The organism is Bradyrhizobium sp. C9, assembly GCF_002532045.1.
Lineage (GTDB): Bacteria > Pseudomonadota > Alphaproteobacteria > Rhizobiales > Xanthobacteraceae > Bradyrhizobium.
Genome location: NZ_NWTG01000037.1, coordinates 1 through 55,684 on the forward strand (window position 1 = coordinate 1; position 55,684 = coordinate 55,684).

At 65.4% G+C, this 55,684-nt stretch carries 56 protein-coding genes and 2 tRNA genes (1 of these 58 cut by a window edge); 25 read left to right on the plus strand and 33 right to left on the minus strand.

Annotated features, from left to right (window positions below):
* Positions 1–72 precede the first annotated feature (72 nt).
* The 6 genes from argG to CO675_RS37150 form a co-directional block, all read right to left on the minus strand.
* The gene (argG, locus tag CO675_RS37125; protein ID WP_097676836.1) at positions 73–1,410 is read right to left on the minus strand and encodes an argininosuccinate synthase; all 1,338 of its coding nucleotides are present in this window, start codon (positions 1,408–1,410) and stop codon (positions 73–75) included.
* Positions 1,411–1,488: 78 nt separating this feature from the next.
* Positions 1,489–2,271, minus strand: a complete 783-nt coding sequence (locus tag CO675_RS37130) for a phosphatase PAP2 family protein (protein WP_097676837.1) — start codon at positions 2,269–2,271, stop codon at positions 1,489–1,491.
* A gap of 39 nt (positions 2,272–2,310) precedes the next feature.
* A complete protein-coding gene (locus CO675_RS37135) occupies positions 2,311–2,796 on the minus strand; it encodes a hypothetical protein (RefSeq protein WP_097676838.1) in 486 nt (161 codons plus the stop codon).
* A gap of 121 nt (positions 2,797–2,917) precedes the next feature.
* Entirely contained in the window at positions 2,918–4,132 is a 1,215-nt protein-coding gene (gene rlmN / locus CO675_RS37140) for a dual-specificity RNA methyltransferase RlmN (protein ID WP_097676839.1), read from the minus strand.
* A gap of 125 nt (positions 4,133–4,257) precedes the next feature.
* Positions 4,258–4,860, minus strand: a complete 603-nt coding sequence (locus CO675_RS37145) for an invasion associated locus B family protein (RefSeq protein WP_502693447.1) — start codon at positions 4,858–4,860, stop codon at positions 4,258–4,260.
* Positions 4,861–5,042: 182 nt separating this feature from the next.
* A complete protein-coding gene (locus tag CO675_RS37150; RefSeq protein ID WP_097676840.1) occupies positions 5,043–5,882 on the minus strand; it encodes an SDR family oxidoreductase in 840 nt (279 codons plus the stop codon).
* A 105-nt stretch (positions 5,883–5,987) separates the two neighbouring features.
* Between CO675_RS37150 and CO675_RS37155 the strand changes: the two genes are divergently transcribed.
* Positions 5,988–6,968 (plus strand): NADPH:quinone oxidoreductase family protein, encoded by a 981-nt coding sequence (locus tag CO675_RS37155; protein WP_097676841.1) that lies wholly within the window; start codon positions 5,988–5,990, stop codon positions 6,966–6,968.
* 49 nt (positions 6,969–7,017) lie between these two features.
* Here the strand turns inward: CO675_RS37155 and CO675_RS37160 are convergent, their stop codons facing one another.
* Both CO675_RS37160 and CO675_RS37165 read right to left on the minus strand, forming a co-directional pair.
* A complete protein-coding gene (locus CO675_RS37160) occupies positions 7,018–7,398 on the minus strand; it encodes a YkvA family protein (RefSeq protein WP_097676879.1) in 381 nt (126 codons plus the stop codon).
* Between the two features lie 95 nt (positions 7,399–7,493).
* Positions 7,494–7,799 carry a 4a-hydroxytetrahydrobiopterin dehydratase gene (locus tag CO675_RS37165; RefSeq protein ID WP_050404938.1) on the minus strand — a complete coding sequence of 102 codons (306 nt, stop codon included), beginning with the start codon at positions 7,797–7,799 and terminating at the stop codon, positions 7,494–7,496.
* 211 nt (positions 7,800–8,010) lie between these two features.
* Here CO675_RS37165 and CO675_RS37170 point away from each other — a divergent pair, with 211 nt between their 5' ends.
* From CO675_RS37170 to CO675_RS37180, 3 genes are all read left to right on the plus strand, one after another.
* Positions 8,011–9,417, plus strand: coding sequence for a TAXI family TRAP transporter solute-binding subunit (locus CO675_RS37170; protein WP_245453078.1), 1,407 nt, complete (start codon positions 8,011–8,013; stop codon positions 9,415–9,417).
* Between the two features lie 290 nt (positions 9,418–9,707).
* Complete coding sequence (locus tag CO675_RS37175) at positions 9,708–11,270, plus strand: alkaline phosphatase D family protein (protein ID WP_097676842.1); 1,563 nt, start codon at positions 9,708–9,710, stop codon at positions 11,268–11,270.
* A gap of 147 nt (positions 11,271–11,417) precedes the next feature.
* A complete protein-coding gene (locus CO675_RS37180; protein WP_245453079.1) occupies positions 11,418–12,416 on the plus strand; it encodes an N-acetylmuramoyl-L-alanine amidase family protein in 999 nt (332 codons plus the stop codon).
* 26 nt (positions 12,417–12,442) lie between these two features.
* Here the strand turns inward: CO675_RS37180 and CO675_RS37185 are convergent, their stop codons facing one another.
* Complete coding sequence (locus CO675_RS37185) at positions 12,443–13,567, minus strand: hypothetical protein (RefSeq protein WP_097676882.1); 1,125 nt, start codon at positions 13,565–13,567, stop codon at positions 12,443–12,445.
* A gap of 92 nt (positions 13,568–13,659) precedes the next feature.
* Positions 13,660–14,034, minus strand: a complete 375-nt coding sequence (locus CO675_RS37190) for a response regulator (RefSeq protein ID WP_097676843.1) — start codon at positions 14,032–14,034, stop codon at positions 13,660–13,662.
* Positions 14,035–14,233: 199 nt separating this feature from the next.
* Between CO675_RS37190 and CO675_RS37195 the strand changes: the two genes are divergently transcribed.
* The 9 genes from CO675_RS37195 (at position 14,234) to CO675_RS37230 (ending at position 21,741) form a co-directional block, all read left to right on the plus strand.
* Positions 14,234–14,998 carry a Crp/Fnr family transcriptional regulator gene (locus CO675_RS37195; RefSeq protein WP_097676844.1) on the plus strand — a complete coding sequence of 255 codons (765 nt, stop codon included), beginning with the start codon at positions 14,234–14,236 and terminating at the stop codon, positions 14,996–14,998.
* A 62-nt stretch (positions 14,999–15,060) separates the two neighbouring features.
* Positions 15,061–15,780 carry a prolipoprotein diacylglyceryl transferase gene (locus CO675_RS37200; RefSeq protein WP_097676845.1) on the plus strand — a complete coding sequence of 240 codons (720 nt, stop codon included), beginning with the start codon at positions 15,061–15,063 and terminating at the stop codon, positions 15,778–15,780.
* Complete coding sequence (locus CO675_RS37205) at positions 15,761–17,206, plus strand: radical SAM protein (RefSeq protein WP_097676846.1); 1,446 nt, start codon at positions 15,761–15,763, stop codon at positions 17,204–17,206. Before CO675_RS37200 ends, CO675_RS37205 begins: the two co-directional genes overlap by 20 nt.
* Positions 17,203–17,445, plus strand: a complete 243-nt coding sequence (locus tag CO675_RS37210; RefSeq protein ID WP_097676847.1) for a hypothetical protein — start codon at positions 17,203–17,205, stop codon at positions 17,443–17,445. Before CO675_RS37205 ends, CO675_RS37210 begins: the two co-directional genes overlap by 4 nt.
* A 40-nt stretch (positions 17,446–17,485) precedes the next feature.
* The gene (locus tag CO675_RS37215; RefSeq protein WP_097676848.1) at positions 17,486–17,758 is read left to right on the plus strand and encodes a hypothetical protein; all 273 of its coding nucleotides are present in this window, start codon (positions 17,486–17,488) and stop codon (positions 17,756–17,758) included.
* An 18-nt stretch (positions 17,759–17,776) separates the two neighbouring features.
* A complete protein-coding gene (locus tag CO675_RS37220; RefSeq protein WP_097676849.1) occupies positions 17,777–18,028 on the plus strand; it encodes a hypothetical protein in 252 nt (83 codons plus the stop codon).
* Positions 18,029–18,041: 13 nt separating this feature from the next.
* On the plus strand, positions 18,042–18,218 hold the full coding sequence (locus CO675_RS41225) for a hypothetical protein (protein WP_198964882.1): 177 nt from the start codon (positions 18,042–18,044) through the stop codon (positions 18,216–18,218).
* Positions 18,219–18,497: 279 nt separating this feature from the next.
* On the plus strand, positions 18,498–20,324 hold the full coding sequence (gene typA / locus CO675_RS37225; RefSeq protein ID WP_050400796.1) for a translational GTPase TypA: 1,827 nt from the start codon (positions 18,498–18,500) through the stop codon (positions 20,322–20,324).
* 169 nt (positions 20,325–20,493) lie between these two features.
* Entirely contained in the window at positions 20,494–21,741 is a 1,248-nt protein-coding gene (locus tag CO675_RS37230) for a flavin monoamine oxidase family protein (RefSeq protein WP_097676850.1), read from the plus strand.
* 97 nt (positions 21,742–21,838) lie between these two features.
* On the opposite strand, the gene CO675_RS37235 is transcribed toward CO675_RS37230, so the two are convergent.
* The 3 genes from CO675_RS37235 to CO675_RS37245 are packed head-to-tail and all read right to left on the minus strand — an operon-like array spanning position 21,839 to position 24,056.
* Entirely contained in the window at positions 21,839–22,246 is a 408-nt protein-coding gene (locus tag CO675_RS37235) for a thiol-disulfide oxidoreductase DCC family protein (protein ID WP_097676851.1), read from the minus strand.
* Positions 22,243–23,571: an SDR family oxidoreductase gene (locus tag CO675_RS37240; RefSeq protein ID WP_097676852.1), complete on the minus strand. Its 1,329-nt coding sequence runs from the start codon at positions 23,569–23,571 to the stop codon at positions 22,243–22,245. Before CO675_RS37240 ends, CO675_RS37235 begins: the two co-directional genes overlap by 4 nt.
* Positions 23,572–23,588: 17 nt before the next feature.
* Positions 23,589–24,056 carry a DUF2269 family protein gene (locus tag CO675_RS37245; RefSeq protein ID WP_097676883.1) on the minus strand — a complete coding sequence of 156 codons (468 nt, stop codon included), beginning with the start codon at positions 24,054–24,056 and terminating at the stop codon, positions 23,589–23,591.
* Positions 24,057–24,430: 374 nt separating this feature from the next.
* Here CO675_RS37245 and CO675_RS37250 point away from each other — a divergent pair, with 374 nt between their 5' ends.
* Complete coding sequence (locus tag CO675_RS37250) at positions 24,431–24,940, plus strand: GNAT family N-acetyltransferase (RefSeq protein WP_050400790.1); 510 nt, start codon at positions 24,431–24,433, stop codon at positions 24,938–24,940.
* A gap of 165 nt (positions 24,941–25,105) precedes the next feature.
* Positions 25,106–25,636, plus strand: coding sequence for an inorganic diphosphatase (ppa, locus tag CO675_RS37255; protein WP_097676853.1), 531 nt, complete (start codon positions 25,106–25,108; stop codon positions 25,634–25,636).
* A gap of 57 nt (positions 25,637–25,693) precedes the next feature.
* Here ppa and folD read toward each other — a convergent pair whose 3' ends face one another.
* Genes folD through CO675_RS37270 form a run of 3 tightly spaced genes read right to left on the minus strand, consistent with a single transcriptional unit; the run spans position 25,694 to position 27,210 of the window.
* Entirely contained in the window at positions 25,694–26,578 is an 885-nt protein-coding gene (gene folD, locus CO675_RS37260) for a bifunctional methylenetetrahydrofolate dehydrogenase/methenyltetrahydrofolate cyclohydrolase FolD (protein WP_097676854.1), read from the minus strand.
* A 1-nt stretch (position 26,579) separates the two neighbouring features.
* A complete protein-coding gene (locus CO675_RS37265; RefSeq protein ID WP_097676855.1) occupies positions 26,580–26,903 on the minus strand; it encodes a DUF167 domain-containing protein in 324 nt (107 codons plus the stop codon).
* 16 nt (positions 26,904–26,919) lie between these two features.
* Positions 26,920–27,210, minus strand: coding sequence for a YggT family protein (locus CO675_RS37270; protein WP_097676856.1), 291 nt, complete (start codon positions 27,208–27,210; stop codon positions 26,920–26,922).
* A 297-nt stretch (positions 27,211–27,507) separates the two neighbouring features.
* Between CO675_RS37270 and CO675_RS37275 the strand changes: the two genes are divergently transcribed.
* Positions 27,508–27,583: transfer RNA gene (locus CO675_RS37275), tRNA-Ala, on the plus strand.
* 116 nt (positions 27,584–27,699) lie between these two features.
* Here the strand turns inward: CO675_RS37275 and CO675_RS37280 are convergent.
* The 7 genes from CO675_RS37280 to CO675_RS37310 all read right to left on the minus strand — a co-directional run bounded on the left by CO675_RS37280 (position 27,700) and on the right by CO675_RS37310 (position 35,595).
* Positions 27,700–28,509 (minus strand): enoyl-CoA hydratase, encoded by an 810-nt coding sequence (locus CO675_RS37280; RefSeq protein ID WP_097676857.1) that lies wholly within the window; start codon positions 28,507–28,509, stop codon positions 27,700–27,702.
* Between the two features lie 121 nt (positions 28,510–28,630).
* Complete coding sequence (locus CO675_RS37285; protein ID WP_097676858.1) at positions 28,631–29,446, minus strand: glutamine amidotransferase; 816 nt, start codon at positions 29,444–29,446, stop codon at positions 28,631–28,633.
* A gap of 147 nt (positions 29,447–29,593) precedes the next feature.
* Positions 29,594–30,373 (minus strand): SDR family NAD(P)-dependent oxidoreductase, encoded by a 780-nt coding sequence (locus CO675_RS37290; protein ID WP_097676859.1) that lies wholly within the window; start codon positions 30,371–30,373, stop codon positions 29,594–29,596.
* 227 nt (positions 30,374–30,600) lie between these two features.
* On the minus strand, positions 30,601–31,104 hold the full coding sequence (locus CO675_RS37295) for a tellurite resistance TerB family protein (RefSeq protein ID WP_092121262.1): 504 nt from the start codon (positions 31,102–31,104) through the stop codon (positions 30,601–30,603).
* 182 nt (positions 31,105–31,286) lie between these two features.
* Positions 31,287–32,696 carry an adenylate/guanylate cyclase domain-containing protein gene (locus tag CO675_RS37300; protein WP_097676860.1) on the minus strand — a complete coding sequence of 470 codons (1,410 nt, stop codon included), beginning with the start codon at positions 32,694–32,696 and terminating at the stop codon, positions 31,287–31,289.
* Positions 32,697–32,737: 41 nt separating this feature from the next.
* Complete coding sequence (locus tag CO675_RS37305; protein WP_097676884.1) at positions 32,738–34,123, minus strand: cytochrome P450; 1,386 nt, start codon at positions 34,121–34,123, stop codon at positions 32,738–32,740.
* An 83-nt stretch (positions 34,124–34,206) separates the two neighbouring features.
* Entirely contained in the window at positions 34,207–35,595 is a 1,389-nt protein-coding gene (locus CO675_RS37310; RefSeq protein WP_097676861.1) for a hydrolase, read from the minus strand.
* 161 nt (positions 35,596–35,756) lie between these two features.
* Here CO675_RS37310 and CO675_RS37315 point away from each other — a divergent pair, with 161 nt between their 5' ends.
* Positions 35,757–37,436: an MFS transporter gene (locus tag CO675_RS37315; RefSeq protein WP_097676862.1), complete on the plus strand. Its 1,680-nt coding sequence runs from the start codon at positions 35,757–35,759 to the stop codon at positions 37,434–37,436.
* 9 nt (positions 37,437–37,445) lie between these two features.
* Here CO675_RS37315 and CO675_RS37320 read toward each other — a convergent pair whose 3' ends face one another.
* A complete protein-coding gene (locus CO675_RS37320; protein WP_097676863.1) occupies positions 37,446–37,661 on the minus strand; it encodes a hypothetical protein in 216 nt (71 codons plus the stop codon).
* A 151-nt stretch (positions 37,662–37,812) separates the two neighbouring features.
* A complete protein-coding gene (locus CO675_RS37325; RefSeq protein ID WP_097676885.1) occupies positions 37,813–38,103 on the minus strand; it encodes a hypothetical protein in 291 nt (96 codons plus the stop codon).
* Positions 38,104–38,321: 218 nt separating this feature from the next.
* Between CO675_RS37325 and CO675_RS37330 the strand changes: the two genes are divergently transcribed.
* The gene (locus tag CO675_RS37330) at positions 38,322–39,377 is read left to right on the plus strand and encodes a polysaccharide deacetylase family protein (RefSeq protein ID WP_097676864.1); all 1,056 of its coding nucleotides are present in this window, start codon (positions 38,322–38,324) and stop codon (positions 39,375–39,377) included.
* Between the two features lie 228 nt (positions 39,378–39,605).
* Here the strand turns inward: CO675_RS37330 and CO675_RS37335 are convergent, their stop codons facing one another.
* Together CO675_RS37335 and pdxR are read right to left on the minus strand one after the other, a co-directional pair.
* Positions 39,606–40,028 (minus strand): hypothetical protein, encoded by a 423-nt coding sequence (locus tag CO675_RS37335; RefSeq protein ID WP_097676865.1) that lies wholly within the window; start codon positions 40,026–40,028, stop codon positions 39,606–39,608.
* Between the two features lie 87 nt (positions 40,029–40,115).
* Complete coding sequence (pdxR, locus tag CO675_RS37340; protein WP_158231369.1) at positions 40,116–41,519, minus strand: MocR-like pyridoxine biosynthesis transcription factor PdxR; 1,404 nt, start codon at positions 41,517–41,519, stop codon at positions 40,116–40,118.
* A gap of 200 nt (positions 41,520–41,719) precedes the next feature.
* On the opposite strand from pdxR, the gene CO675_RS37345 reads away from it, so the two are divergent.
* Positions 41,720–42,787: a hypothetical protein gene (locus CO675_RS37345; protein WP_245453080.1), complete on the plus strand. Its 1,068-nt coding sequence runs from the start codon at positions 41,720–41,722 to the stop codon at positions 42,785–42,787.
* Between the two features lie 99 nt (positions 42,788–42,886).
* Here the strand turns inward: CO675_RS37345 and CO675_RS37350 are convergent, their stop codons facing one another.
* Positions 42,887–45,514, minus strand: coding sequence for a glycosyltransferase family 4 protein (locus CO675_RS37350; RefSeq protein ID WP_097676867.1), 2,628 nt, complete (start codon positions 45,512–45,514; stop codon positions 42,887–42,889).
* A gap of 568 nt (positions 45,515–46,082) precedes the next feature.
* A tRNA-Thr gene (locus tag CO675_RS37355) sits at positions 46,083–46,158 on the minus strand.
* Here CO675_RS37355 and CO675_RS40790 point away from each other — a divergent pair.
* Entirely contained in the window at positions 46,132–46,269 is a 138-nt protein-coding gene (locus CO675_RS40790) for a hypothetical protein (protein WP_158231370.1), read from the plus strand. The two genes, CO675_RS37355 and CO675_RS40790, sit on opposite strands and share 27 nt — an antisense overlap.
* Here CO675_RS40790 and CO675_RS37360 read toward each other — a convergent pair.
* The 3 genes from CO675_RS37360 to CO675_RS37370 all read right to left on the minus strand — a co-directional run bounded on the left by CO675_RS37360 (position 46,266) and on the right by CO675_RS37370 (position 50,119).
* Positions 46,266–48,011 (minus strand): heme biosynthesis protein HemY, encoded by a 1,746-nt coding sequence (locus CO675_RS37360; protein WP_097676868.1) that lies wholly within the window; start codon positions 48,009–48,011, stop codon positions 46,266–46,268. The genes CO675_RS40790 and CO675_RS37360 overlap by 4 nt on opposite strands.
* Before the next feature lie 18 nt (positions 48,012–48,029).
* A complete protein-coding gene (locus CO675_RS37365) occupies positions 48,030–49,271 on the minus strand; it encodes a COG4223 family protein (RefSeq protein ID WP_097676869.1) in 1,242 nt (413 codons plus the stop codon).
* 119 nt (positions 49,272–49,390) lie between these two features.
* Positions 49,391–50,119 (minus strand): uroporphyrinogen-III synthase, encoded by a 729-nt coding sequence (locus CO675_RS37370; protein WP_097676870.1) that lies wholly within the window; start codon positions 50,117–50,119, stop codon positions 49,391–49,393.
* A gap of 173 nt (positions 50,120–50,292) precedes the next feature.
* Here CO675_RS37370 and tsaD point away from each other — a divergent pair, with 173 nt between their 5' ends.
* Both tsaD and CO675_RS37380 read left to right on the plus strand, forming a co-directional pair.
* Positions 50,293–51,366 carry a tRNA (adenosine(37)-N6)-threonylcarbamoyltransferase complex transferase subunit TsaD gene (gene tsaD / locus CO675_RS37375; protein ID WP_097676871.1) on the plus strand — a complete coding sequence of 358 codons (1,074 nt, stop codon included), beginning with the start codon at positions 50,293–50,295 and terminating at the stop codon, positions 51,364–51,366.
* A gap of 13 nt (positions 51,367–51,379) precedes the next feature.
* Positions 51,380–52,360 (plus strand): NAD(P)H-dependent glycerol-3-phosphate dehydrogenase, encoded by a 981-nt coding sequence (locus CO675_RS37380; RefSeq protein WP_097676872.1) that lies wholly within the window; start codon positions 51,380–51,382, stop codon positions 52,358–52,360.
* Positions 52,361–52,417: 57 nt separating this feature from the next.
* Here the strand turns inward: CO675_RS37380 and CO675_RS37385 are convergent, their stop codons facing one another.
* Complete coding sequence (locus tag CO675_RS37385) at positions 52,418–53,182, minus strand: haloacid dehalogenase type II (protein WP_097676873.1); 765 nt, start codon at positions 53,180–53,182, stop codon at positions 52,418–52,420.
* Between the two features lie 113 nt (positions 53,183–53,295).
* Between CO675_RS37385 and CO675_RS37390 the strand changes: the two genes are divergently transcribed.
* The 3 genes from CO675_RS37390 to CO675_RS37400 all read left to right on the plus strand — a co-directional run.
* Positions 53,296–54,201 carry a LysR family transcriptional regulator gene (locus CO675_RS37390; RefSeq protein ID WP_097676887.1) on the plus strand — a complete coding sequence of 302 codons (906 nt, stop codon included), beginning with the start codon at positions 53,296–53,298 and terminating at the stop codon, positions 54,199–54,201.
* A gap of 124 nt (positions 54,202–54,325) precedes the next feature.
* Positions 54,326–55,438: an alpha/beta hydrolase gene (locus CO675_RS37395; protein WP_097676874.1), complete on the plus strand. Its 1,113-nt coding sequence runs from the start codon at positions 54,326–54,328 to the stop codon at positions 55,436–55,438.
* 89 nt (positions 55,439–55,527) lie between these two features.
* Positions 55,528–55,684, plus strand: the start of a protein-coding gene (locus CO675_RS37400) for an EVE domain-containing protein (RefSeq protein WP_097676875.1). It continues 257 nt past the right edge of the window; the window shows 157 of its 414 coding nt (coding positions 1–157); the start codon lies at positions 55,528–55,530; its stop codon lies beyond the right edge, outside the window.

A 55,684-nucleotide genomic window follows, 5' to 3' on the forward strand; every position in this document is an offset into this window, starting at 1 on the left:
TCTTGTGCCACGGGGGCCGTCCACATATGGGTCCCGGCCTTCGCCGGGACGACCCCGAATTAGCGTTGACGCTCAATCCTTGTCGTTCTCGAGCTGGAAGATCTGCGAACCTTCGCCGCTCGAGAGCAGGCCGGTCTTGTTGTAGAGGCCGAGCTTGGCGCGGGTATCGGCGATGTCCAGATTGCGCATCGTCAGCTGGCCGATGCGGTCGGCCGGCGAGAAGGCGGCGTCCTCGACCTTCTCCATGCTGAGCCGCTCCGGCGCATAGGTCAGGTTCGGGCTCTCGGTGTTGAGGATGGAGTAGTCGTTGCCGCGGCGCAACTCGAGCGTCACCTCGCCGGTGACGGCGCGCGCCACCCAGCGCTGCGCGGTCTCGCGCAGCATCAGGGCCTGCGAGTCGAACCAGCGGCCCTGGTACAGCAGGCGGCCGAGCCGCATGCCGCTGATGCGGTACTGCTCGATGGTATCCTCGTTGTGGATGCCGGTGACGAGCCGCTCATAGGCGATGTGCAGCAGCGCCATACCGGGCGCCTCGTAGATGCCGCGGCTCTTGGCCTCGATGATGCGGTTCTCGATCTGGTCGCTCATGCCGAGGCCATGGCGGCCGCCGATCAAATTGGCTTCGAGGAACAGCGCGACGGGATCGGCGAACGTCTTGCCGTTCAGCGCGACCGGCTGGCCTTCCTCGAAACGCACCACGACCTTCTCAGGCTTGACGTCGCAATCGGCGCGCCAGAACGGCACGCCCATGATCGGATTGACGATGGTGATGCCGCTCGCAAGGCTCTCGAGATCCTTGGCCTCATGCGTCGCGCCGAGCAGATTGCTGTCGGTCGAATAGGCCTTCTCCGCGCTCATCTTGTAGGCAAAGCCCTGCGCGGTCATGAACGCCGACATCTCGGCGCGGCCGCCGAGCTCGTCGATGAACTGCTGGTCGAGCCAGGGCTTGTAGATGCGCAGGCTCGGATTGGTCAGCAGGCCGTAGCGATAGAAGCGCTCGATGTCGTTGCCCTTGAAGGTCGAGCCGTCGCCCCAGATGTTGACCCCGTCCTCCTGCATCGCGGCGACCAGCATCGTGCCGGTCACCGCACGGCCGAGCGGGGTGGTGTTGAAATAGGTGATGCCGCCGGTCGAGATGTGGAACGCGCCCGACTGGATCGCGGCGATACCCTCATGCACCAGCTGGGTGCGGCAATCGACCAGGCGGGCCTTCTCGGCGCCGAAATCCATCGCCTTGCGCGGGATCGCGTCGTAATCAGCCTCGTCGGGCTGGCCGAGATTGGCGGTGTAGGCGAAGACCTTGGCACCCTTCAGCTTCATCCAGAGCAGCGCCGCTGACGTGTCGAGCCCGCCCGAGAACGCGATGCCGACTTTCTCGCCGGTGGGCAGGCTTTTCAGAATCGTACTCATGGGACGGTCCAATCGGTCGAAATCGGGATGATTACGCTGGGCGAATATCAAATTTCCGGAGCCTGGGCACGCCTTTAATCAGGCTTCCGGCTGGCTCGGCTCCGCTTGGCCGCCCCGGCGCCAGCGCTGCATCAGCCGGTAACCGGGCATCGCCAGCCGCGTCAACGCGGCATCGACCGCCTCGTCGGTCAGCCGGGTCGCGGCCCAGCGGTAGATCAGCGCATAGAACAGCCAGACGGTGAAGAACGACACCAGGCCCGCGATCGCCACATCGGTGAAAAAGTGGCCGCCGAAGGCCATGCGAAGCCCGCTGGTGACGATGCCGAACACGGTCGCCCCGGCAAAGGCCAGCGGCCGCCAGGCGGGCGGCGCCAGCGCCGCCGGCGCATAGGTCCAGAACGCGGTGGCACCCTCGCCGGAGAAGAACGAGCAGTTGCGCGGGCAGCCGCCGCGCGGGTCCCACCACGGCTTGAATGGCAGGTCGCCGCCGAACTGGGTCACGAACACCGGCCGCGGCCGGCCCCAATAGTTCTTGAAGGTGAGGTTGGTGAGCACTCCGGCCGACAGCAGCATCGTGGTGAGCAGGAACACCGCGGCGCGGCCGGACATCAGCATCGGCCGATCCGGCCGGATGAACTTCCAGACAATGGTCACGATCGCCGGCAGCACCAGCGCCCAGGCGATCCACATCGCCGCATCGCGCGCGAACGACGCCACCGCGTCGAGCTTCACGGGGAAAGTGTTTTCCGCGGCATCGTAGAACAGCGCCGCGAGTTTCAGGTCGAGCTCGGGATAGATCCCGAACAGGATGCCGATGATGAGCGCGAGCGCCAGTGCGATGAAAAGTCCGGTCCGGTTCATGGCGCGCGGTTTAGCCGAGGCGATGGGGCATGGGAAGCATCACGGCCGCGGCGATTGCGACGGCAATGGCGGGGGCGGCGGCAACGGGCGCTGTGGCTCGCGCCAGGCGCCGGCGGTGCGGCCGGCGATCAGCCAGTAGACCAGGCCCGCGACGATGCCGGCGCCGGTCATGATCTCCATGTGCCGGCGCACGATGCCGTGGAATTGCATCATGTCGGGATCGAACGGAACCAGGCCGAGATAGCAGGCCGCGCCGACGATCGCGCCGCCGACCGCGTAGGCCAGCACACTGCGGATGAAGAACGCCTCGGTGATCAGCACCACGATCAGCGCGGGCAACAACGCAAAGCCGGATATGAAGATGAAGCCGAAGCCGAGAACGACGTTGATTGCACTCTGGTCGATCTGCCCGCCGAAATCGCTGATCTCGGGATACAGCACCGCGACGACCACGATGATCCCGGCGACGAAGCAGGCCATCAGGAAGCCGAAGGCGACGACGAACAGGCGGCCGATCAAGGCCATGCTACGAGCTCCCCGTCATTGCGAGGAGCGATAGCGACGAAGCAATCCATGGCTCAGCAAGCTCGGACATGGATCGCTTCGCTCGCAATGACGTCGCGGAGAGCGTGATCGCTCACAACGCTCAATCCGTCATCGCCATCGCGCGCAGCGCCTGGCGCTCGCGGGCGGAGAGCTTTTCGGTCTCCGACTTGAGCTGGCCGCAGGCGGCGAGGATGTCGCGGCCGCGCGGCGTGCGCACCGGCGAGGAATAGCCGGCGTTGAAGATGTATTCGGAGAATTTCTCGATCTGCTCCCAGTCCGAGCATTCATAGGCGGTGCCCGGCCACGGATTGAACGGGATCAAATTGATCTTGGCCGGAATGCCCTTGAGCAGCTTCACCAGGAGTTTGGCGTCATCGAGCGAATCGTTGACGCCCTTGAGCATCACATATTCGAAGGTGATGCGCCGCGCGTTCGAGGCGCCGGGATAGTCGCGGCAGGCCTGCAGCAATTCCTTGATCGGGTATTTGCGGTTCAGCGGCACCAGCTCGTTGCGCAATTCGTCTCGGACCGCATGCAACGAGATCGCGAGCATCACGCCGATCTCTTCGCCGGTGCGCTGGATGTTCGGCACCACGCCCGAGGTCGACAGCGTGATGCGGCGGCGGGAAATGCCGATGCCTTCATTGTCGCCGACGATCAACAGCGCATCGCGCACCGCGTCGAAATTGTAGAGCGGCTCGCCCATCCCCATCATCACGATGTTGGTGACACGCCGCGTGCCGTCCTCGCGATCGGCCCAGTCATTCAGCCGGTCGCGCGCCACCATGACCTGGCCGACGATCTCGCCGGCGGTGAGGTTGCGCACCAGCCGCTGCGTGCCGGTGTGGCAGAACGAGCAATTCAGCGTACAGCCGACCTGCGAGGAAACGCACAGCGTGCCGCGATCGGTTTCGGGAATGTAGACGCACTCGACCTCGTGCGGCCGTTCGACCTTGTCGCCGCTCGGCAGCCGCAGCAGCCATTTGCGCGTGCCGTCATTGGAGATCTGCTCGGCGACCACCTCGGGACGGTCGACGGTAAAGTGCTTCTCGAGCTCGGCGCGCATGTCCTTCGAGACGTTGGTCATCTCGCCGAAGTTCTTGGCGCCGCGGAAATACATCCAGTTCCAGAGCTGCTGGGTGCGCATCTTGCGCTGCGCCGGCTGCACCCCGATCTCGCCAAGGCGATCGGCGATCTCGGCGCGCGACAGCCCGATCAGCGACGGCTTGGCCGGCGGCACATAGGTCTCGAGCGGAACCTTTTCGACCAGCGCGCTGGCGCCGGACACGGCTGTCGTGGTCACGGTGTCGGTCATGAAGCCTCAAATAGGCCTTCCAGCCGGTGCTGGAAAGCCGCCAAATACCTCAATTTTATCCCTCTGGGCCGATTTTGGAGCATGATCTTTCCGGAAAACCGCTTCACACTTTTCCGGATCATGCTCTAGCGCCGGCAGTCCTGCCCAAGCCGGTCGAGCGCCTGCGCCAGGCCCTTCAGCGAGAAGCTGTCGATCGTCTCGGTGCCCTTCGCCGAGACGGCTTTTACGGTCAGATCGGCCGATTTGCGCATGGCTTCCACCATCCGCTCCTCCTCGGCCGCATTCTTGATCCAGAGGCCGTCGCCTTGGGTATACATCGCATAGGTGCCGCCGCCGACCTGGAGCGTCGATTCCGAGCCCGGCTTCACGGTGTAGCCGATCATGATCGAGACTTCGTTGACGACCTTCTCGGCTGGACGGGTCGAGATGAAGGCATAGGCCGGGTCACGCGGCCGGTTCGGTGGGTTGGTCTTCGACGACGACGGCTTGGCGAGCGCAAAGCACACCTTCTTGCCGTTGGGCGATGCCGTGTAGGCGCCCCAGGTCCCGAATTGGCCGATCAGCGTCGGCTCCGCACCGCCGGCCGCAGCCGCAGCCGCCGAAGGCGCCGGCTTGGCCGCTTCCTTTTTGGGTGCAGCCTGCGCCTGCGCAAGGGAGACGATCCCGCACACGACACAAACAGCCAGTGATGTCAGAATTTGCCGCACGGCCAACTGGTTCCCCATCATTGTGACTGGAAGATGGCTCGGCGATTCCCCTCCGCCGGCTCGGATGGATAACCGGGAAACGCTTTTTTGGGAAGGCAGTCAGGTCCGAACGCGCGCGCCGGCGATAGCCCCGCGCACGCCGATTGATTCTCGATTCTTGCTCAGCGCTTGTTGTCGCGCATCAGCGCTTGATCACCCCTTCATCAGCCTTTGGCGCGCGCCGCGCGCTGGCTCTCCCATTGCGCATCGGTCCATTGCAGCAGGTCTTCGGCACCGGAACTGCGCAAATGCGCGCCGCCGTCCTGCACCACCATCTCGCCATTGATGTAGCCGCCCTGATCCGAGATCAGGAAGGTCGCGAGATTGGCAAGCTCGGAATGCTCGCCGGCGCGGCCGAGCGGGTTGCGATGCGACCAGGTCTCGCCGCGCCCCTCCGGACGCAATTGTCCGGTCGCGCCTGGCGTCGGGAACGCGCCCGGCGCGATCGCCACGGTGCGGATGCCTTTCGGGCCCCATTCGACGGCAAGGCTCTTGGTCATCGCCAACACCGCGGTCTTGGCCATCGACGACGGCACCGTGAAGGCGCGGCCGGTGATGGTCGAGGTCGAGAGGATCGAAAGCACCACGCCCTTGTGCTTGCCTTCGATCCAGCGGCGGCCGGCGGCGAGCGTGCAGTACATCGTGCCATGCAGCGTCGGCGCGAGGATCGCGTCCGCCGCACGGAATGACAAATGTTCGCTCTGCGCAATAAAGGTTGCGGCAGCATTGTTGACGAGTACGTCGATCGGCGCGTCCTGCCAGACCTGATCCATCATCGCCTCGACCGCGGCGCCGTCGCGGATATCGCAGCGCGCGGTCGACACCTTGGCGCCGAGCTCGCTGCGGAATTTCGCGGCGGTTTCCTCCAGCAGCGCCTCGCGACGTCCGCAGATGATCAATTCGGCACCGAGTTCGGCGAAGCGTCGGCCCATCGCAGCACCAAGGCCGGAGCCGCCGCCGGTGATCAGGATGCGCTTTTTTGCTAGCAGGCCTTTTTCAAACATAGTTTGATCCCTCCGCACTGTATTGTCGCTCCGCCGCAAATCCGGCATGAAGCTTGTAGTCAAAGATCTTGCAGCTCTTTTTGCGTCCGAAACTCAGGTGTGTCCATGAAAGCCATCCTCTGCTCGCAATACTGTCAACCCGACGATCTCGTGCTGGCTGACGTGCCCGATCCGGTTGCGGGTCCCGGCGAAGCCGTGATCGCGATCAAGGCGGCGGCGCTGAATTTCTTCGACATCCTGATGATCCAGGGCAAGTACCAGATCAAGCCGCCGTTCCCGTTCTCGCCGGCCGCCGAAGTCGCCGGCGTGATCGAGAGCGTCGGCGCCGGTGTCACCGATCTGAAGGTCGGCGACCGCGTCGTTGCGTCATGCGGCCACAACGGCGCACGCGACAAGATCGCGCTGCCGGCGAATACGATCGTGAAGATTCCCGACAATCTCGATTACGACCGCGCCGCCGGCATCATCATCATCTACGGCACCGCGCTGCATGCGCTGGAAGATCGCGCGAGCCCGAAGCCGGGCGAGACGCTCGCGGTGCTCGGCGCCGCCGGCGGCACCGGCCTTGCCGCGTGCGAACTCGGCAAGTTGATGGGCCTGAAGGTGATTGCCTGCGCATCGTCGGACGAGAAGCTCGCGTTCGCCAAGCAGCACGGCGCCGAGCTGACGCTGAACTACGCCAAGGAAGATCTCAAAGAAGGCCTGCGCAAGCTGACGGGTGGCAAGGGCGCTGACATCGTGTTCGATCCGGTCGGCGGCGCCTATGCCGAGGCCGCGCTGCGTTCGACCGCATGGGAAGGCCGCTTCCTGGTGATCGGCTTCGCCGCCGGCGACATACCGAAGATTCCGCTCAACCTCGCGCTGCTCAAGGGCTGCGACATCCGCGGCGTGTTCTGGGGCGCCTGGGCGCGGCTGAACCCGGAGAAGAACCGCAAGAACCTCGAAAAGCTCGTGCAGTGGACCGCGGAAGGCAAGATCTCCTCGCATGTCGACCGCACCTTCCCGCTGTCGCAGACCGCAGAAGCGCTGAAGGTGCTCGCCGGCCGCAAGGCGATGGGCAAGGTGATCCTGCATCCGGGAAGCTGAGCTGAGATCGCGTAGCCCGGATGGAGCGCAGCGAAATCCGGGCTGCGTCTTACTCCGCGTTTTCCGGGACTCCGCGCTTCAACGCGGCGCGTGCGGCTTCGCGGTGCTCCGGGGTGATGTGGCTTGCCACCATGCGGATCGCGGTTGCGAGCACGGCGGCATCATCGGTGAAGCCGAGCACCGGCAGCATGTCCGGGATGAAGTCGAACGGCAGGATGAAATAGGCGATCGCGCCGAGCAGTGCGGCCTGGACATGGCGCGGCGTCTGCCGGTCGAAGGCGCAGTAATAGGCCGCGAGCAGATCCTCGGCGAACGGCAGCCGCGCTACCACTTTCTTGAACTTGATCCAGAAGCGGCGGCGCACGCTTTCCGGGTCCTGCGCGAGCCGGTCGGCAGGCCCGAATCCCACACCGGTGTCGGTCGATGGCATCGCCAGGTTCCCTTTGGCGCCGCGCGACGGATCGGCGGCGGACGTTGCGAATCTGGGGATGTCGGCCAACCGGCGCAAGGTTGCGCGCGGCCGGGTCAACTGACCCCGAGCTGCCGTGCGATCGCGTTCATCGCCTTGGCGAGGTCGATATCGCGCTTGGTCACCCCGCCGACATCATGGGTCGCCAGCACGACTTCGACGGTCTTGTAGACATTCTTCCATTCGGGGTGATGATCGCTCTTCTCGGCGACCAAAGCGGCGCGCGCCATGAAGCCAAAGGCCTCGTTGAAGTCCTTGAACACGAACGTCTTTGCGATCGCCTCGCGGCCGGCCAGCTCCGACCAGCCGGCCAGTTCCCAGAGCGCGGCCTTCCTTGCTTCCGCTGACAGCCTTTCGACCATGGTAACCCTCCCGTTTGGCGCCGACCTTAGCCTAACAACCGGCCTCCAGGGTGGATCCATGCCGAAAATAAGGCCGAAATAGCGTCCTATCGCCGCTGGTAACCATGACGCAGATGTAACATCTGTGGCTCCAGGAATTTGCTACAAATGCTTCATGTGTGCGCGTTGGTAGTTTTGCGAGATTGAGCCCCGACGATTGTTTGCGAGATCGATGACAGACGGCTCCGCCAGCATATCGCCCAAGCCGCTGCGCTCTGCAAAGCGACGGCTGATGTTCGTCCTGATCGCGGGCGCGCTCGCCATCATCGGCGCGACGATCGCCGGTTACTATTTCGCGGTGCGTCCGGTGACGCTGCGGATCGCGGTCGGCCCGGCAAACAGCGATGACCTCAAGGTCGTGCAGGCGCTGGCGCAGGCCTTCAACAACCAGCAGCACACCCAGGTCAAACTGAGACCGGTGCAGACCGACGGCGCCAGCGCCAGCGCGCAGACGCTTGCCGACGGCAAGGCCGACCTCGCGATCATCCGCGGCGACCTCGATGTGCCGAAGAACGCGCAGGCGGTCGCGGTCCTGCGCAAGAATGTCGTGGTGATGTGGGTGCCGCCCGCAGCCAAGGGCAAGGGCCGCAAGGCGGCAAAGATCACCAAGATCGCACAGCTAGCCGGCCGCAAGATCGGCGTCGTCGGCCGCACGCCGGCCAACGTCAATCTGCTGAAGCTGATCCTGACGCAATACGGCGTCGACCCGATGAAGGTCGAGATCGTGCAGTTCCCGGCCAATGAGGCGGTCGAGGCCATCAAGAACCTGAAGGCCGATGCCTATCTCGCGGTCGGTCCGGCCAACAGCAAGCTCACGATCGATGCGATCACGGCGTCGGCCAAGGACGGCGGCGAACCCACCTTCCTGCCGATCGATGCGTCCGAGGCGATCGCGCAGAACCATCCGGCCTATGAGGCCGCGGAAATTCCCGCCGGCTCGCTCGGCTCGGCCGATCGGCCGGACGACGAGGTGAAGACGATCAGCTTCTCGCACCATATCGTCGCGCGAAAGGGCCTGTCGGACGCAACGGTCGCGGCCTTCACCCGGCAATTGTTCGCGATCCGGCAGTCGCTCAAGAACGACTTCCCGCTCGCCGCCAAGATCGAGACGCCCGATACCGACAAGGACGCCACCATTCCGGTGCATCCGGGCGCTGCCGCCTTCGTCGACGGCGAGGAAAAGACCTTCCTCGACCGCTACAGCGATTACATCTGGTGGAGCCTGATGGCGTTCTCGGCGATGGGCTCGGCCGGTGCATGGTTCGCCGGCTATCTCAAGCAGGACGAACGCAACACCAACACCTCGCAGCGCGAGCGCCTGCTGGAGATGCTGAAGACCGCGCGGCAGAGCGATTCGACCGACGAGCTCGACCAGCTGCAGGCAGAAGCCGACGACATCCTGCGCCACACGCTCGACTGCTTCGAGCACGGCGCCATCGAGGAAGGCACGCTCACCGCGTTCAATATCGCGCTCGAGCAGTTCCACAACGCCGTCGCCGACCGCAAGGCGCTGCTGCTCAGCATGCCGCAGAATTTGCAGCGGACTGCGAGCCAGTTCAGGGCCGCGGGCACGGCGTAAGGTTTACGCGACCCGCAATCTTTCCACGAGCTTTCCTTCACCTCTCCCGCTTGCGGGGGAGGCCGACGTGCCGAGCGCGGCGGGTGAGGGCCTCTCCACGCAATGACTCGTGGAGAGAGCCCCCACCCCGCCCTCCCCCGCAAGCGGGAGAGGGAGTGACCGGCCTGCTCACCTTACGATTCGCGCTGTCCCGTCCCGCGCACCCGCCCCTGTAATCTCTCCGTCATGGAATTTTTCTAGGTCTGTGCTCGCCCGCGGCGCATTGTCGCTGTGACCTGAGGAGGCTCCCCATGACGATCCGGTTCTCGCGAAATCTGACCCGCCGACGCTTTCTCTCGACAGCTGCTGCGGCCGGCGCCGGCGTGATCGCGATGCCTTATCTGTCGCGCGCAGCCGATCGCCCGGTGATCACCCATGGCGTGCAGTCCGGCGATGTCGGCGTCGACGGTGGCGTGGTGTGGGCGCGTGCCGACCGGCCATCGCAGATGATGGTCGAGGTCGCGACGTCAGACTCGTTCAAGAATGCCCGCGCGCTGCCGCCGATCACCGCGCTGCCGGAGAGCGACTTCACCGCAAAGATGCTGCTGGAGAATCTGCCCTCCGGCCAGGACATCTTCTATCGCGTCCGGTTCCGCGACCTCGCCCATGTCGATGTTGTCGGCGAGCCCGTGGTCGGCCGCTTCCGCACTGCGCCGAGCGACCGCCGCGACGTCTCCTTCGTGTGGGGCGGCGACGTCGCCGGCCAGGGCTGGGGCATCAACCCCGACGACGGCGGCATGATCACCTTCGCGGCGATGAAGAAGCACAATCCGGATTTCCTGCTGCATTCCGGCGACACCATCTACGCCGATGGCGTGATCCCGTCCGAGGTCAAGCTCCCCGATGGCAAGATCTGGAAGAACATCACGATCCCTGAGAAGGCCAAGGTCGCCGAGACGCTCGACGAATACCGCGCCGCGCACAAATACAATTTCCTCGACTCCAACCTGCGCGCCTTCAATGCCGAGGTGCCGATCTTCGTGCAGTGGGACGACCACGAGGTGACCAACAACTGGTCGCTGTCGAAGCAGCTGCCGGCGGCCTACAAGGAGCGCGACATCAACGTACTCGCCGCGCGCGCGGCAAAGGCCTTCCACGAGATGTATCCGATGCGCGAGAGCATCGTCGAGCCGGGCCGGGTCTATCGCACACTGAGCTACGGCCCGCATCTCGACGTGTTCATGCTCGACGAGCGCAGCTATCGCGGCCCCAACGGTCCGAACCTGCAGGAGACCTACGGCCCCGACGCCTATTTCATCGGGCCCGATCAGATGGCCTGGCTGAAGCGCGCGCTGCTCAACTCGCGCGCCACCTGGAAGGTGATCGCCTCCGACATGCCGCTCTCGCTGATCGTCTATGACGATGCCGCGAACAAGAAGGGCTCGGAAGCCTTTGCGCAGAGCGACGGACCGGCGCGCGGCCGCGAGCTCGAGATCGCCGACATCCTGCGCTTCGTCAAGACCGCCGGCATCGCCAACACGGTGTGGCTGACTGCCGACGTGCACTATGCGGCCGCGCACTACTACAACCCGAACAAGGCCCAGTTCCAGGAGTTCGACCCGTTCTGGGAGTTCGTCTCCGGCCCGCTGCATGCCGGCACGTTCGGTCCGAACGAGCTCGACAACACGTTTGGACCCGAGGTGAAGTTCGTCAAGGCGCCGGGCGAGGCCAACCAGAACCTGCCGCCGTCGGCCGGCATGCAGTTCTTCGGCCACGTCAAGATCGACGGCAAGAGCGGACAGATGACGGTGAGCCTGCGCGACCGCGTCGACGCCGAGCTGTGGGCGATCACGCTCGATCCGAAGCCGGTGTAGTCGCGGCCACGACGGAACCTGACGCCCCTGTCCTCGACGCCCTTGCCCCGAAAGCAAGGGCGCCGCGATTGACGGGGGATGGACGCGACCAGCCTCTTCCGGTACCGATATCACAGCCGTTATGCTGGGGGCCCGGAGGGGCGGAGCATGAGGCGCTGCGAATTGATTCGCGTGCTCGGTGGCATCGTCGTGGGGCTTCGGCCGCACCGCTTGCTTGTCGTCGCGATCGCTGTGTTCGCGCTGCTGCCGATCGAAACCGGCAATGCCGGCTGGCTGCCTGATCTCTTCAAGATCTCATCGAAGCATCCCAAATCGCAAAAGCGCGCGAAATCGGCGAAGCCGGCCCGATTGGCAAGGCACCGCGCGCCATCAAAGCCTCGCGCCACGCGGCTTGCCGCCCTCGGGCCGGTCGCCCTGCCGCCTTCCGTTTCCAAGCCGGCCGCGGGGAAATGCGATCCCGCGACATTCCGGATCGTGCTCGACGTCGGACATACCGCTGAATCGGAAGGCGCGATCAGCGCCCGCAACGTCGCCGAGTTCGCCTTCAACCTGCGCCTTGCGCGGCTGATCGAGGAGAAGCTGAAGGCCGAAGGCTTTGCCGAAACCAGGCTGCTTCTGACCGAGGGCAAGGCAAGACCCAGCCTGTTCAGGCGGGTCGCGAGCGCCAACAATCTGCGAGCGGATCTCCTGCTGTCGATCCACCACGATTCCGTGCCCAACAAGATGCTCGAGGACTGGGAATTCGAGGGCAGGAAAGGCCACTTCAGCGACCGCTTCAGCGGCTACTCCGTGTTCGTCTCCCGGGAGAACCCGGACTTCGAGACGAGCCTGCGGTTCGCCGAACTGGTCGCCGGCGAAATGAAGGCCCAGGGGCTTCGCTATGCCGAGCAATACAGCCAGGCAATCATGGGTCGCGACCAGCATCCGCTGCTGAACAAGGAAACCGGCGTCTACAGCTACGATGAGCTGATCGTGCTGAGAAAGACCGCGATGCCCGCCGTCTTGCTGGAGGCGGGCTCGATCATAAACCGGGACGAAGAGCTCAAAATGGGCTCGCCAGAGCGCCGCAACAGCATCGCCGGCGGCGTCGCTTCGGCCGTGAAGGAATTCTGCGACCCGCGATGGGCCCTGTTCGGTCCGCTCTGACGGCCGAGCGATCGGCACTTGCCCGCTCAGCCCGGTTTGCCCGCCTTGAGCTCGCTGAGCTTGGCCAGCGCCTGTTCGAACTTGGCGTTGAACAACCACATCGCATCGAGGATTTCGCGGAAGGTCGCAGATGATTTGGCCCGGTCGGCGCGGCCGAAGGCGAAGACGCTGTTGTTGCGCAGATACCCCATGATCCTGGGATCGGAAATCCTGTAGCCGACGAGATTGCCCGACTTCAGCGCGGCCTTAGTCGGGCTGGGAATGATCTGGATCAGCTCGAAGAGCTTCATTTGATCGATTGGATCGGGCAGCGCCTTTGCGATCGCCGGGACCTGTGGGAAAACATCTGCATGTGCGTTCATGAGCGCATCGCGCACCGCGGTCCAGTGATTGAACCGATGGTCGAGATTGCCGGCCCGGGCCTCCTCCCTGTCGTCGCGACGGCTTAGTGCCGGATCGAGGGCTGCGATCGATCCCTTGATGGCGGCCCATTTCTTCTGGCCGTTGCGATCTTCGGACGGGCCGGTCTGCAGGCTCCCCTTGTAGGTGTTCGACCGCGCATTTCCCGCATTCTGCTTGCCGTTCGTCTCGGCAAAGAACAGGCCGAGGCTGATGCGGCCCGCGGTGGCGGCGCCTGTCGCATCGAGCCCCTTGGCGCGCGCAATCACCGTCGCCAGGTCGACGACGTCCTTGAATGGCGTATCGGATGTTTGCGCACCGGCGGGCGGCGCCTCCATGAGGTCGAACAGCTTCCGGTACTCATCGAGCAGCGGCTCATTGTCGGCGTCGAAATAGGCCGGCGGGATTCCCAGCCTGCTGGACCTTCCGATCCGCGACGGCAGCGCATCGGTGAGATCCTTGTAGGCGCTCATCATCTCGACGCGGGCCAGATAGATCGCCTGGCCCGGCAGGTTCGGCAGCGGCTGCCCGGCATCGATCTGCGCGCGCCGCTGGCGCAGGATCGAGACGAAGTTCTTCAGGGCGTTGTCGTAAGTCTTGAGCGCGGCCGATTGCTCGCTCGTCGGTGCAGCTGGCTCAGCACCCGCGGGAGACACCAAGCTACCGACGACGGTCGCAGCGAGCGGCGGCGCGAGCAACAGCCCGAGAGAGAGCGCCGCTGCGCGCGCGGCGGCAGATGTCCTGATCGCCATGATGGCTTCCCGATGCCTGTGCGTCGCCGAATCCATAGGTCGGATGGTAGACGACAGATGCACCGACGGCGAGGCCGAAGCCCGGCGATCGGTCAGTGCCCGTTTCTCAGCGCGGCTTCGAGCGCCTCGCTCGAACACGGCTTGGTCAGCCGCAGCTTGCCGGCGAACGATTCCGGCAGCCTGATGTCCGCGCCGTAGCCCGTGACGAACGCGAACGGCACCTTCAATGCATCGAGCCGTTCGGCGATCGCGAAGGTCTTCTCGCCCCGGACGAGGCCGACGTCGAGGAGCGCGAAATCCGGCGCGCGCTCGGCGATCAATTCAAGCGCACGGGCGACATTCGCAGCGGTGCGCACCGTCCGGGCGCCGAAGCCGAGGATGGTGTCCTCGAAATAGAGCGAGATGATCGGATCGTCCTCGACCACAAGGACATCACCGGGCATGCCGGCATTGGGGGCGGATTCCATTGCTCAGGGTCCATTTCTTCGATGATGGATGAGAGACCGGATCAGTCCGGCCGGATGGCCCGCGACCGGCGCCCGAAAGCACGCCGGCTGTTCCCGGGATGAAACCCATCACATCGCAAGGTGCCGCGTCTGTTCACTAGTGCACATAAAAGTTGGAACTTCTTCAGTATGGTCGGCGTTGGGTCTTCAGGATTTTCCAATGATTGCGAAACGGACCGATGTGGCCGGGACGAACGACCGGCCGTTCAACAACCTGCTGCGCCGGCTGAACGCCGCCGACTACGAGCTGATCGCACCGCATCTTGCGGTGGTCGAGGCGGCGGCCGGCGACCTGCTCTACAATCCCGGCGACGATGTCCAGATCGTGCATTTCCCATGCGGGCCGAGCCTTGCGTCCTACATGGTGGGCAACGAGGACGGCCGTGACGTCGAGACCATCCTGGTCGGCCGCGAGGGCGCGGTCGGCGGCATCGTCAGCCAGGGATTCCTGCCGGCCTATACCCGCATCACCGTCAAGTTCGGCGGGCCGTTCGTGCGACTGCCGATCAGCAAGCTCGACGCCGCCAAGCTGACCTCGATCTCGGTGCGCAACATCTTCGCGCGCTATGCCGACTGCATGCTGGCGCAGATCTTCCAGTCAACCGCCTGCAATGCGATCCACTCGATCGAGCAGCGCGCCGCGAAATGGATCATCTCGGCGATCGAGCGCACCAATGGCAACGGCGTGGTGCCGCTGACGCATGAGCAGCTCTCGACCTTGCTCGGCGTCGGCCGCAGCTACACCAGCCGGGTGATCCAGAACTTCAAGGCGGAGGGCGTGCTGGACACGCGCCGCGGCGCGATCGTGATCCGCGACCCGGACAAGCTCAAGCTGCGCTCCTGCCTGTGCAACGAGGCGGTGAAGGATCACTTCGAGGAAGTGCTGCGCGGGGTGTATCCAAGCGAGGACAACCCGGCGAACTAGACGGCCGGCCGCAATCGGGAACCCGCTATCGCCCACCGCGAAAATCACGCTACACTCGCCTGATGAGTGGGGCTGAACTTCACGCCATTTTCGACGTTGCAGCATGGTGCGCAGCCGCCGTCGCGATGTGGTGGCTATCCCGGGTGCGCGGGCTGCAATTCCCGCGGCAATCCTTCGAGCTGACGTACATCGCCGCGCTGGTGTTCGGCGCCGGCATCGGCGCCTACATCTTCGGTACGCTGAACCTGTGGTTCTCCGGCATGTCCGGCATCGCCCGCTCGGTCGAGGGTGCGCTCGCGGGCGGCATCGTCGCGATCGAGCTCTACAAATGGCGGCACGGCATTTCGCTGCGCACCGGGGCGCGGTTCGCGCTGCCGCTTGCGATCGGCGTCGCGGTCGGCCGGCTCGGCTGCTATTTCGCGGGCCTCGAGGACTTCACCTACGGCACGCCGACCACGCTGCCCTGGGGCCACGATTTCGGCGACGGCGTCCTGCGCCATCCGGTGCAGCTCTACGAGAGCCTGGCGATGGCGGCGTTCGCGGCCTTCTATGTCTGGGCCGTGTTGAACCGCAACGCCACTGTCATCACCAATGGATTCTACCTCGTGCTGTTCTACTACGGCCTGCAGCGCTTCGTGTGGGAGTTCATCAAGCCCTATGGCGCGCTGATCGGGCCGTTCTCGCTGTTCCACCTGCTGTCGCTGTTTGTCATGGTCTATGCCGCCGTCATGCTGGCGACGGCCCCGAATGTGAGTGTGATGCATGAACGCGCCGCTGCGTAAGTCCCGCCCCTACATCTTCTGGGGCCAGACCCAATCGTTGTGCGAGGCCTGCCTGGCCCTGGTGCCGACCAAGATCCAGATATCAGGCAACGAGGTCTGGTACGAGAAGCGCTGCAAGCAGCACGGCGTGCAGTCGACGCTGGTCTCGACCGATTCCGCCTATTGGCGGCTGTGCAAGGATTTCATCAAGCCCGGCGACCGGCCGCTGGCCTTCCAGCGCCACACCGAATTCGGTTGCCCCTATGATTGCGGACTGTGTCCGGACCACGAGCAGCACTCCTGCCTGGCGCTGATCGAGATCACCGAGCACTGCAATCTGACCTGCCCGGTGTGCTTCGCGGATTCCTCGCCGGCACGTACCAGCTTCACGCCGCTGGCGAAGATCGAGAAGATGCTCGACGCGCTGGTGGCGAGCGAGGGCGAGCCTGACCTCGTGCAGATCTCCGGCGGCGAGCCGACGCTGCATCCGGATTTCTTCGCCATTCTGGACGCGGTGCGGGCCCGCCCGATCCGTCACGTCATGATCAACACCAACGGCCTCAGAATCGCGCGCGAGCCGGACTTCGTGGCGAAGCTCGCCGAGAACAAGCGCGGGCTGGAGGTCTATCTGCAGTTCGACTCGCTGAAGCGCGAGGCGCTGGTCAATCTGCGTGGCGCGGACCTGCGCAAGATCCGCCAGCAGGCGCTGGAGAATCTCGAGCGCGCGGGCGTCTCGACCACGCTGGTCGCCACCGTCAAGCGCGGCGTCAACGATGCCGAGATCGGAGATATCGTCCGCCACGCGTTGACGTGGAAGTGCGTCCGCGGCGTCACGCTGCAGCCGGTGCAGGACGCCGGCCGCAACGAGAATTTCGACAAGAATACCGATCGCATCATGCTGTCGGAGATCCGCCAGCGCGTGATCGAGACCGGGGTGTTCGGCGACAAGGACATGATCCCGCTGCCGTGCAATCCCGAGAGCATCTCGATCGGCTACGGCCTGCGCAACGGCGACAGGGTGCTGCCGCTGACCTCGCTGATCCCGCAGGAGCAGCTCGTCGCCGTGATGCCGAACACGATCAGCCCGGAAAAATATCCGGTGCTGCGGGAAAAATTCGTCGATTTGTTCTCGCTGTCGTCGGGGCCGCTGAACACCTCGGAGCGGGTCTGCGAGTTGCTGTGCTGCCTGCCGAGCTTCGAGGTGCCGGACGGCCTCAGCTACGAGAACGTGTTCCGCGTCACCATCGTGCAGTTTCTCGATCGCTTCAATTTCTGCGTCGGCAACGTCAAGCGAAGCTGTATCCACTTCGTCACCGAGAGCGGCACGATCATCCCGTTCGACACCTACAATCTGTTCTATCGCGACGGAAAAATCGATGGCATCCGCGCTGCGATGACCGGCCAGACCTATCGGGAGGCACGGCAAAGCGAGGAGGTGCCAAGATGAGCGAGACCGGCGCACCGCTTTCACCTCGCCCTCCGGCGCAGCGCAACGGCTGCGTGACCGCGCTGATGATCGTCGCCGGCGTCATTCTGCTGCTGCCCGGCCTCTGCGCGCTGCTCTTCGTATTTGCCGGCGTCGCCAAGATGGCGTCCGATGATCTTCAGTTCGTCGCCGCCTGCCTGCTTGTTGCGTGCGTCGGCGTGGCCGTGATCTGGTGGGCCATCCGCAGGCCCGGCTCCTAGGGACGGCTCGCATCATGAACCCACGGGCGGACCAACAGCCATGAGCGAGACCAATCCTCCTCCCGTGCCGCCTGCACCAGCGCAGGCACCCCCTCCGCCACTCCCGCCGCAACGCGGCGGCTGCGCGACCGCGTTCATGGTGCTGTTCGGGCTGTTCCTGCTGCTGCCCGGGCTCTGCGCGCTGCTGTTCGGCTTCGGCGTCCTGAGCGAGTCGAGAACCGATCCCTCCATTCTCTTCCTGATCCTGCTCGGGCTCACGGTCTGCTTTGCCGGCGTGATGCTGATCCGTGCCGCGATCACGGGGCAGCGCTGACGGGCGGTTCGACAGCACATGAGCGAGACCGGCGACACGCCTCCGCCGTCACCGCCGCCGCCTTCCTCGGTGGCGAGTGGCTGTCTGCCGTTCCTGACGTTTATGGCCGGGGCGCTGATGCTGCTGCCGGCTGTTTGCACGGTCCTCGGCAGCCTCAAATCGGACATCAGGTTCAGGGCGGCCGATCTGCCCATTCTGCTGGTGATCGGCACGATCGGCTTCGTTGGTGCCTGGCTGGTTTGGCTGGCGACCCGGCCGCGGAAATACTGAACAGTCCAAACCGATGAGCAATCCCGACACGCCGCCGCCGCACAGGCCTCTGGAACCGCGCCGACGCAACGGCTGCCTGACCGCCTTCATGCTCGTGGCGGGAGTGATCCTGCTGATCCCGGGGGTCCTGTGCGCCATTCTCAACGCCAAGATGGGCGCTGGGCTGGCGGAGACCCCATCCCGGAAGTAAGGCCCTAAAAGCCTCTCAAAACCGGCTTCCAGAGCGAAAATCAGGCCCTCAAACCACCAATAAATCATTGTTTTTTGGCGTTTTCTGACTATATTGCGCCGCAACGCGCAAGGTGCCCGGTCCTGACGACCGGGCTTCCTTTTTGGGGTGATGCGTCCCCGTCAAATTTCTTGGGTATGAGCGTGATCCGGGCCCCGATTGGGCCACGCGAGCGAGCGGCCGGCCAAACTGGTCCGGCGAGATCGCGCATCTGACCATTGCACGACCAGAAGAAGAGCCATGAACCTTCGCAACGTCGCCATCATCGCCCACGTCGACCACGGCAAGACCACCCTCGTCGACCGCCTGCTGCAGCAATCCGGCACCTTCCGTGAGAACCAGAAGGTCACCGAACGCGCCATGGACTCCAACGACCTGGAGCGTGAGCGCGGCATCACCATCCTGGCGAAAGCCGCCTCGGTGCAGTGGAAGGACATCCGCGTCAACATCGTCGACACCCCTGGCCACGCCGACTTCGGCGGTGAGGTCGAGCGCATCCTCAACATGGTGGACGGCGCGCTGGTGCTGGTCGACGCCGCCGAAGGTCCGCTGCCGCAGACCAAGTTCGTGGTGTCGAAGGCGCTCAAGATCGGCCTCAAGCCGATCGTCGTGATCAACAAGGTCGACCGTCCCGACGCGCGCCCGACCGAAGTCATCAACGAGGTGTTCGACCTGTTCGCGGCGCTCGACGCCAGCGAGGAACAGCTCGACTTCCCGATTTTGTATGGATCGGCCAAGCAGGGCTGGATGGCGGAGAGCCCGGAGGGTCCGAAGGACCTCGGCATGCAGCCGCTGTTCGACCTGATCGTGCGCCACGTCGAGCCGCCGAAGGTCGAGGAAGGTCCGTTCCGGATGATCGGCACCATCCTCGAGGCCAACCCCTATCTCGGCCGCATCATCACCGGCCGCATCTCCTCCGGTTCGATCAAGCCGAACCAGCAGGTCAAGGTGCTGTCCGCCGACGGCAAGCTGATCGAGACCGGCCGCCTCACCAAGATCCTTGCTTTCCGCGGCCTCGAGCGCACTCCGCTTGAGGAAGCCGAGGCCGGCGACATCGTCGCGATCGCGGGCCTCACCAAGGGCACCGTCGCCGACACTTTCTGCGATCCCTCGGTCGAGACGCCGCTGCCGGCGCAGCCGATCGATCCGCCGACGGTGTCGATGTCGTTCATCGTCAACAACTCGCCGCTCGCCGGCACCGAAGGCGACAAGGTGACCTCGCGCATGATCCGCGACCGCCTGATGCGCGAGGCCGAGGGCAACGTCGCGCTACGCGTCGTCGAGGCCGCCGACAAGGATTCGATGGAAGTCTCCGGCCGCGGCGAATTGCAGCTCGCGATCCTGATCGAGACCATGCGCCGCGAAGGCTTTGAACTCTCGGTGTCGCGCCCGCGCGTCGTGCTGCAGAAGGACGAGGCGACCGGCGCCTGGCAGGAGCCGATCGAAGAGGTCGTGATCGACGTCGACGAGGAGCATTCCGGCGTCGTCGTGCAGAAGATGAGCGAGCGCAAGGCCGAGATGATCGAGATGCGCCCGTCCGGCGGCAACCGCCTGCGGCTGGTGTTCTACGCGCCGACCCGCGGCCTGATCGGCTACCAGGGCGAACTGCTCACCGACACCCGCGGCACCGCGATCATGAACCGCATCTTCCACGGCTATGCCGCCTACAAGGGCGAGATCCAGGGCCGCCGCAACGGCGTGCTGATCTCCAACGACCAGGGCGAAGCGGTGGCGTATGCGATGTTCAAGCTGGAAGACCGCGGCCCGATGATGATCGAGCCGGGCTGGAAGGTCTACAAGGGCATGATCGTCGGCGAGCACACCCGCGACAACGACCTCGAGATCAACGTGCTGAAGGGCAAGCAGCTCACCAACATCCGCACCACCTCGAAGGACGAAGCGGTACGCCTGACGCCGCCGATCCGGATGACCCTGGAAAAGGCGCTCGCCTATATCGAGGACGACGAGCTCGTCGAGGTGACGCCGAAGTCGATCCGGCTGCGCAAGAAGCATCTCGATCCAAACGACCGCAAGCGCGCCGAAAAGGCCAAGGAAGCGGTGGCGTAAGCCTCATCTGTCGTGCCCCGGCTTGACCGGGGCACCCAGTACGCCGCGGCCTATCGGCTCAATCTCCCTATCTCTGGAATACTGGATCACCCGCATGCGCATGCGCGGGTGATGACAGTCATGCGCGTGGTGACTTCAGGCGTCTTTCCAGACGTGCTAGAGCCGGGACATGAGTTCCCTTCCCTCCACGGTCGATGTCGCCATCATCGGCGCCGGCGCTGCGGGCCTCGGCGCCGCGCATGCGCTGAAGGGCACCGGCCTTTCCAGCATCGCTCTGGAAGCCCGCGACCGCCTCGGCGGCCGCGCCCATACGATCCAGGCTGCGCCTGACGTCGTGTTCGACGTCGGCTGCGGCTGGCTACACTCGGCCGACCAGAACGGCTTCGTCGGCATCGCCGAGCAGCTCGGCTTCGAGCTCAACACGGACCTGCCGCCCTGGCGCGAGCGCGCCTATGGCAAGGCATTCCCGCAGGCCGACCGCGACGCGTTCATGCTCGCGCTCGACCAGTTCTACGACCGCATCGAGCAGGCCGCGCGCGGCGGCAAGGACGGCGCCGCCGATCGCTATCTCGAGCCCGGCAACCGCTGGAACCCGATGATCGATGCGATCTCGACCTATGTGAACGGCTGCGAGCTCGACCAGCTCTCGATCCTCGACTTCGACGCCTATGAGGACAGCAACGTCAATTGGCGCGTCAGGCGCGGCTACGGCGCGCTGGTCGCGGCCTATGGCGAGCAGGTATCGGTCGCGCGCAACTGCGAGGTCCGGCTGATCGATCATTCCGGCAAGCGCGTCCGCATCGAAACCTCGCGCGGCACATTGGAGGCGGACAAGGTGATCGTCACCGTGCCGACCGATCTGATCGCCATTGAGGCGATCCGCTTTGTGCCTGCGCTGCCCGACAAGCTCGACGCCGCGCGCGGTCTGCCGCTCGGCCTCGCCGACAAGGTGACGCTGGCGCTCGCCGAGCCCGAGGCGCTGCCCAAGGAAGGCAATCTGCGCGGCGCCACCATGCGCACCGAGATGGGCACCTATCACATCCGCCCGTTCGGCCAGCCCTGCATCGAGGGCTTCTTCGGCGGCCGCTTCGCACGTGAGCTTGAAGACGCCGGCGACGGCGCCATCGCCGCGCACAGCATCGACGAGATCGTCTCCTTCCTCGGCAATGATTTCCGCCGCAAGCTGAAGCCGCTCAGCGAATCCCGCTGGGCGCAGGACCCGTTCGCCCGCGGCTCCTACTCGCACGCGCTGCCCGGCCACGCCGACAAGCGCGCCGTGCTCGCCGCACCGGTCGACGGCCGGCTGTTCTTCGCCGGAGAGGCGACGTCACCGCATTTCTTCTCGACCGCCCATGGCGCACGGGACAGCGGCGAGCGGGCGGCGAAGGAAGTGGTGGCGGAGTTGGCGCGCAAATAGCCCGACTGTCATTGCGAGGAGCGAAGCGACGAAGCAATCCGTGCGACCGCAGGCGGAGAGATGGATTGCTTCGCTTCGCTCGCAATGACGGCCGAAACTACTCCAGCACCCTCGCCCGCATATCGGCATCCGGCACGAAGCACGTCTCGTACTTTCCGAAGATCCTGTAGCGGTTGCGCGCGATGAGGCTGTAGACCGCGTCGCGCAGCGGTTTTGGCACGCCGAACAGCACGCGGGTCCAGCTCCAGCCGGGGAGATGGCTCAGCACCGTCAGTGCGGCGTCGGATTTCATCCAGGCCACGCCGCCATGGACCACGGCGTTGGTGTCGGGATCCTCGGGGTCGATGCCGAAGGTTTTTGCCAGCCGCGCGCCGTAGCCGGACTGGATCGGCGTGAAGCGGAAGCGGCGCGTTGTGTCGCGCGCGATGACGAAGCGGACCCAGCGCGAGCAGAAGATGCAGACACCGTCGTAGAGGATCACGTCGTCGTCGGGCCACTTGCTCATCGGTTATCCAGCATCAAGAGCGCGACCAGCATCAGCACGATCGCGGGCCCGGTCTTCACCAGCGCGCCGAGCGGCTCGATCCAGAGATCGGGCGTCAGGATCGCCGATCCCGCCATGTAGCCGAGCGAGGCGACGATGCCTGCAACCAGACCGAACGCCGCGGTGCGGCGGATCGCGATCAGCACGCCGATGCTCATGTCCATCAGGCTGGTCAGCACCGTCACCGGCCCGACCAGCGCAGGCGGGAAATGGTGCGCACTCAGGATGCCGGCTGCGGCGTCATAGGAGATGACCAGCGAGACGACGCCGGACGCAACCCAGAACAGCACCAGGCTTGCGAAGATCAGCGCCTTGATCAGGAACAGCCGCGCGAACCATTTGTCCTGAATGGTCGCGGGGCGGCCGCCGACCGCTTGTGCGATGGTCTTCGGCACGATGCCGGTCGCGGTCATCCAGGCTGTGGGATCGCCGGTGACGCCGCGGCGCAGCTCGGCGATCGCATTGGAGCGCAGCGGCGGCATCCACCCCAAGCGGCTGGTGAGATCGCCGAGGCGGGCGCCGAGATCGATCAGGAACGACGGCGTCGGAAGTCGAAAATGCTTTGCCGTGCCGAACGACCAGCGGAACTGGGCGATGACGCCGCCGAGCGAGATCGGCTGGGTCTGCATCAGATCCCATGTCACCGATCGCACGGTTTCATCGGCAACGTCGCGCGCCGCAAGCCAGGCGATGGTGGCGGCGATATCCTCGACCGCGACCGGCTGGAACGGCGTCGCGGCCTCGTCCGCCGGCAGATCGACCGGCAGCGCCGCCAGCGCGCGCAGCATGGCGCTGCCGCCATAGGCCGAAGGCGCGATGACAAAGCCCGGGCGCAGGATCGCGTAGGCGACCCCTGACGCCGCGATCAGCCGTTCAGCCTCGCGCTTGGTGGTGCTGAAGGCCGTGCGATCTTCACTATCCGCGCCCGGAATCGAGATGTGCACGAGACGGATGGCGCGGTGGCTGTCGCGGACAGCCTGCAGCAGCCGCGCCACGAAGTCGCGATGCACCGCGCGCGTGTCGCTGCCCGGACCATCCTGCAGCACGCCGAGGCAATTGACGACGATGTCCGCCTCGTGGGTGCGGAGCAGCTGCGTCAGCGCCGCGGCATCCATCGACATCACGGGCAGCTCGAGGTCGGCCGCGCTCACCTTCTGCGCTGGCGTGAAACGCCGCGCGATCCCGATCACGTGAAAGCCGCGCGCCCTCAGATCGTCGGTGACATAGCGACCGATCAGGCCCGACGCGCCGAGCACGAGGATATTGTGTGATGCATCGTCACTCATGGGAGCCGGATCATGCTCTAAAACGGTTTTGCGATCATCAGCCACAGGATGATCATCACCGATCCGAAGCCGGGAATCCCGAACAGGAACCAGCCGCGAAACAGCGCGAAGTAGCGCGGCGGCAGCGGGAGACCTTTGTCGGCGGCCGCCTGCGCGAGGTCGCGCATCTCCATCTGCATGAAGATGACGGGAACCCAGAACATTCCAGCCAGCGCGTAGAGCGCCAGCGACACCAGCAGCCAGCGTTCGGTGATGCTTGTGGCCGACAGCATCATCAACAGTCCGCCGCTCACCGGCTGCAGCAGCACGGCGCTCAGCGTGAAGATCATGTCCGCGATGACGACGGTCGCCGCCGTGCGCGCGATGAAAGCCGCATCGCGCGTGCGATGCGCGGCCAGCATGAAGAAGGCGATCCCGGTCCCGGTGCCGAGGATCACGATGGCGCCGAGCACGTGCAGATATTTGATCAGGAAGTAGAGCGTCATCGCAGTCCGCTCGTGATCGGGCCGGTTTCGGCGCGTACAAATACCGCCGCTGCCATAGGCTGGTCGCGCGCGGAAATCCACTGCGGCGGCGCGGACGCAGAACGCGGCATGCATCCGCGTTGCGACTGGATTCGCTCGCAAAATTCCTGCACCGAATCAGCACCGAACGGCATTAGCCCGAACTGCGGCATTGTCATCCAGCGCTCACGATCCACGCTTTGTACAGGCCGGGATCGGCGATCGGGTCGCGCGAGCCGGGCGAGTGTCCTCTTTCGGTACAAGTTTTCATGACACTGATGCAAAAAATCCACAGGTTAACCGATAATTAACGATGGACCTTGAAGGCGGCCCTCCGACTTGCTTTGATTGGACGCATGAGCACAACGCTAATCGAGGTCCGGCCGGCCAAAGCTGCAGACGCAGCCTCGGTGGCGTCTACCCATGACGAAGCCTGGCGCTCGGCGTATCAGGGAATCATCCCCGGCGCCGAACTCGAAAAGCTGATCAATCGCCGTGGCCCGCAGTGGTGGGACAGCGCCATCCGCAAGGGCAGCCGCGTCAGCGTGCTGGTGTTCGGCGACCGGATCGCGGGCTACGCCAATTATGGCCGCAACCGCGCCCGCAGCCTGCACTTCGAGGGCGAGATTTACGAGCTCTATCTGCGGCCGGAATTCCAGGGCCTCGGCTTCGGCCGGCGGCTGTTCGCCGCAGCCCGCCGCGATCTCCTGCAGAGCGGCCTGAAGACCATGGTGATCTGGGCGCTCTCCGACAACGAGCCGGCGACCGAGTTTTACCGCGCGCTGGGCGGCCGCATGGTGGCGCGTTCCTCGGAGCGGTTCGGGCCGAAGTCGCTCGACAAGGTCGCTTTCGCCTGGGCCAACTGAAAATCCTGCTTCTCTCGCAGCTGCAGCGAGGCTAAACAGCCTGAGCGCTTGCGCGCGACGGCCAGCCCGGCCCCAAGGCCGGGCCTGAAGCTGTTTCGCGGCCTGGTGGCGCCAAGCAAAAAATCACATCGTTCTCAACTTCCAAAAGGCCACGCGGAGCAATCCATGCGTATCGACGCCATATCGATCGGAAAAAATCCGCCCCACGAAGTCAACGTCATCATCGAGGTTGCCGTCGGCGGCGAGCCCATCAAGTACGAAATGGACAAGGAGGCCGGCACGCTGGTGGTGGACCGCTTCCTCTACACGCCGATGCGCTATCCCGGCAATTACGGCTTCATCCCGCACACGCTGTCGGGCGACGGCGATCCCTGCGACGTGCTGATCGTCAACACCCGCGCGATCGTGCCGGGCGCCGTGATGAGCGTCCGCGTGGTCGGCGTGCTCTTGATGGAGGACGAAGCCGGCGGTGACGAGAAGATCATCGCGGTGCCGTCGTCGAAGCTGACCCAGCGCTACGACAAGGTGCACAACTACAGCGACCTGCCCGACATCACGCTGCAGCAGATCCAGCACTTCTTCGAGCACTACAAGGATCTCGAGAAGGGCAAGTGGGTGAAGGTGCTGCGCTGGGGCGACGCCGAAGAAGCCCGCAAGCTGATCCTCGAAGGCATCGAGCGCGCGAAGAAGAAGTAGCGAGCTCGCTCTCAATGCTCCCTCGCCCCGCTCTTGCGGGGAGAGGTAAGGAAGAAACTACACCGCCGGCGCCGGCAGGCCCACAATCGCGCAGGCGGCGCGCAGCGTGTTGACCAACAGGCACGCCACCGTCATCTGCCCGACGCCGCCGGGCACCGGCGTGATCGCGCCGGCGACGCCAAGCGCTTCCTGGAATGCGACGTCGCCGACCAGCTTCGGCTTACCGCCGTCGACCGGGATGCGGTTGATGCCGACGTCGATCACGGTCGCGCCCGGCTTCAGCCAGTCGCCACGTACCATCTCGGGCTTGCCGACTGCGGCATAGACCAGATCGGCCTGGGCACAGAGTTTTGCCAGATCGCGCGAGCGCGAATGCGCGATCGTCACCGTCGCGTTCTCGTTCAGCAGCAATTGCACCAGCGGGCGGCCGACCAGATTGGAGCGGCCGATCACGATCGCGTTCATGCCCTCGAGCGAGGGGTGCACGCTCTTGGTCAGGATGATGCAGCCGAGCGGCGTGCAGGGCGACAGCGCGGCCAGGCCGCCGGCGAGCCGGCCGGCATTGTTCGGATGCAGGCCATCGACGTCCTTGGCCGGGTCGATCGCGTTGATGATGGTCTCGGTGTGCAGCGATTTCGGCAGCGGCAGCTGCACCAGGATGCCGTGCACCTTCGGATCGCGGTTGAGCTGTGCGATCAGCGCCAAGAGATCGGCCTGCGACACGTCCTCCGGCAGCTTGTGCTCGAACGAGGCCATGCCGGCGGCCTGGGTCTGGGTGTGCTTGCTGCGGACATAGACCTCGCTCGCCGGATCATGGCCGACCAGCACGACGGCGAGCCCCGGCGTGAGTGCATGGTCGCGCTTGACGCGGGCGACCTCGTCGGCGACGCGGGCGCGAAGCTCGGCGGCGATGGCTTTTCCGTCGATGATGCGGGCAGTCATGTCAGTCCCTTGTTTCCTGCTGGGTCAGCTTCCTCAACATTTCGCCAAGCCCCTTCGGGTCGCCGTCCACCGCCACCTGCTTCAGCCGCGAGGTGGCGCCGGACAGCAGCTTCACCCTGGCCTTGGGCACGCCGAGCGCCTTGGCCAGCAGCTCGGTCACGGCGCGGTTGGCCTCGCCGCCTTCTGCAATGGCGCGGACTCGTACCTTCACCACCGAGCGGCCGTTGGCCAGCGTTTCGATCCCGTCGATATCGTCGCGGCCGCCGCGCGGCGTCACGCGCAAGGCGATGCTGATGCCCCCGGTGGAATAGCGCCAAGGATCCATCAGCACTCGCGTAGGATCAGATCACGTTGGGATAGATGTAATAGGCGATCACCCGCTGGATGAACATGATGATCAGAATCACGATGATCGGCGAGATATCGAGCCCGCCCAGACTCGGCATCACGTTGCGAATCGGCCGCAGCACCGGCTCGGTGATCCGGTACAGAAACTCGGCCACCGCGGAGACGAACTGGTTGCGCGTGTTGACCACATTGAAAGCGACCAGCCAGGACAGGATGGCGGAGGCGATCAGGAGCCAGACATAGAGGTCGAGGACGATGATGACGATGTCGAGAACAGCGCGCATATGATGGGGGCTCGCGGGTGGGACGACCAAGTGAAGCGCAACGGGACCGGACTGGGCCGCCAGCGCGCTTCTCGTTTGAGCAGGATCTTTTCGGAAAGCCGCGACGCACTTTTTGCTGGCGCGGCCCGCCGGGTCCAGATCATGCTCTAAATATCGGTTCATCCCCCCGCAAACAAGGGAAGTTCCCGGCGGGAAAGGCCGAAAACCGTTGTTTCAGCGTTCTTGACTTGGCCTTGGGCGGGACTGTAAATGGCGCCCGACTGACGGCCGGGATACTCAGCAACACCCGGCCGCAATGGGGCCATAGCTCAGCTGGGAGAGCGCGTCGTTCGCAATGACGAGGTCGGCGGTTCGATCCCGCCTGGCTCCACCACGCTTCGCCCTTCGGGCTACGCGTGGCGCAGCCGCGCAGAGCCTGAAGGGTGAAGCGTGGTGTCCGGCGAAGCCCAAAGGGCGAAGGCGGACCTTGCCAGGCCCCAATCCTCCCCCTCACGTCCCCGTAAACCGCGGCGGCCGCTTCTCCACAAAGCTCGCGACGCCTTCCCGGAAATCATTGCCCTTCAGCGCGATCTGCATCTCGCGATTGGCGTCGATGGTGGCTTCGGCGAGCGTCTGGAACGGCACGTCGTAGACCTGGCGCTTGATCACCGCGATCGCGCTCGGCGAGACGAAATCGGCGAGATCGCGGGCATAGGCATAAGTCTCCTCGCGCAGCTTCTCCGGCGACGAGAGCCGGTTGACGAGGCCGATGCGCAGCGCCTCCGCAGCCGACACGCGCCGCGCCGACATCAAGAGATCGAGTGCGTTGGCATGGCCGACGATGCGCGGCAGCATCCAGCTGATGCCGTGCTCGGCGATCAGGCCGCGCCGCGCGAAGGCGGTGGTGAAGACCGCGCTGTCGGCCGCGAAGCGCAGGTCGCAATAGAGCGCGTGGACCAGGCCGATGCCGGCGGTGGCGCCGTTGAGCATGGCGATCAAGGGTTTCTTGATCGCGGGGTAATAGGCGTAGCGCGTCTGCCAGTCGGCGCGGCGGTTCATGTCGAACGGAATATTCTCGCCGCGCCTGACCTCGTTGGGATCGATCCCCTTCAACGCTTCCATGTCGGCTCCGGCGCAGAAGCCGCGGCCCGCGCCGGTCAGCACGATGACGCGAACATTGTCGTCATTGGCCGCCGCCTCCATCGCGTGGCGCACGTCGCGCTCCATGATCGCGGTCCACGCGTTCATGCGGTCGGGGCGGTTGAGCGTGATGGTCGCGATCCTGTCGCTGACCTCATAGAGAATGTGTTCGTAGCTCATCGCGATCTCCCTGTGCCTTGTTGTTATTGATACGCGCAGCGATGCGGGCGGCGCGCAGCAGCCGCGGCAAGACTAGCACATCCCTGCAAATGAAAGGGCGGCGCGAAATTCCGCGCGGCGGCTATTCCGCAGCCTGCAGCATCACCGGCCGCGGCACGCGCGCAATCCAGCCGTCGATGAAATGCTTTAGCCAGGCGCGCTCGGCGGCATCGTGCACGGCGCGCTCGGCGAAGTGCAGATGGCCGGGTTGCGCGCCCGGCGAATCCATCCGCGCGCAGCCGCGCGTGGTCCAGCGATGCATCATCGCGTAGGTCACGTCGGGATGGAATTGCAGGCCGAAGGCATTGCCGAACTGGAACGCCTGCACCGGGAAATCATCGCCCGCCGCGAGCAGGTCCGCGCCATCAGGCAATTGAAAGCCCTCGCCGTGCCAGTGATAAACCCGCGCCGGCCAGTCAGGGCACAACGCGCGGCCGGCCTCGGTCGGCCGGACCGGGTAATAGCCGACCTCGACGCGGCCTTGCGGATGCGGCGCGACTCTGGCGCCGAGTTGCCGCGCCAGCATCTGCGCGCCGAGGCAGATGCCCAGGAACGGACGCTGCTCGCGCAGCGGAACTGAAATCCAGTCGATCTCGCGCCGGACATAGTCGTCGGGATCATTGGCGCTCATCGGGCCACCGAAGATCACTGCGCCGGCATGTGCGTCTAGCGTGTCGGGCAGCGCGTCGCCGAAACGCGGACGGCGGATGTCGAGGGGATAGCCGAGCGCGCGCAGGGCGTTGCCGATCCGGCCGGGTGTCGACGTCTCCTGATGCAGGACGACCAGCACCGGCCGCAGCGAAGCCTGGTCCCAGATTCGATCCTTGGGCGTGACCGCGGCCGGCCTTCGGCTCGCGAAGGGCACCACGACACGGCTCTGGTCGGACCGGAACAGCATTGCGCTTGAAGGTTTGGCCTCTGCTTAAAGTTTCGGCACGTAAGGCGCGATCATAACTAAGTGGTCGTTAACATCGTGTGAGTTTGCGCACACCCGTGCGAAGCAAATCGCGGGCCAGAAACAGGCTTAACGGCGATTCGGGAGAAGCTAGCGCTTGCGGAGCTGAAAGCCGCCGACCGCCGTCAGGATGAAGGAGCGCGGAAACAGCCGGAGCAGGAACGGCACCAGCTTGATGAAGGCGCCGGGCAGCACGGCGCGCTTGTTGGCCATCAGGCCGCGATAGGCCTGGCGGGCGACCTCGGCCGGCGCGACGTTGAGGATGGCGGAATCGAATCCGGGGGCAAAACCGGCGCGGTCCTGGAATTCGGACGGCACCGGCCCAGGGCACACCACCGTGACCCGCACGCCCTTCGGCGCCAGCTCACAGCGCAACGCCTCGGAAAACGACAGCACATAGGCCTTGCTGGCGTAGTACACGGCCATGCCGGGGCCCGGCAGGAATCCGGCAATCGAGCCGAGATTGAGGATGCCGCCGCGGTTGCGGATCAACTGGTCGGCAAAGCGCAGCGTGAGGTCGGTCAGCGCGCGGATATTGAGGTTGATGATGTTGAGCTGTTCGGCACGGTCGCGCTCGACGGCGAGGCCGAACAGCCCGAAGCCGGCATTATTGACCAGGTATTCGACCTCGACCCCGGCCTCGGTCAGGGCCCGTGCGATCTGATCACCCGCATCGGTCTGCTGCAGATCGCAGGGAATCACGATCGGCGCCGCGCCGCCCTTGGCCCCGAGCTCGTCGGCGAGGGTCTTCAGGCGATCGGCGCGCCGCGCCACCAGCGCCACGCGGTGACCATTCGATGCAAACACGCGCGCCAGTTCGGTGCCTATGCCCGCCGATGCCCCGGTTATCAGCGTCACACGCTCAGTCACGTTTCAAACTCTTACTGCAAATTCTAGTGAGGTCCCCAACGGGGCGACGAGAGCATAGGGATGCGGTGTGACGCAAGCCGCGTATGGGCTTGTGGATAGCGGCGGGGCCGCTGGTTTCGAGACGAAACGACCGATTTTCAGTCGGATCGCCCACAATCGCGGCTGACATTAAAATTTCGTCATCCGCCATGCCCGCAGGGGGGCGTCCGCCTGCGCCGGCAGACGTGTCAGATTGCCGCGTCTGCCGTGCCCCAGGGGCCCTTTGGCAGCTCCGCCTGCTTCTCGGCGACCCGGTGCTTGAGATCGATGCGGTCACGCGAGGAGATGCCGAGCAGATCGGCGGCACGCCAGACCACATTGTCCTCGAACTCGCTGACCTGGCCGTCGGCATAGACCAGCTCCCACATCATCTCGACGATGCGCAGCCGTCCCTCCTCATTCACCGAGCGCATAATCACACTCGTAAAGTGATAGAGATCCACGGCCTCGCCCTCGACGCGCATCGCGGAGGCGATCAATTTGTCGGCGGTGCCGGGATCGAGCTGGAAACGGCTCTCGATCAGGCTGTGCAGCTTGCGCGTCTCGGCCGGCGTCGGCTCGCCGTCCAGCGAGACGACATGCACCAGCAGCGCGGTCGCCGCCAGGCGGTAGTCGCCGTCATCGAAGGCGCGGTCAGCCTGGGCATCGGGGGAGACGATATCGGCAATGAATTGGCGGAGTCCGTCGAGCATCGCTCTCTCTGTGGGATGAAGCCTGGAGGCCTTGATTGAGCATCTGTCCGGAAGACAGCTACGCGCTTTTCCGGACCTTGCGCTGTTGAAATCTATATGGCGTGGAAACAGAACCGGCGCAATCCGCGCGGGTTCCCGCTGCGGCATTACGTTTCAGCAAGCATTACATGTCGGCAATGTGACTAAGGTATCTCGTACACCACGAGCTTGTCGGCAATGCCGCGCAGCGCCGCTTCCTTCTGGATCGGCTTGATCGCCGCGCGATCGAGGATGCCCGCGACCTCTGCCGATTCCATCACCGGCTGGGTCAAATGGATCTCCTGCGACGTCGACAGGCTCTGCACCCGCGCGGCAATATTCACGGTCTGGCCGAAATAATCCTGCCGCTCGTTCAGCGTCACCGCGAGACACGGCCCCTCATGGATGCCGATCTTGACCACCAGATCTTCCTTGCCGCGCTCGGTGTTGAGCTGCTTCATCGCGGCCCGCATGCGCAAGCCGGCCGACAATGCATGCTCGGGCCGGATGAAGGTCGCCATCACCGCATCGCCGATCGTCTTCACGACGGCGCCGTGCTCGGAGGCAATGATCTCGAGCAGCGCGTGGAAATGCGCGCGCACCAGGTCGAACGCGGCGAGATCGCCGACCCGCTCATAGAGCGCGGTCGATCCTTTGAGATCGGTGAACAGGAAGGTCAGCGCGGTGATCTTCAGCCGCTGGTCGACGGTGAGGTTGTCGGCCTTGAACACGTCGCGGAAAGTCTGGTTCGACAGCATCCGCTTCGCGGTGAGGATCGGCTTGCGCTTGCCGAGCAGCTTGTGCAGCGGATCGCCCGCGATCCACACCGAAGGCAACACGCGGACGTCGGCGTGATTCTCCAGCGAAAGCCGCAACGGCCCCGGCCGCATCGTCGAGGTGCCGGTCGGCGCATGCGACTTGTTGAATGCGATCGAGAACTGCTGACGTTCGGTGGTCGGCTCGCCCTCGATGGCAAAGAAGTGCGCCGAATGCGTCACCGGCTCGAACACGATGACGAACTGATTGGGCAGATTGAGCGACAGGATCGCCTTTTCGCCGGGCGGCAATTCGAGCCCCTCCAGCGTCACCTCGTTGATTAGGGTCGACACCGAACTCTCGTCGAACTCGATCCCGGAACTCCAGAACATCTGGCGGAAATATTCCCAGATCGGCAGCGTGTTCGGATCGTGCGCGGCGATGCGGCGGACCCGCGGACTGACGGTGAAGGCAACCTCGACCAACTCGTCGACGGAGGCCTCGTAGCCGGCCGCGCACAGCGCGCAATTGTAGTCGTCATGGCGCAGCGACTTCAGCGTGGTGTGGGCATCGAGCACGCCGCCACAGCCCGGGCACAGCACGTTCCAACTCATGTCGAACAGGCCGAGGCGGGAAGCATGCAGGAAGCCGGAGATCACCTTCTCCTGGTCGAGCCCGGTGCGGCTGGAGAAATCCAGAACGTTGATGCGATTGAGCTCGCGATCGTGACCGTCCACGATCAGCTGCTGCATGGCATCGACGACGGCCGGATCGGTCGTCTGCCTGAGGACTGCGAAGTGGGCTTGCGTATCGCTCATGGTGAGCCCTTAAGTGAGGATTGGGACACCGCCGCGCAAGGTCAGCGCGGCTTGATCGTGAACACCGGGGAGCGGTTCGGCTGTGTCGTCACCACGCCGATCGGAAGCACCGGCTCCTTGTCCGCCAGCGCGACGCGGAATGCGTCGACGATCTTCGCGAGCGCGAGCGTCGCCTCGACCAGCGCGAAATGCGCGCCGATACAGACCCGCGCGCCGACCCCGAACGGCAGATAGGCGAAGCGATCGGGCGGTGTCTCCGTCATGAAACGTTGCGGCACGAACGCACTCGGCTCGCGCCACAGCTTTTCATGCCGATGCAACAGCCACGGCGCGATCAGGATTACGTCATGCTTCCTGACCGGACGGCCCGCAATGGTGTCGGGACCGGCTGCCGCACGCGCGATCAGGAACGCCGGCGGATAAAGCCGCATGGTTTCATCGACCACCGCACGGGTGAATTTCAGCCGCTCGATGTCGAGCGCACCCGATGTCGTCACGCTCCTGACTTCTGCTGCCAATTGTTCCTGGGTCTCGGGATCGAGCGCGAGCAGATAGAGCGCCCAGAACAGCGCGGTCGCGGTGGTCTCATGGCCAGCCAGGATCATGGTCGCGACCTGGTCACCGAGCTGGGCGTCGGTGAAGGCCTCGCCGGATTCAGGATCGCGCGCGGCGCCCATCAGGTCGAACAGGTCGCGGGCCGGCGCGTTGTCGTCCTTGCCGGCGGCGCGACGCTCGGCCATCAGCATGCCGACGAACGCGGTCCAGCGCTTGCGGAAGCGGGCGCGGCGGAAATCTTGCAGGGTCGGCCAGCTCAACGGCAGCACCAGGTCGAGCATGTGCGGCCGCGCCAGCGTGTCGCCATACTCCATCACGAAGTCGCGCAGCGCGGCGCCGTGGCGATCCATGCCGAACGAGAACATGGTGCGGCCGGCGATTTCCAGCGTCATGCGCTGCATCACCTCGCGCAGATCGACCGGGCCGCCGCTCGCGGCTTTCAGCTTGGCGATGGTCTCGTCGACCGCCGCGATCATGTACGGCACCAGTGTCGTCACCGCGCGCGGCGTGAATGCCGGCGCCAGCGTGCGGCGCTGATGCTTCCACGCACGACCCTCGGCGATCAGCAGTCCCTCGCCCAGCATCGGGCGCAGCACGCGAAGGCCGGCGGGCGTGCGGGTGTAGTTCTCGTAATTGTCGACCAGCACATGGCGGATCGCATCCGGTGTATTGAGGATGAAGCTCGAGTGGTTGAGGAAGCGGCCCTGGACGATGTCGTCCTCATAGGCGCGCTGGCCCCAGGTCTCGATCGGCGAGTTGCGCATCACCCGCATCCGCTGGAACGCACCCATGTCGTCGGGGGCGCGCGGCGGCGCCGGCGGGACCAGGGGACGCCGCGTGACCGTGATGTCGTAGACTTCGGCTATGCTCATGGTCCTCGCTTCCTGCCTCACGCAACGGCCGATCCGGCCATGCGATCCCGGCGCCATGAAGGCGCGCGGACCCTGCACAAGACCTAATAAGTCAGCTCGGCGACTGCAATCCGATTCTCCGACGCCGGCCAGGCCCGCGCCACGATGCGTTCCCCGTTGAAGATCGCAACCACCGGATGGCCGAGATCAGCCGCGGGTAGACGCAACGTCGTCACCGCGTCGGTCGGCACGCCGGATTTGACATCGGCCGGTTCCTTGCCGTCGAACAGCACGATATCGCGCGGTAGCCCGAAATAGCCACGCGGCCGAGACATCAGCATGATGGCCCCCGCACCGGCGTCGGCAGGCAGCAGCGGCCGCGCCGCGCGCAGATGCACGATCTCGGAGGAGCGCGGAAACGGCGAGCGATAGATATGCGTCGTCACTGCACCCGGCGAGGTCAGGACGAATTCGAGCGGCCAGGACGGATCGACCTGCGCTGGCCCCCAGCGGCCGTCGGCGCCGGTTTGCGAGCTGTGCAGCGGGCCACTGAAGCGCTCGCCGGTTTCCGCCGACACGCGATAGATGTCGATCGTTGCACCCTGCACCGGCCGGTTGGTCGGCACGCCGCCGGGCGTGCCCGTGACGAGGCCGCTCAGCCTCACCACCGTCTCCGGCACGATCTCGATCCGCGACGGCTCGTGCCCCGCGATGAATTTGTAAATCTCGCGGAACGCGCGCGGATGATACGCGGTCTCGCGATGATCCACGGCGCCGAGCACCAGATTAGTCGCGCCTTTCAGCGCGGGACCTTCGGATGTGACGTTGGTCGGCGTGCCCGGCTTGCCGATGAAGCGGCCGTCGGCTTGGGCATATTTGTCGAGGCCATCGCTGCGCAAGGTCAGGAAGGCGGTGCCGGCAGTCACTTCGCTGTCGCCATCGTTCAACCCGCGCAGGAACGGGCCGCGCCCGTTGAACTCGTTGCCGAGCCCATCGTCCGAGGCATACACACCGTGATTGGGTGTGCCGCACAGCACCGCGTGGCTGATGTCGCCGCCACCGTTCCTGACATAGTTGCGGATCGCATTGCCGCCGCGCGAATTTCCGACCAGCGCGATGCGCGCGGCGCCGCTCTTCTGCTTCAGCTCCCCGACCGCATCGGCGAGCTCGCGGCGCTGGTCCTCGGTCGAGGAACGGCCCGCCTGCTCGACCTTGTCGTCGGTGCGCGCCAAGGGATCGGTGAAATTGATCGCGGTCATCCGCTCGCGCGGCACGCCGTTGGATTCCATGCGCCAGAGCGTCGTCAACCAGAGCGCTGCGTGATCGCCATTGCCGTGCACGAACAGGATCGGCGGGATGTCGCCGGCAGGCGCCGGCTGGGCCAGCGCCGACTGAACCAAGGCCGCCTGCGCCAGGCCCGGGACGGCGAGACGGCCGGCCGGCAGGGACAGCGCGCCGGCCCCTTGCAAGAATGTTCGCCGCGACAGCGCCATTGGTCCCCTTCCCAAAACCTTCCTCAGGTCTTTCAGTGCTTTAGCTGTGTCCTACAGCGCGTAAGGATACCGTAAACGCTGGACAGGACACGCGTTTCGCGGGCATCAGTTGATGAGCCGGAATCATTCAACAAGCCATAGCAGGCCAACCGGAACCGGATATGACCGCACCGCCTGATCGACCCGACAGTATCACCGCGCCGTTGCGGCACTCAATCTTCAGGCGAATCTGGCTCGCCAGCCTGCTCTCCAACCTCGGCATCCTGATCCAGGGCGTCGGCGCCGCCTGGGCGATGACCCAGATGACCGCGGAGGCCGACAAGGTCGCCCTGGTGCAGACCGCGCTGATGCTGCCGGTGATGCTGATCGCGATGCCGGCCGGCGCCATCGCCGACATGCATGACCGCCGCATCGTCGCGCTGGTATCGCTGGCGATCGCGCTCTCAGGCGCCACCACGCTGACGGTGCTGGCCTGGCTCAATCTGGTCACGCCAAACATCCTGCTTGCGCTGTGCTTCGTCGTCGGCAGCGGCATGGCGCTGTTCGGCCCGGCCTGGCAGTCCTCGGTCAGCGAGCAGGTGCCCTCGGAGACGCTGCCCGCCGCGGTCGCGCTGAACGGCATCAGCTACAACATCGCACGCAGCTTCGGACCTGCGATCGGCGGCATCGTGGTCGCGTCCGCAGGCGCCGTGGCGGCATTTGCGGCCAACGCCGTGCTGTACCTGCCGCTGCTCGTCGTGCTGTTCCTGTGGAATCGCGTCAGCGAGCCGTCGCGGCTGCCGCGCGAGCGGCTGAACCGCGCCATCGTCTCCGGCGTGCGCTACATCACCAATTCGCCGTCGATCAGGATCGTGCTGACCCGCACCATGGTGACCGGCATCATCGGCGGCTCGGTCTCGGCGCTGATGCCACTGGTGGCGCGCGACCTGCTGCATGGCGGCGCGCAAACCTATGGCATCATGCTCGGCGCCTTCGGCATGGGCGCGGTGATCGGCGCGCTCAACATCAGCGAGATCCGCAGCCGGCTCAGCGGCGAAGCCGCGATCCGCGTCTGCGCGCTGACGATGGGCGCGGCGATCGCCGCGGTTGCCGTGAGCAGGCAGCCGGTGATCACCGCCGCCGCGCTGGTGGTTGCCGGCGCGGTGTGGATGCTCGCGATCGCGCTGTTCAATATCGGCGTGCAGCTGTCGGCGCCGCGCTGGGTCGCAGGGCGCTCGCTGGCGGCCTTCCAGGCCTCGATCGCCGGCGGCATCGCAATCGGAAGCTGGTGCTGGGGCCGCATCACGGATCTCGGCGGCGTCGAGATGGCGCTGTTGATCTCCGCCGGGCTGATGCTGCTGTCGCCAGTGCTCGGCATCTGGCTCAGGATGCCGCCAATCGGCGCGCGCAACGAGGACGCCACCGATACGCTGGCCGATCCCGAGGTGCGGCTGCAACTGACCGGGCGCAGCGGGCCGCTGGTGGTCGAGATCGAATACCGGGTGGCGCAGGACAATGCCCGCGCCTTCCACAATGTGATGCAGGACGTGCAGCTCAGCCGCCAGCGCAACGGCGCCTATGGCTGGTCGATCGCGCGCGACATCGCCGATCCCGAATTGTGGACCGAGCGCTACCACTGCCCGACCTGGCTCGACTTCCTGCGCCAGCGCAACCGTGCCACCCAGATCGAGCGCGCGCTGCATCAGAAGGCGGCCGACTTCCACATCGGCGCCGAGCCGATCCGCGTGCGCCGGATGCTGGAGCGTCCGTTCGGCTCGGTGCGCTGGAAGGACGAGACCCCGGACCGCGCCGCCAAGGAGGTGATCCCGGTGGTCGCGACCGCCGCGGGGAGCAGCACGTGACGAAGCGCGTTACTGCCCGTTGTCGGTGAGGGTCTGCTGGCAGGCCTTGCTGAGGCGGCTGCGATGCTCCTTCAGGCAGGCCAGCACGACCTGATCGCCCTCGCTGAGATGGGCGCGGCAGAACCGCGAGGCGTCGCGCGAGCAGGCATCACGCCCCTGCTGCTGTGCCGCCGCGGCCGACGTCAGCAGAACCAGCGGAACGACGACGAACAGAAATCGGGTCATCTTCAAAGCCTCTAAGGAATGCAACGCTGGTTCTATAGCGTTTCAGGGCCGCGAAGAAGCTTGAAACCGGGGGCGAAGCGCCGGGTTCCGCCTCGAGATGACCATCGGAGAAGGGCCTGCGTCTCGTCACCGCAGGTCTGCCCCACGCAAGTCACTCCGCGGCGGCCCTGCGCTGCGCGGCAAGATCGCGGTCCAGCACGACGCGGCAGCCGCTGCTCAGCTGGGAGCGATTCTTGACCATGCAAGCGGTGATCCTCGGGATGTTCGGGATCTCCGCGCTGCACAGGCGGAACGCATCGCCCGAGCACATCTGCTGCGCCTCGGCGCTGAACGCAAAGCTCACGGTCGACGACAGCACGGAAACGGCGGCCGCAAAGGCCAACGTGACACTGGCTCTGCGAACGGCACGCTCCAGAACCTGGCTCTTCAAGACGGTGGTCATGATCGGCTCCCATCGGCGCCGCAACTGGCGGGGCCCTTTGTTTGATGGGTACGATCCTGCAGGGGAGCGAGCCGGCCGACTGTGATGGTCATCACGCAGGCGTAAGCCGCACTTTTTCTTGTCCTTCCGGCGCCGTGTTGGGATCGCGTTAAGACCTTGTTGGCATTAATCGCTCGTTACGGGTGTGGCGTATCCTTGAGTTCCGAGAGAGTGTAGCGATGCGTAGTGCGTTGGGCCTGATGCTGGCCAGTGTTGTAGCGGCGATCGTGATCGCCGGGGTGTGGTTCTGGACCTCCTCGCCGCGTGCCGACGCGGCTCCTCCGCAGACAACGGCCGCAGCCAAGGCCGATCCGCTTCCTGCGGCCGCGGCAAAGCAGGCCGCCAGGGACGATGTCGAGACGACCGCCGCGCTGTCGAAGCGCGCCGATGCCAGCCAGCCGGCAGCCCCGGCCGCAGCCCCCGCCCCGGCGCCGGCCCCGGTCGCGGCCATGCCCAAATGCGCCAATCCCGATGCGCTCGGCATCACCCGCACCGTCGTCGTCGACACCACCGGCGGCCCGGGCTTCGGCTTCCTGCAGTACAAGCAGTATGACTTCCTGACCGACCACGAGGTCGTGCTGACCTTCGACGACGGTCCGTGGCCGACCACGCCCGCCGTGCTCAAGGCGCTGGCGGACGAGTGCACCAAGGCGGTGTTCTTCCCGATCGGCCTGCACACCACCTATCATCCGGACATCCTCCGCCAGGTCGCCGCCGCCGGCCACACCATCGGCGCCCACACCTGGTCGCACGCACATCTGGCGAGCAAGAAGCTCACCGAGCAGCAGGCCAAGGACGAGATCGAGAAAGGCTTCAGCGCGGTGAAGCTGGCGCTGGGCAGCAACCCCGCACCGTTCTTCCGCTTCCCGGCGCTGGCGCACACGCCGGCGACGACCGCCTATCTCGGCACTCGCAACATCGCGATGTTCTCGGTCGACGTCGATTCCAACGACTTCAAGTCGAAGAGCTCGGACGAAGTGATCAACAACGTGATGACCAAGCTCGACAAGGAGCACAAGGGCATCATCCTGATGCATGACTTGCAGAAGCACACCGCCCAGGCACTGCCGACGCTGCTGCGCAAGCTGAAGGCAGGCGGCTACAAGGTGGTCTGGATGAAGGCCAAGACCCAGATCGAAACGCTGCCCGAATACGACGCGATGATGGCGAAGACCGAGAAGCCGATCGCAACGGGCCGGCCGATCGGCAACGTCGTGCAGACGGTCGCCGAGTAACGCCGCGAACGCACCCAACAGGCTCAATGCAAAGCGCCCCTGGATCCGATCCAGGGGCGCTTTCGTATTCTGATCGCAGCCGCAGGTCCGAGACGGCCAGACGACCTTGAACGCCGATGCACCTTCGAGCGTGGCACCATCGCGCCCGGCGGCTGCGGCTCCCACCAAAATATCGAAAACAACCCCATGCAAAGTAGCTGGCGGGTACCTGTGCTCGGCAAGGCGTGGCTACCAGTAAATCCCGTGGCGATGCAGCTCGCCGACGATGCGGCCCTCGGTCCAGCGCCGCGCGTGACGGCGATGGCTCGGCCGGTGCCAGGCCGCCTGCGGCTCCGGCGCCGCTGACGGCTGGACGTTGGCCTGTTGCTGCACCGGCGCCTGCTGCAAGGCCGGTTGGACTTGCGGCTGCGGAGCGGGAGCCGGCGCCGCGGCGGGCGCGGCGCGCTCGACATATTTTGGCGCTTCCGACGGCTTCGGCGGCGGCTCGACGGCAGGCGTCACCGGCGCATCGGCGGTCTGGCCCGCCGTATTGACCGAATTCGACGCGGCGGCCGGTAGCGAGGTTGCCCCGCCCAACGACAGGCTTCGTTCGCCGGCCTGCGCGGAAGCGGAAGCCAAAACCATCGCCGTGATCAGGATGAGTTTGCGCATCGTTGCTCTCCCGTTGGTGGCCGGGAAACTAGCCACGCCGTGCGAACGACTATGTGAGCTGCTTCACGCAGCCCTCGCCTGCCGCATTCATCTCCCCGTGATCGTCAGCCGCAACAACGCCACCACCTCGGCGGCGTCCTGCTCCGCGATATTGGTGAAGCTCATCAGCAACCCCTCGCCCGCGTGATGCGCAAGGGAGCGCTCGGACAGCGGCACCGGCGCGAGGCCATGTTGCCGCGCCTGATCGGCCAGCCGGACATCCGGCCCGTGGTTCGGAAAGCGCACCAGGATGTGCAGGCCGCCGGGCTGCAGCGAAATGCGCACGTCGGCGCCGAACTGTCGTTCCAGCTCGTCGGCGAGCGCCTTGCGCCGCGCGCGATAGTGCGAGCGCATCCGCCGCAGGTGCCGCGCAAAATAACCCTCCGACATGAAGGCCGCCGCGACCGATTGCTCAAACGCCGCCGCTCCGCGATGAAGCATCCGGCAGGTGCGTTCGGCGGTCGCGACGAACGCGGCGGGCAGCACCAGATATCCGAGCCGCAAACTCGGAAACAACGTCTTGCTGAAGCTGCCGGCATAGAACACGCGATCGGCGGCATCGACGCTCTTCAGCGCCGCGGGCTTGCGGCCGCTGTAGTGGAACTCGCAATCGTAGTCGTCCTCCAGCACCCATGCATCGCGATCGGCGGCCCAGGCCAGCAGCGCCGCGCGGCGCCGGGGCGACAACGGCATGCCGAGTGGAAACTGGTGAGTCGCCGTTACCACCGCGAGCCGTGCATCCGGATGGCTCGCGCGCGCGTCATCCACCCGAAGCCCCTCGTCATCGACGGGAATCGGAACGATGCGCATCGAAAGCTGCTCGAACGCCTGCTGTGCGAAGACGTAACCGGGGTCTTCCAGCCAGACCTGATCATTGGGCTTGAGCAGCAGGCTCGCGACCAGACTCAAAGCGCCCTGATAGCCTGACGTGACGACGACCTGATCCGGCCGGCAGACAATGCCGCGGGCAACCGCGAGATAGGCCACGATCGCCTCGCGCAGCGCGGGCACGCCCATCGGGTAGGCGTGAAAAAGCCGCGCTGCAGACAGCTTGCGCGCTTCCCGCGCGGCGAGCCGGGCCCAGACCTTGCGCGGAAACAGATCGAGTGCGGGCACGCCAAGCCGGAGCGGCGGCGGCATCTCGGTCGGTGCCGGATCATTGGCCGACATCGGCGCCGCGAGCAGCTCGGCCGGCCTCGCGCCGGAGCGGAACTCGGGCGCGACGATGGTGCCGCGCTGACCGCGTGCGACGAGATATCCTTCACTGGTCAGTCGCGCGTATGTGATGTCGATGGTGCCCCGCGCGATGCCGAGCTGCACCGCAAGGCTGCGCGTCGACGGCACGCGCTCTCCCGATTGGATCCGCCCCTCGACGATGGCCGCACGAATGCGATCATAGAGCTGCTGCTGAATCGACGTACTCGAACTCTTCTCGATCTCGATGGCGTTCAAATGCCAACCCTCTGATGGCCCAATCGGATAGATGGAAAATGGCTCTGTCTGCCGGGCCACGGCGCGATTAGCTCATGCACCGACATCCCGGCGCAGCAACATTGCCCGAGCCGGCGCGCGGGCGCAGCACAAAGCTGCGTGTACGCGCCTTGGCCGCGCGGCACTTCAGCGGTCGCAACTCGAGCCTTCCGGAGAGATCGATGAGCGCAATCGAGCAGAGCAGCATTCAGCCCGGCGACGACGGTCTCGTGACCACGGTCGCGGACAGGCTTCGAGGGCTGGCACCCGCGGCCGGCGCAATCGCCTACCCGTTCCTGCTCGATGGATTTCATCTCGTGGTCTCGCCCGCTGACGGTCCGATGTCGTTTGGGCGACTGGCCGTGGCGGCGTTGTGCCTGTTGGCCGCGACGGCCGCGCCGTCGCTCGGTCTGGCCTGCGCCTATTGGATGACCAAGCCAGCGTCTTCATCGTTCGCGTTGCGCGCCCGGCGGCTTGCGTATGTCAGCATCGCCGCGCCGCCCTTGTTCGTGCTGACCGGCGTCGGCCTTGGATTGCTGCACATCCATGTCAGCGACGAGCTCGTCTGGGTCGCGGGTTGGCTCGCCGCGTGTCTCTACGTGTTGCTCGGCGGCGAGCAAGAGCGGCCGCCAACATCAGCTGCGATGGCTCCATCCATTGCCAGATGGCGCGTCACGCATGGCATCGCCGCGGCGGTCATCCTTCTCTATGTCGCATTTCACCTCACCAATCACCTTCTGGGCCTGTTCGGACCCGAGGTTCATGGCGCCGTGATGAAGCTGGGCCGCACGGTCTATCGATCGCCCGTGATCGAGCCTGTGCTTGTCGCCTTGATGTTGTTCCAGGTCGCCATCGGCGTACGGCTCGCCTGGCGCTGGAGCTCACGGCCGGCCGACGCATTCCGCGTGTTTCAGATCGGCTCCGGCGTCTATCTCGCGGCGTTCATCGTCACCCATCTGAACTCCGCCTTCGTCTCGGCGCGAGCCGTGCATCACATCGACACCAATTGGGACTGGGCGTCGGGCGCGCCGACCGGGCTGATCCACGACGCCTGGAGCATCCGCCTGGTGCCGCACTACGCACTCGGCGTGTTCTTCGTCCTCGCGCATCTCGCTTCGGGATTGCGCGGCATCCTGATCGCGCACGGCGTGACCACCGCGGTCGCCAACCGGGTCTGGGCAACCGGGCTTGCAGCCGGCGCGCTGATCGCGATTGCGATCATGAGCGGGCTGTGCGGCGCGCGGATCTAGAGCGCTTTCGAGCGAAGTGGACACCGGTTCGCGTGAAGAAAGCGCGTCGAAACAAGAATCTAGAGCTTCGGCTTTGATTCAATCAGAACCGAAAATGCTCTAGGCGGCGCAAATCGTTCGATAGGCGGCCAGCTGAAGCGCGACAACGCGTTGCGCGGAATGACACTTCTCGAACCACAGACGCGCGGCATCGCCGCGGCCATTGCCGTCCAGCGGATCGGCAAGAACCTCGAGAATCCGCGCTACGCAGGTCTCCACGCTGTCGGCGACCAGACAGGGCGGCGCCGCTCCAAAGAACTCTGCCGATTGCGCTTCATCAAGATTGGTTATGACGCGGCGTCCGAGCGCCATTGCCTCAAAGGTAACTCCGCCGATCGCCGGTATCCTGAACTGATCGACGACGACGTCGCTCGAGCAGTAGAGCTGTCGAAGCTCCGCCTTGTTCAACGACGGCATCCACGAAACCATATCCTCGATTCCAAGTTCCTGGATGAGTTCTTTGCTTCGGTGAACGTCAACGCCCCACTCGACCAGGATGATACGAAAATCGCGATCCGCTTGCGCAACCTGCGCGGCCGCCCTCAAGAAATGATCATTACCCTTCTGCATCGAAACGGGCGCTGAGTGCCAGTGATGGCGCGTCGGGCTGAAGAATGTGGTGACCTTGGAGTCCTGCTTCGAAATCTTGAGTCCTGCTCGAAAGGTCGAGATTTTTTCATCGTCGAAGGCGTGTGGAAGATAAACGGTCCGCTCTCTCTTCAATTTCAGCCGTGCCACGGACGGCAGCACGTCCGAATTGGTCACGAAGGAGAAAGCCGCATTCTGGTACGACGCCGAACAAAGAATGCCATTGTAGGTCTTCTCAAAAGGCAGTTCCCGCAACGTGCCATGCTCGTAACACGTGTAATTCTTGAGTCCATTGATGAACGGAATGAACCCGTCGATCGAGTAACCCTGAATGATGTCATAGTGCTCCAATACGTCAGCGAATTCATTGGCGATGGTGGATGCAAAGGCTTCGACCAAGACCAGGGCTTCTGCCGGATAATCCGTGAACTGTCGCAACAAGTCACCGAGAAGTGCCGCACGTTGCGAAGCGTTTCGATCCTCGCCCTTGCCGTATTTTTCGAAATAGCGAAACTCCGGACGGTCGACGATGTCCGGTTTAGTCACCACGGCAATGCCTGATGAACCGACGTCGGCGGCCACGCCGTTGCTTGCGGCCGGCGTCACGGTGTCAAGATTTGGGATCGTGAAGACATCGCGTTCGCTTGCAACCGGCGGCGCGGCGTCAGGATCCGGGATCATGAAGGCATCAGCGGGAAACTCGAAGCCGAAGCGCGGCAAGCCGCGGCTGCGTCTCTGACTTCGCCAGATTGCGACCGCCAAGCTCGACCCGTCGGCAACGCCGGTTTCCGCCTCACGCCGCAAATGAACAAATACGTACTTCGTCAGCAGAGAGCGATAGATCGATGTAAGGCGGCCAGTTCCTTTGGGAGTGGGTGACCGCGGATCGCCAAACGTCCCATCTTGATTGCTGTCGCTTGCAGCCGACGTCGCGATGTCAGGCTTCGAGGTCGTGAAGGCATCGACAGTAAACTCGAAGCCAAAGCGCGGCAGGCCGCGGCTGCGCCTCTGACTTCGCCAGATTGCGACTGCCAAGCTCGACCCGTCGACAACGCCGGTTTGCGCCTCACGCTGCAAATGAACGAATACATACTTCGTTAGCAGGGAACGGTAGATTGATACGAGGCGGCCTGGCCCTTCGGGATCTGGTGACCGCGAAGCGCCGAACGTCCCATCTTGATTGCTATCGCTTGCAGCCGACGTCGCGGTGTCGGGATTCGAGGTCGTGAAGACATCAGCAGGAAACTCGAAGCCAAAACGCGGCAAGCCGCGGCTGCGTCTCTGACTTCGCCAGATTGCGACCGCCAAGCTCGACCCGTCGACAACGCCGGTCTCCGCCTCACGCTGCAAATGAACAAATACGTACTTCGCCAGCAGGGAGCGGTAGATTGATACGAAGCGGCCTGGTCCTTCGGAATTTGGATATTCGTTGGCGAGGGTTCGGCTTTGCTCAGTCTGCGGATCCGGCGAGTCCGCCTTTGATGAGGTTGGCAAAATCGGGGAGCGTACAGGCTCAGGCGCCACGGTCGCCTCTGGCAAGACGATGGTCGGCTGATCGGGCGGCTGCGGAGTTACCTTGCTTGCCTGGAAGTCCTGAAACTCGCGCGCAATTGAAATTGTATCTGCCAGATGCTCCGGCATCGGTGGGCGGACCCGGCTCTCCGCGGCAGCGATGCCATCAAGCATCTCCCAATATCTTGCCTGCAGCAGCGTCCAGAAAAATACGGCGGCTTCGGCGTCGCCGGTGTTCTTTGCACGAAGGTACGAGAGGCAATCGAGAACGGGGCCTTGCACAAACCAATCCGGTCGCCGCCAACCGCCTAACTCGGTGGCCCACCAATCCGGGAACATGTTGTCGACGTTGCCGTCGAAGCTTGCGGCCTCCCATTCCGGGCAACCCATGACGTGATAGTAGTTATAGCAAATGACGTCCGCTTCGATTCCAAAGCGCCGCTGAATCAAGGCATTGTTGTAGGCGTTGTTCGCGATATTGCCGATATGCAAGACGCGGAGCGGACGATCGTGGGCGCGCTGGAACCCCCTCAGGAAGGCAAGCTGTCGTTGAAAGTCGCTATCACGATCCTTCGGCACCAACGTCATTCCCCGGCAATCGTAGTTCAGGTATTAGGCTTCCGCGCGAAAACGCACAATCAACGAACACCGATTCCGCAGCGTTTATTCTGCTCCATGTCGCGCCTCATCTCACCAATCATTTAGTCGGCTTGCGCATTGTGTGCGGCTGGTGTTGCACTGGAGTTCGCGACCTGAGGATGCGTTCCGGGTGTTGCAGATCGGCTCGGGCGTTGACCTCGCCACGTTCGTCGTCACCCATCTGAATACCGCGTTCGTATCGACGCGGCTGTAGACTGCACCGACACCAATTGAGACTGAGCGTCGGATGCACCAACTGGCCTGATCCACGACGCCTGAAGCATTCGCCTCGCGCCGCGCTGCATTCGGCGTCGTCTTCGTGTTTTGGCATCTCGCTCCGGAGTTGTACAGCGTACTGACGCACCTCGTGGCCACCGGAGTCTCCAATCGTATCCGCGCAAGCGAGCTCGCAGCAGGCGGACCGGTCGCGATTGCGATCATATGCAGATTGTGCCGTGCGAGAATCCAGGCGAGTGAATCGCGCCTGCGCATCCAGACGGGAGATGTTCCTGAGGAGTGGTGCCGCAAGAGGGACTCGAACCCCCGACCCCGTCATTACGAATGACGTGCTCTACCAACTGAGCTATTGCGGCGAACCGTTCGGCAACGGCCTGACAGCGCGCCACCTGATATCGGGCATGACCCTGATTGGCAAGGAAAACGCGGCTATTGAACCGCACACCGGTTATCTAACCGCCAATTAGCTTCCCAAACGTGCCAGAAATCCGCGCCAACCGCCGATCTGGGCCCTGGCCGGGCCGATTTGTTCCGCAAATTCGTCCACGACGCCGTCCTCGTCGACCCCGGGGTCGTCAGGGGCCCGGACGATCGGGATCACGGCCGGAATGGGCGCAGGCGCCGCCTTCGGCAGGTCGGTCCGGGACCGGAACAGCGGGGCAGGGGCCGGGGGAGCCGATTCGGCGGCCGGTTCCGGCTCCGGGGCGGGCGGATCGGCCTGAACAGGGGCCGGGTCGGCCTCGATCGCCGCTCGCTCCGGGGCGTTGTCCTGCACAGGCGGCGCGACCGGCTCCAAGGACTTCGTCTCGACCGGCTTGACCTCGACCGGCTCGGGCGGCTCGCTGACCGCTTCCTTTGGCGGCTCAACCCGCCGCGGCGCCAGCATCGCCTCCTCGAACGGCGAGGGCTCGATCGCATGGCCCTTGTCGGACGGCAGCGCCGCCACCGGCGTCTGCCACTGGAAGGCGTCGAGACGGCCGGTGACCGGCGACACCGGACGCCAGCGGTCGGAGACGTAGCCGTCCGCGGTCCACACCGGATCGTGCAGCGCGCGCACCGCGCGCAAGGTCCAGGCTCGCGCCCGGCCGCCGTCGCCATGTTCGGTGCGCTCGATCTCCGCCATCAGCAGCGCGACCCGTTGCGTCGGCGCCGCTGTGAACGGCTCCAGCGCCGCACGCGCCCTGGCGAACTCGGTCGCATCGATCGCAGCGCGCGCGATCGCCAGCGCGCCCTCGATATGGCCCGGCGTTTTCGCCGCCAGCGTCTCGACCCGCACCAGGCGCTGGCGCGCGGCATCGCCGAGCCGCACATGCGAATAGGCATCGGCGAGATCGGGATGCGGCTGCGCCAGCCACGCGGTCTCGACGATCCGCATCGCACGGCGCACTTGATGCGCCTCGCTCTCGAATTTGGCGGCCAGCACCGCCGCCGGAATCAGCGTCGGCGCCAGCTTGAGCGCCTCCATCGCGCTCGAACGCGACAGGTCGCGGTCGACGGTCTCGAACTCCAGCGCACGGGCCGTGAGCAGCACGCCGCGCTGCCGCCGATAGGTCGCCTTGTCGATCAGTCCTGCAGCCTGGTTGTTGTCGATGATCGACAGCGCACCGGCCCAATCGCCCTTGGCGCAGCAGAAGCCGAGCACCGCATGCGAGGCCCAGGACGAGGACGGCGACATTTTCAGCGCTTCCTCGGCAATCATCACGGCCGCCACCGGATCGTCGGCGCGCTGCGCCTCGATGAACAGGCCGCGCAGGCCGAGCAGCCGCGTGTCCGCGCGCTCGGCCATGGCGCGGAAGGCGCGCTGCGCGCCGTCGCGGTCACCGTCGAGCTGCGCCGATTGCGCGTGCAGCAACAGCGCCAGCGGATCGCCTCCGGCGTGACGCCGTGCCGTTTCGGCATGCGCCCGCGCCGACGACGAATCGCCGTGTCCGATCGCGAGCAGGCCTTGCGTGATGGCGTGACGGCCGCGCGCGTGGCGCCGCTCGCGCCGGCCGCGGCGGATGTGGCCCGGGATCTTCCATAAGGAGCGCAGGATCACGCCGGCGACCATCGCGACGATGATGACGAGGCCGAGCAGGTACATCGGCTGCTTGGACGTGAAGCGCAAACCGCCCCAGTTCAGCACGAGATCGCCGGGCTGATCGGCCAACCAGGCCGCACCCGCTGCAGCGAGCGCGATCAGCAGCAGGAACAGAATGATCCGGATCATCGAGAACCTTGCAAAGACTTACTGGTTGACCGTGGCGAGCGCCGCCATGGCGTTGTCGGCGAATTTACGCGACGCGTCGAGCGCGGCGCGGCGTGCGTCCACCTTGGCGAGCCAGGCTTGCGCCGCGGTGCGATCGGCCGGCGGCAGCGACTTCAATTCGCGCTCGGTCAATGCGAGGTCATTATGCACGGCGGCCGATGTCACACGCGCGACGATGCTGCCGCGATCGGTCCCGGTGCCGTCGGTCCGCTCGATCTGGATCAGATTGGAGGCGCCGGCCTTCAAGCGATCGACAAGCCCGGCGCTGGCGGCCGCAGCGTCCGGCGACGGCGGCGCGAGCTGCGGCACGATCTCGATCAGCTCGCGGCACAGCTTGTTTGGGTTCGGCACGCCCGACGTCGCGAACGTCTCGAGCGGCTTCAGCACCGCGGCATCATCCGACAGCCCCTTCGCGGCTTCGAGCGCGGAGACATAGGGATCGCCGTGACGAACCGCGCTATCGAGCAGCGCGGCCGCGACCACGCGGCGCAGCGGCACGTCGTCCGCCTTCGCCTCGGCCTTGGTATCGGCGATCTTGCTGTCCTGCCTGGCGATCGCCGCACCCTGCGCCTTCACCGCGCCCTCGACCTTATCGATGCGCGCCGTGATGCCGGAGATATCGGGCGCAGCCGCGCCATCGCGCGGCGCGGCTTTCGCGTCATTGACGGCAGCGGCAAGCTTGTCGGATTGCGCCCGCGTCGCGGCAAGCTCGGTGCGCAACGCGGCGATCGATTTGTCGAGCGCCTCAAGCCGCGCGGTGGCCGCGGGATCAGCGGCCGCGGCCACCGGCCTGCTGGCTTTCGATTCAAGCGCGGTCAGGCGTGTGCCGAGTTCATCCACCGTTGTGGCGCTGGGCTGCGGCGCCGACGGCACCGCGGGCCAGCCGAGCAGCCAGCCGACCCCGATCACCAGCGCCGCCGCGACCGCGCCCGATACCGGCGCCACCACCCAGGGCGACACCGGCCGCGACGGCTCGGCCTGGGGCGCCGCGGAGGCGGCCTCGGGCTGCGGCGCTGCGTGGGGAGCAGGATCGGGTTGGGGCTCCGCCTCGGGCGCGGGCGCCTCCGCTGCCTTATCGGCATCCTTGGCGGCTTCCTCGCCCCCCTCGGCCTTAGGGGGCTCGCTGGAGATCTCGGTCGCCTGAAGATCGATGGTCGGCGGCGCGCGCTTGGGCCGGGAATCCGGCGAAGGTCCTGGGTCGTCGGGCCTTTCTTCAGCCATCGCGGGGTCCTCAAAACTACTGGCCGCACATTGTAGCAGAATCGGCCGAGGTTCTTAGAGCACGATCCGAAAAACGGAGCATTGCCTAACATCATGGGCAGACGAAAGAATTATTCCGCTCAGGGCCGCAGGGCGCGCACCAGCGCCTCCAGCAGGGTATCTTCGTCCGGCCGCGCCGCCACCACCACCTTGGTCGCGCCGGCATCATGGAGCACCGAGCCGACCGCGGCCGAGATGCAGCATTGCGGCAGAGCGAGCGCCGAAATCTCGATTCCGTCGGCCCGGATGGTGTCCAGGAACGCCTGCGCGCTGCGGCGGGAATAATGCAGCACCGCGGTGATCCGGCTGGCCAGGAAGGCGTCACTGACCTCCGTCGGGAAGCCGGCCACCGGCGCCATCCGGTAGGTGGTGTGGGTGACGACGCTCAAGCCGGTTTCGCTGAGCTCGCCCGCCAGGTCGCGCGACAGGTCGGCGCCGGCGAGATAGAGCAGCGTGGCCGACGCCTCTAGTTCGCCGGCCTTGACCTGCGCGAGCACCAGATCGCGCAAGCTCACCGCATCGCCCTTGGCCACCATCACCTTGTCGAAGCCCGCGGCGCGCGCGGCGTCGGCGGTGTGTGCCCCGACCGCGAACAGCGGCAGCCGCAGCAGCCGGCTGCCGGCGAGATCGATCGCGCGCGGCGCGTTGGCGCTGGTCAGGATGACCGCGTCATAATCCGCGTCGTCGTCATGAAACGGTAATGGCTCGAAGCGCAACACCGGTGCCGCGAGCGCCTCGAAGCCGCGCTGGCGCAGCGTCGCGAGCGTCGCTTCGTTGTCCGGATGCGGTCGTGTGACAAGGATGGTCACGGATCAGGTCTCCCGGCTTGCGAATTGGACCTTGCCGACCGATTGCACTTTAAGACCTCGCAATGCTACCCCGGAGGGGACATTCTGATGAACATGATCTTGCCGGAAACCGGTTCCGGCCTGTCCGGATCATGCTGGTAGCACAAGGGCCGAAATTGGGACACGAACCACCGATGCTGGTGCTGGGGATCGAGACCACCTGCGATGAAACCGCAGCCGCCGTGGTCGAGCGCCAGGCTGACGGACAGGCAAGGATCCTCTCCAACGTCGTGCGCTCGCAGATCGACGAACACGCTCGCTTCGGCGGCGTGGTGCCGGAGATCGCGGCGCGCGCCCATGTTGACCTGCTCGACGGGATCGTCGATAGCGCCATGAAGGAGGCCGGCCTCGGCTACGGACAATTATCGGCGGTTGCGGCCGCTGCCGGCCCCGGCCTGATTGGCGGCGTGATCGTCGGTCTCACCACCGCGAAGGCGATCGCGATGGTGCATGATACACCGCTGATCGCGGTGAACCATCTCGAGGCGCACGCGCTGACGCCGCGGCTGACCTGCGCGCTGGCGTTTCCCTACTGCCTGTTCCTGGCCTCGGGCGGCCACACCCAGATCGTCGCCGTGGTCGGCGTCGGCGAGTATGTGCGGCTCGGCACCACGGTCGACGACGCGATGGGCGAGGCGTTCGACAAGGTAGCGAAGATGCTGTCGCTGCCCTATCCCGGCGGCCCGCAAGTCGAGCGCGCCGCGGCCGGCGGCGACCCGACGCGGTTTGCGTTTCCGCGCCCGATGCTCGGCCGTCCCGATGCGAACTTCTCGCTGTCGGGATTGAAGACGGCGGTACGCAACGAAGCCAGCCGGCTTGAACCGTTGGAGCCGCAGGACATCAGCGATCTCTGCGCGAGCTTCCAGGCCGCGGTGCTGGAATCGACCGCGGATCGGCTGACCGTCGGCTTGCGGTTGTTCCAGGAGCGGTTCGGCACGCCGCGCGCGCTGGTCGCGGCCGGCGGCGTTGCCGCCAACCATGCCATCCGCAGCGCGCTGCAGGATGTCGCGGCGAAAGCGCAGACCACGCTGATCATCCCGCCGCCGGCGCTCTGCACCGACAATGGCGCGATGATCGCCTGGGCCGGCGCCGAGCGGTTGGCGCTCGGCCTCACCGATACGCTGGAAGCGCCGCCGCGCGCCCGCTGGCTGCTCGATGCCAACGCCAAGGCGCCGGCGGGCCACACCAACAGCCGCGCCGGATATTGAACTGAGGGATCCGATGCCCGCGCATATGTCAGTCAGCGTGATCGGTGCGGGCGCCTGGGGTACGGCATTGGCCGAGGTCGCGGCGCGCGCCGGGCGCAAGGTGACGCTGTATGCGCGCAATGCCGAGCATGCCGCGCAGATCCAGGCGACGCGGGTCAATCCGAAGCTGGCTGGTGTCCAGCTGCAGCCCGGCATCGCGGTGACATCGGATATTGCGGCTGCCGCGCGCGCCGACATCGTCCTCGCCGTCACTCCGGCGCAGCATTTGCGCGCCGCGGTCAGCCATCTTGCGCCATACCTTACACCCGATACGCCTGTCATCGCCTGCGCCAAGGGCATCGAGCACGGCACGCACAAATTCATGACCGAAGTGATCGCTGAAGCAGCGCCGCGCGCGGTGCCCGCGATCCTGTCGGGACCGAGCTTTGCTGACGACGTCGCGCGCGGACTGCCGACGGCCGTGACGTTGGCCACCCGGGACGAGACGCTGGCACGCGCGCTCGTCCAGGCGCTCGGCTCGGCGACCTTCCGGCCCTATCACACGTCAGACGTGCGCGGCGTCGAGATCGGCGGCGCGGCCAAGAACGTGCTGGCGATCGCCGCCGGCATCGTCGTCGGCAAAAATCTCGGCGCCTCCGCGCTCGCGGCGCTGACCACGCGCGGCTTCAGCGAGCTCGCAAGATTGGGCCGTGCCTGCGGCGCACGCACCGAAACCCTCTCCGGCCTGTCGGGATTGGGCGACCTGCTGCTCAGCTGCTCGACCGCGCAATCGCGCAATTTCGCGCTCGGCCTCGCGCTCGGTCGCGGCGAAGCGGCGCCGATCGGCAAGCTCGCCGAAGGCGCGTTCACCGCGCCGGTGCTGTGCGAGCTCGCCGCTGCGCAGAAGGTCGATATGCCGGTGTCAAACGCGGTCGCGGCGATCCTGAGCGACCGGCTGACGATCGATGACGCGATCGAAGGCCTGCTGACGCGGCCATTCAAGGCCGAAGGCTAGAGCTTGTCGTATTGACGTTTTTCTCCACGCGAACCGCTTCGCGCGAAGACGCCCTGATCACCGGGCCATCGCGAAGGCGACGAGGTCATGCAACCCGGCCCCCGTTCCATCGGGCGTCACGCCGAGTTCCTCGGCTGATGCGTTGGTGCGGTTGACCCAAAAGGTCGGATAACCGAACCATTTTGCGCCGGCCACGTCCCATCCGGCGAATGCGGCAAAGACGATCTCCTCCTTCTTCAGTCCGAACGCGTCGATACCCATCTGATAGGCGCGCGTATCCGGCTTGAAGGCAGCGACCTTGTCGGTGCTGAGGTGTTCTTCGAACAGCCCCTCGAGTCCGGAATTCTTGATCGCCGCGTCCAGCATCGGTGCGGTGAAGTTGGAGAGAAACGCCAGGCGCAGGCCGGCGGCGCGAAGCTGCACGAGCGCCGGCGCGACGTCCGGCCACGCCTTGAGTTCCAGGTAGGTCTGCATCAGGCGGTCGCGCTGCTCGGGCGAGAGCGAGATCTTCGTCGCCTTCGCCGCGAACACCAGCGCGTCCTCGGTAACGCGCCAGAAGTCGGCATATTGCCCGCCGAGCGTCCTGAGCCAGGTGTATTCGAATTGCCGGGTTCGCCACACGGCGCCCAGCTCCGCGCCCATGCCGGGGAACATCTCGTCCAGCCGGGCGGACACCGGACGGGGATCGATCACGGGGAAGCCGTCGAAAGCGACGGCTCGGAAAGGCGGGCGGTCTGCCGCGCGCGTCCGACCGGACAATACCGTCGCGGCCGTGACGGAAGCCGCGGCCATGGTCGTAAACGTTCGGCGATCCAGAAGCATGTCGTTTCCCCGCATTGCGTGCCGCCACCGTTCACACAATTGCGTGTTGGCACAATCGCCCGATTTCAGCAGAGATCATTCCGCGTTTCAGAACAATCGGGGAGGGGATGACGATGGACCGGCTCGATGAGCTCCGCCTGTTTCTCGCGATCGTCGACAGCGGACAATTTGCGGCCGCCGGCCGCAAATTCGGACGTTCGCCCTCCTCGACGACACGGATCGTCGCCGAGCTCGAGCGGCGCCTCGGCACCCGGCTGCTGCAACGGACCACGCGAAAGCTGTCGCTGACCGACTCCGGCGCGCGGCTTGCCGCGCAGGCGCGCCGCCTGCTCGCCGATTATGACGACGCGATCGATGGCGCGATCGGAGAGGCCGCAAGCCTGCGCGGCAACATCAAGCTGTCGGCGCCGACGCTGTTCGGCAGCCGTCACATCGCGCCGCTGGTGCGCGGGTTCCTTGAACGTCACCCGGACATCACGCTGCAACTGACACTCGAGGATCGTCTGGTCGATCTGATCGACGAGCGGATCGACGTTGCGCTGCGGATCGGCCATCTGACGGACTCGTCGCTGAGGGCCCGGCGCGTCGGTGAAGTCCGGCGCATTGTCGTCGCCAGCCCCGATTATCTGAAGCGGCACGGCCGGCCGCGCCGACCCGACGATCTTGCGCAGCATCACGCCGTAACCTTCGTCAATCAGGCGAGCCCCGCGACCTGGTCGTTCCAGCACAAGCAAAGCGGTCCGCAGAAGATCAAGGTATCGAGCCGCATGGAGGTCAACCGCGCCGAGACGGCGATCGGACTGACGCGCGACGGCATGGGCTTGACCCGCGTGCTGTCCTACCAGGTTGCGGATGAACTCGCGGCGGGGTCCCTGGTCCGCGTGCTGCGGGACTATGAAGTCGCGCCGATCCCGGTGCAGCTGGTCTATCCCAGCGCACGCCTGATGGCGCCGCGCATTCGCAGCTTCCTGGACTTTGCCGCGGGTGAGCTACCCCAGACGGCATTCGAGCACCCATAGCGGGTCTGCGCCGGTCGCGCTTGACGGGGCAGACTTCCGCGCAGAGATCATGCGCGCTGTGCTAGCGTAGCGGCGACCGTCGGATCCCGCTCCAACAACAAGAAACCGAACTTGGGGAAAGTACATGCGTCAACCGCGTCACGTTATCGCTTCGATCGGCATTCTGTTTGCCGTCGCCACCTCCTGCGCCACCACGCGCGCGCAAACGGTCGCACCTTACGACGAACTCGCCAAGCGCGAGGCTGCGGCCAACGCCGAGGATGGCAAGCGGGTCGCCCCGCTTAAATCGATCGGCAATCCCTCAAGTGATGTCTCACCGGAGATGCAGGCGATGATCGGTGCGCCCTACCCGCCGCATTTCAACGCCGACCCGAAGACCCCTGCGGAGTGGAAGGAGTTGATCGACCGCCGCGCCAAGCTCTTGATCGCGGGCATTCCGGCCATGAAGGCGAAGCTCGGCGTCAAGGTCGAGGAAACCAGGATTGCCGGCGTGCACTGCTACGTCGTGACGCCGAACAAGATCGCGCTCGAGAACCGGCGGCGCCTGCTGATTCACGTGCATGGCGGCGGCTACGTGTTCGGCCCCGGCGAAGCCGCGTTGCCGGAAGCCATCATGATGGCCGGCTTTGGCGGCTACAAGGTGATCTCGGTCGACTACCGGATGCCGCCGGACTTCCCCTATCCGGCCGCGATGGACGACGCGATGGCGGTCTGGAAGGAGGTCCTGAAATCGCACGAGCGGCACCGGCTGGCGATCTTCGGCACCTCGACCGGCGGCGCAATGACGCTTGCGATGGTGTTGCGGGCAAGGGACGAGAAGCTGCCGCTGCCGGCTGCGATCGCGCCGGGCACGCCTTGGTCCGACATCGACAAGATCGGCGACAGCTACGCGAGCAACGAGTGGGTCGACAACGTGTTGGTGACCTGGGACGGGTGGCTCGGCCGCGCGGCCAAGCTCTATGCCAACGGGACCAGCCTGAAGAATCCCTACATTTCGCCGATCTATGGTGACTTCAAGGGGTTTCCGCCGACCATCCTGACATCGGGCACGCGCGACCTGTTCCTCAGCAACACGGTTCGCACACACCGCAAATTGCGGCGCGCCGGCGTGATCGCCGATCTCAATGTCTACGAGGGGCAATCCCACGCGCAGTACCAGATGAACATCGATGCGCCCGAGACCAAGGAAGCCTTCACCGACATCGCCAAATTCTTCGATCGATATCTGAAGCAGTGAGTGAGGCATTAGATGCCCGCGCTTGTCGCGGGCGCCCGGGTGCCTGTAGATTGCCGCGCGATCAGCGATCGAGAACGGGGTGAGTTGCGATGAACTACTGGCTGGTGAAATCCGAGCCGTCGGTCTGGTCCTGGGACCAGCAGGTCGCCAAGGGCGCCAAGGGCGAAGCCTGGACCGGCGTGCGCAACTTCACGGCGCGGCAGAACCTCGTCAACATGAAGAAGGGCGACAAGGCGTTCTTCTATC

Bases quoted from the DNA above. Each gene is read 5' to 3' on its own strand.
- CO675_RS37395 (WP_097676874.1), top strand. From the start codon at position 54,326: ATGCGTCAACCGCGTCACGTTATCGCTTCGATCGGCATTCTGTTTGCC.
- CO675_RS37180 (WP_245453079.1), top strand. From the start codon at position 11,418: ATGAGGCGCTGCGAATTGATTCGCGTGCTCGGTGGCATCGTCGTGGGG.
- CO675_RS37250 (WP_050400790.1), top strand. From the start codon at position 24,431: ATGAGCACAACGCTAATCGAGGTCCGGCCGGCCAAAGCTGCAGACGCA.
- CO675_RS37210 (WP_097676847.1), top strand. From the start codon at position 17,203: ATGAGCGAGACCGGCGCACCGCTTTCACCTCGCCCTCCGGCGCAGCGC.
- CO675_RS37145 (WP_502693447.1), bottom strand. From the start codon at position 4,860: ATGATGGGGAACCAGTTGGCCGTGCGGCAAATTCTGACATCACTGGCT.
- CO675_RS37335 (WP_097676865.1), bottom strand. From the start codon at position 40,028: ATGCGCAAACTCATCCTGATCACGGCGATGGTTTTGGCTTCCGCTTCC.
- CO675_RS37175 (WP_097676842.1), top strand. From the start codon at position 9,708: ATGACGATCCGGTTCTCGCGAAATCTGACCCGCCGACGCTTTCTCTCG.
- CO675_RS37190 (WP_097676843.1), bottom strand. From the start codon at position 14,034: ATGGAATCCGCCCCCAATGCCGGCATGCCCGGTGATGTCCTTGTGGTC.
- CO675_RS37265 (WP_097676855.1), bottom strand. From the start codon at position 26,903: ATGGATCCTTGGCGCTATTCCACCGGGGGCATCAGCATCGCCTTGCGC.
- CO675_RS37130 (WP_097676837.1), bottom strand. From the start codon at position 2,271: ATGAACCGGACCGGACTTTTCATCGCACTGGCGCTCGCGCTCATCATC.
- CO675_RS37365 (WP_097676869.1), bottom strand. From the start codon at position 49,271: ATGGCTGAAGAAAGGCCCGACGACCCAGGACCTTCGCCGGATTCCCGG.
- CO675_RS37220 (WP_097676849.1), top strand. From the start codon at position 17,777: ATGAGCGAGACCGGCGACACGCCTCCGCCGTCACCGCCGCCGCCTTCC.
- CO675_RS37205 (WP_097676846.1), top strand. From the start codon at position 15,761: ATGAACGCGCCGCTGCGTAAGTCCCGCCCCTACATCTTCTGGGGCCAG.
- CO675_RS37245 (WP_097676883.1), bottom strand. From the start codon at position 24,056: ATGACGCTCTACTTCCTGATCAAATATCTGCACGTGCTCGGCGCCATC.
- argG (WP_097676836.1), bottom strand. From the start codon at position 1,410: ATGAGTACGATTCTGAAAAGCCTGCCCACCGGCGAGAAAGTCGGCATC.
- CO675_RS37330 (WP_097676864.1), top strand. From the start codon at position 38,322: ATGCGTAGTGCGTTGGGCCTGATGCTGGCCAGTGTTGTAGCGGCGATC.
- CO675_RS37170 (WP_245453078.1), top strand. From the start codon at position 8,011: ATGACAGACGGCTCCGCCAGCATATCGCCCAAGCCGCTGCGCTCTGCA.
- CO675_RS37315 (WP_097676862.1), top strand. From the start codon at position 35,757: ATGACCGCACCGCCTGATCGACCCGACAGTATCACCGCGCCGTTGCGG.
- tsaD (WP_097676871.1), top strand. From the start codon at position 50,293: ATGCTGGTGCTGGGGATCGAGACCACCTGCGATGAAACCGCAGCCGCC.
- CO675_RS37380 (WP_097676872.1), top strand. From the start codon at position 51,380: ATGCCCGCGCATATGTCAGTCAGCGTGATCGGTGCGGGCGCCTGGGGT.
- CO675_RS37165 (WP_050404938.1), bottom strand. From the start codon at position 7,799: ATGGTCGAAAGGCTGTCAGCGGAAGCAAGGAAGGCCGCGCTCTGGGAA.
- CO675_RS37160 (WP_097676879.1), bottom strand. From the start codon at position 7,398: ATGCCATCGACCGACACCGGTGTGGGATTCGGGCCTGCCGACCGGCTC.
- CO675_RS37230 (WP_097676850.1), top strand. From the start codon at position 20,494: ATGAGTTCCCTTCCCTCCACGGTCGATGTCGCCATCATCGGCGCCGGC.
- CO675_RS37150 (WP_097676840.1), bottom strand. From the start codon at position 5,882: ATGTTTGAAAAAGGCCTGCTAGCAAAAAAGCGCATCCTGATCACCGGC.
- CO675_RS37390 (WP_097676887.1), top strand. From the start codon at position 53,296: ATGGACCGGCTCGATGAGCTCCGCCTGTTTCTCGCGATCGTCGACAGC.
- folD (WP_097676854.1), bottom strand. From the start codon at position 26,578: ATGACTGCCCGCATCATCGACGGAAAAGCCATCGCCGCCGAGCTTCGC.
- CO675_RS37300 (WP_097676860.1), bottom strand. From the start codon at position 32,696: ATGAGCGATACGCAAGCCCACTTCGCAGTCCTCAGGCAGACGACCGAT.
- CO675_RS37285 (WP_097676858.1), bottom strand. From the start codon at position 29,446: ATGCTGTTCCGGTCCGACCAGAGCCGTGTCGTGGTGCCCTTCGCGAGC.
- CO675_RS37185 (WP_097676882.1), bottom strand. From the start codon at position 13,567: ATGGCGATCAGGACATCTGCCGCCGCGCGCGCAGCGGCGCTCTCTCTC.
- CO675_RS37385 (WP_097676873.1), bottom strand. From the start codon at position 53,182: ATGCTTCTGGATCGCCGAACGTTTACGACCATGGCCGCGGCTTCCGTC.
- CO675_RS37360 (WP_097676868.1), bottom strand. From the start codon at position 48,011: ATGATCCGGATCATTCTGTTCCTGCTGCTGATCGCGCTCGCTGCAGCG.
- CO675_RS37240 (WP_097676852.1), bottom strand. From the start codon at position 23,571: ATGAGTGACGATGCATCACACAATATCCTCGTGCTCGGCGCGTCGGGC.
- CO675_RS37280 (WP_097676857.1), bottom strand. From the start codon at position 28,509: ATGAGCTACGAACACATTCTCTATGAGGTCAGCGACAGGATCGCGACC.
- typA (WP_050400796.1), top strand. From the start codon at position 18,498: ATGAACCTTCGCAACGTCGCCATCATCGCCCACGTCGACCACGGCAAG.
- CO675_RS37295 (WP_092121262.1), bottom strand. From the start codon at position 31,104: ATGCTCGACGGACTCCGCCAATTCATTGCCGATATCGTCTCCCCCGAT.
- CO675_RS37320 (WP_097676863.1), bottom strand. From the start codon at position 37,661: ATGACCCGATTTCTGTTCGTCGTCGTTCCGCTGGTTCTGCTGACGTCG.
- CO675_RS37195 (WP_097676844.1), top strand. From the start codon at position 14,234: ATGATTGCGAAACGGACCGATGTGGCCGGGACGAACGACCGGCCGTTC.
- CO675_RS37135 (WP_097676838.1), bottom strand. From the start codon at position 2,796: ATGGCCTTGATCGGCCGCCTGTTCGTCGTCGCCTTCGGCTTCCTGATG.
- CO675_RS37215 (WP_097676848.1), top strand. From the start codon at position 17,486: ATGAGCGAGACCAATCCTCCTCCCGTGCCGCCTGCACCAGCGCAGGCA.
- CO675_RS41225 (WP_198964882.1), top strand. From the start codon at position 18,042: ATGAGCAATCCCGACACGCCGCCGCCGCACAGGCCTCTGGAACCGCGC.
- CO675_RS37345 (WP_245453080.1), top strand. From the start codon at position 41,720: ATGAGCGCAATCGAGCAGAGCAGCATTCAGCCCGGCGACGACGGTCTC.
- CO675_RS37200 (WP_097676845.1), top strand. From the start codon at position 15,061: ATGAGTGGGGCTGAACTTCACGCCATTTTCGACGTTGCAGCATGGTGC.
- CO675_RS37305 (WP_097676884.1), bottom strand. From the start codon at position 34,123: ATGAGCATAGCCGAAGTCTACGACATCACGGTCACGCGGCGTCCCCTG.
- CO675_RS37235 (WP_097676851.1), bottom strand. From the start codon at position 22,246: ATGAGCAAGTGGCCCGACGACGACGTGATCCTCTACGACGGTGTCTGC.
- CO675_RS37155 (WP_097676841.1), top strand. From the start codon at position 5,988: ATGAAAGCCATCCTCTGCTCGCAATACTGTCAACCCGACGATCTCGTG.
- CO675_RS37350 (WP_097676867.1), bottom strand. From the start codon at position 45,514: ATGACGTTGGTGCCGAAGGATCGTGATAGCGACTTTCAACGACAGCTT.
- CO675_RS37270 (WP_097676856.1), bottom strand. From the start codon at position 27,210: ATGCGCGCTGTTCTCGACATCGTCATCATCGTCCTCGACCTCTATGTC.
- CO675_RS37325 (WP_097676885.1), bottom strand. From the start codon at position 38,103: ATGACCACCGTCTTGAAGAGCCAGGTTCTGGAGCGTGCCGTTCGCAGA.
- ppa (WP_097676853.1), top strand. From the start codon at position 25,106: ATGCGTATCGACGCCATATCGATCGGAAAAAATCCGCCCCACGAAGTC.
- rlmN (WP_097676839.1), bottom strand. From the start codon at position 4,132: ATGACCGACACCGTGACCACGACAGCCGTGTCCGGCGCCAGCGCGCTG.
- CO675_RS37310 (WP_097676861.1), bottom strand. From the start codon at position 35,595: ATGGCGCTGTCGCGGCGAACATTCTTGCAAGGGGCCGGCGCGCTGTCC.